The organism is Streptomyces sp. NPDC045955, from assembly GCF_056430805.1.
This window is the reverse complement of record NZ_JBWKKY010000001.1, coordinates 330,720-386,347: the sequence shown is the minus strand read 5'-3', so window position 1 is coordinate 386,347 and position 55,628 is coordinate 330,720. Positions and strand designations below refer to the sequence as shown.

The following is a 55,628-nucleotide window of genomic DNA, read 5'->3' as shown; positions in this document are numbered from 1 at the left end:
TCGTCACGGAACCGCTCGAAGGCGTTGAGGTTGGTGTTGGGGCCCAGCAGCCGCATCCCGGACCGCTCGACGGCGGCGGCCAGTCGCCGCTGGGCGGCCTCGCCCTCCGGCCCGGTCTCCGCGAACCCCGAGGCGAAGACGACCGCGAACCGGGCCTTGGCCTCGGCCAGTTCCTCGACCACCGGGAGGGGGTCGCCGACCAGCACCACGGCCAGGTCGACCTGCTCGGGCAGGCCGGCGACGGAAGGACAGCAGGACATGCCGAACACGGACGGGCGGCTCGGGTGCACCGGATACAGCCGGGCCCCGACCCGTTCCGCCCAGTCGGCCAGTTGCCGCGTGATGCCGGTGTTCGGGCGCCCCTCGGCATCGGACGCGCCGATCACGGCGACGGACCGGGGGCGGAAGAAGCGGTCCAGGTCGGGTACGTCCGCGTGCAGCGGGCGCCCGCTGACATCGAGGTCTCCCGTCTGGGCCGGCCTGCCGTGCACGACGGGCCCGGACCGCTCGCCGCAGGCGAGGGCCCGGGTCCGGCGGGAGTCGGTGGTGAGGGTGCCGTGGGTCGATCCAAGCATCGTTTCCGCCCGCTCCTGTGAGACAGCCGCTAACTGACGCTCTGTCAGATTATCTGAACCGACGTGAAGTCAGGAACGGTTGAGCGCGGGCGAAGTTCCGGCGGGTGAGCGTCCGCACGCCGTGTGCCACGCTGCACCCATGAGTGAGGCCGCCTCCGGTATCCGGCTGATGACCATGAACGTGCTGGCACCGCAGTACGCCGACGGCGCGCGCCGTCGGGCGGTCCTGGCCCGCGAGATCGAGCGCCAGGACCCGGACGTGCTCGCGCTCCAGGAAGTCACCCCGCAGGACGTGGCGGCGCTCGTCGACGCCGGCTGGCACGTCGCTGCGCACCCTCGCCGGTCCCCCGACGGTGTGGGAGCCGTCCTGGCTGCCCGCCACCCGTTCGGGCACACCGTGACGGACCCGCTCCAGGTGACCGAGCGCACGGCGCACACCAGATGGTGCGGAGTCGTCGCCGCCGAGCTACGGCTTCCCGAACCCTTCGGCACGATCCTCGTCGTGCATCACAAGCCGAGCTGGCCCTACGGGTACGAGTACGAACGGGAGTTGCAGGCGCTCGCCACCGCCCGGCTCGTGGACGGCGTCACCGCCGAACGGCCTGTGCGCCACACCCTCCTGCTCGGCGACTTCGACGCCACCCCCGAGGCCGCCAGCCTGCGCTTCTTCCAGGGGCTCCAGTCGCTCGACGGCATGAGCGTCTGCTTCCAGGACACATGGTCGGCCGTGCACCCCGGTGAACCGGGCCCCACCTTCAGCCCGGCCAACCCGCTCGTGCGGCGGGGGGACGTGCCCGAGGCCTCGGATCGCCGTATCGACTACATCCTGCTCCGGTGCGGCCCGCACGGCCCCACGCTGCGGGTCTCCTCGTGCCGGCGAGTCCTGGTGCGACCGGTGGACGGCGTGTACGCGAGCGACCACTACGGCCTGGTCGCCGACCTGACGCTGCCCGCTCACCCTCCGGGCCGGTGGGCCTAGGCGTCCCCCTGGCCCGGGAGCCGCGACACGCTTCCCGAGCCGTCCCGTGCGATGGCCTTGGCGATCTTCATCGCGTCGATCGCCATCTCGCGGAACATGCCGCTGATCGGGTTGGTGAAGCCGGTGAAGTACAGGCCGGGTGCGGTCCGCGGGCTGCGGGCGCCCTGGGTGACGGGCTTCCCGCGGGAGTCGAGTACGTCGAGGTGGCCGACGAGGCCCTCCAGGGCCCGGGTGTAGCCGGTGGCCGCGACGACGGCGTCCGGGGAGAGGCGGGTGCCGTCGGCGAGGACGACCTTGCCGTTCTCGAAGCCCTCCACGGCCGCCACGACCTCCACCCTGCCCTTGCGCACGGCGTCGATCAGACCGACGTCCTGGACGGGTACGGCGCCCTCGGTGACCCGGGTGTAGAGGCCGGTGTCGGGGCGCGGCAGGCCGCGGGCGGACAGGTCGGGCACGCTCAGCCTGGCCATCTGCCGGGCCATCCGGTCGACCAGGCCGACCGGCAGGTGCCGTGCCATGACGCCCGAGTACTGCGCGGCCCAGCCCGCCGTCGAGCGGCGCACGATGTGCGGGACGGTGCGGATGGACAGCCGTACCCGGGCGCCGCCGTCCGCCAGGTCCACGGCGATCTCGGCGCCCGTGTTGCCGGCGCCCACGACGAGGACCTCGCGGCCCGCGAAGGGCTCGGCGTTGCGGTAGGCGGACGCGTGCAGGAACTCGCCGGTGTAGGTGTCGCGGCCGGGCCAGTCGGGCACGCGGGGCGTGTGGTTGTAGCCGGTGGCGACGACGACCGCCGCGCCGGTCAGTTCCCGGCCGCCGGTGGCGTACAGCAGCCAGCCCGTGCCGTCGGGCGCGCGCTCGATGCGGGACACCTCGACGCCGGTGACGACTTCGAGCCGGTGGTGCTCGGCGTACTTCTCCAGGTACCGCACCACGTTGTCCCGGGACACCCACCGCCCGAACCGCCGTGGCATCGGCAGCCCGGGCAGGGACGACAGACGGCGGGTGGTGTGCAGGTGCAGCCGGTCGTAGTGGCCGCGCCAGGACGACCCGACGCGGTCGGACTTCTCCAGGACGACGGCCCGTATGCCCCGGGCCCGCAGCGCGTACGCGGCGGAGAGCCCGCCCGGGCCGCCGCCGATGACGTAGACGGGGCGGTCGGGCGTGGGGGGTGCGGGGGAGTGTGTGGGGGGTGAGGAGTCGGCCATGAGCGGGAGCGTAGCCACGGACCAGCTTGATGGGTCTCGGTCAAGACCGGAATTGGTTTCGGATTGATCACGGCTGTAAGGGCACGAGGTGGGGCCGGTGGTGTGGCGAGTCCGGTTGTGATGAGCCGGTGATCGCTCCCGACTTCGCCGGGGCACCCCGGTGGACAATCGGGGCATGGCAACGGATCTTCACGAGCTGCTGAGGACCTTGCGGGTCTGGGACCCGCAGGTCACTCGACTGCCCCCCTTCGACCCGACGACCGCCCCCGACACCCCGCTGCCCCTGTTCACCGAGTGGTTCGCGGCGGCGGTGGCGGCCGGACAGACCGAGCCGCACACCGTGTCGCTGGCGACCTCCGACGAGTCCGGCCTGCCCGACGTACGGATCGTCATGCTGCACGGCGCCGACGAGACCGGCTGGTCCTTCGCGTCCCACGCCGGCAGCCGCAAGGGCCGCCACCTCGGCGCCCGCCCGTACGCCGCGCTCTGCTTCTACTGGCCGGTGCTGGGCCGGCAGGTACGGGTGCGCGGCCCCGTGTCGTCGGCTCCGTCCGAGGAGGCCCAGAGCGACCTCCACGCCCGCTCGACGGGCGCGCTGGCCGCGGCGCTGACCGGCCGCCAGAGCGAGGTCCTGGGCTCGGTGGAGGAGATGGCACGGGCCTCGCAGGCGGCGTGGGAACGGGCCCGGAGCGAGCCCGAGGCCCCCGTACCGTCCTGGACCCTGTACCGGCTGCGGCCGGACGAGGTGGAGTTCTTCCAGGGGGACGAGGCCCGGCGGCACGTACGGCTCCGCTACCGGAGCACGGCACAAGGGTGGGCACGGGAACTGCTGTGGCCGTGAACGGGCCTGGTGCTATCGCGCGTTGCGTATCCCCAGAATGTAGGCCGCGGTGAGCGCGACGGTACGGTCCTCGTCATGCGACAGCTCCGTGAGGGCATGTGACGCCGTGCTTCCCGGGATGTCGGCGAGCGCCTGTGTCAGACGTCGACGTGCGGACGATCCGAGGGTGCCGTCGGCCAGGCAGTCGACGAGCCCGGCGGCGATCCGGTCCGCCGACGCGGGACGACTCGCCAGCGCGCTCAGCGCGTCGGCCGCGTCGACGTCGTTCGCCTCCTCGACGACCATGTCGATGAGCGTGGGCACCGCGTCGGCCACGCCCCGTGCCCCGAGCTCACTGTGGCAAGGTCAAGCGGGCGCGGACCTCGTGGATCAAGGGACACCCCGCCCAGGCGGAGGCTGTGTGAAGTCGTACACCGCGAAGTCCGCCACCGGCCGGTACCCGATGCGCTGGTACAGGCCGTTGCTGGTCGGGTTCGACAGGTCCGTGAAGAGGAGAACTTCCTGCGCTCCGGCGGCCAGGGCGGCGCGGCTGACCTCGGCCGTGGCCGCGCCGGCGTAGCCGCGGCCGCGCAGGTGGGGCGGGGTGTAGACCGGGGCGACGCGGATCTGGCCGGCGACCTGCGGGGTCCTTCCGGCCATGGCCACCGGGGTGCCGTCGGGCGTCTCCCAGAACGTGATGCCGCCCTGCTCGATGCGGGCGTCCGCCCACTCGCCGGCGTCCCGGAAGACGCCCGAGCCGATGGCTGCGACGAACTCGTCGTGCCAGCGGATGAGGTGCTCCCGGTCCTGTTGACCGGCGATGCGGGGACCGCCGGGCGGCAGGGGACGGGGCACGATCAGGGTGCCGAGCCGGTAGAGCCGATTGCGCTCCCGGAGGGCGGCCGTGGCGCCCGTGTGCCGCTGCCAGGCCTCGGCGAAGGCGGTGGCGGTGTCGCGGTCGGCGTGCACACCGGGCAGGCGTTGCCCGAGGGCTGCCAGCCGTGCGGCCAGCGCATCGGCCTCCTCGGCCGTCAGGACGGTGAGGTTCAACCGGTGCGGTGGCGTGCGGAAGAACGTCGCCCGGACCGCGCCGTCCTGTTCCAGCAGGCCGAACTCCGGCACGGCGTCCCCGTAGACGTGCGGGCCGCGCATGCGCAGGTTCTCCGTGACGGTCAACGGAAGGGTGTGCAAACCGGGTCGGGAGCGCAGGAAGGCGCCGGCCCGGGTCAGGAAGGCGTCGAGGTCCCGGGTGAGGTGCCAGTCGTCGGTGCGCATGTCTCATGGTGCCGCTCGCGCCCGGCTCATGCCTGCGAATTACTCCCCGGGCCCGCACCCGGTTCCCCACCCGGTTCCCCACCCGGTTCCCCACCCGGGCCCGCACCCGGTTCCGCACCCGGGCCCGCACCCGGTTCCGCGTCCGGTTCCGGATCCGTCGCCAGCCGTGCGTGCAGGTGGGCGTCCCGGAACGCGTCGTGCCGGCCCGCCTCGAAGGTCGCCCCGCGCAGGGTCCCCTCGTACGCGAACCCGCACCGCTCGGCGATCCGGCAGGAGGCGTCGTGGCCGACGGCGTGGTCCAGTTCCAGCCGGTGCAGGCCGAGTTCGGTGAGGGCCCAGTGGGCGGTGAGCAGCAGGGCCCGGGTGGCGACGCCCCGGCCGCGGGCCTCGGGGAGCACCCAGTAGCCGACGCGGGCGACCTTCAGGTGGTACTTGATCTCGTTGACGCCGATGTGACCCAGGGCGGTGCCGCTGCGGGCGTCCGCGATCCGGAACGACATGGACGTGCCCTCCGCCGCGCTGTGGGCGCGCGCGAGCAGCGACTCCCGGGCGCTCGTCCGGTCCGTGACCAGCCTCAGCGGGGTGTTCCAGCGCCGGAACTCCGGGTCCCGCATACCGCGCAGCCATGTCTCGGCATCGGCGCTGGACGTGGCGTCCCAGGGGCGGAGATGGAGGCCGCGGCCGTGGATTTCCGGGAGGGGGCCGGTCAGGGACCGGTCGCGTATGGGGGCCATGGGGCCATTCAAGCGCGTGGGGCGTCGCCCTTCACCCGTCGGACGGGCCCGGCACGACCCGGAACACGGGGATCCCCTCCCGGAACGCGACCTCCAGTTCCGCCCCGGCGGACAGCTCCCCGGCCGGCGGTTCCCCCGCCCCCACGACCTGCGTCATCATCCGCGGCCCCTCGGCGAGATCGACCACGGCGGCGACGTACGGGGTGCGTTCCGCGAAGGGCGGCAGGTCGTTGCGGTGGACGACGGACCAGGTGTAGAGGGTGGCGCGGCCGCTCGCGGGCTCCCAGGCGACGTCCTCGCTCCAGCAGTGGGGGCAGAACTCGCGCGGATAGTGATGGGCCCGGCCGCAGGCCCGGCAGCGGCGGATCAGCAGCCGGCCCTCGGCGGCCGCGTCCCAGTACGTCCGGGTGAAGGCGTCCGGCTCGGGCAGGTCGAACCGCCCGGCCATCAGAGCAGCCCCAGCGCGCTGTCGAGCGACCAGGTCTGCCAGGACATCCCGAACAGGCCGACCACCGACATCAGCGCCATCATCGCGTTCTGCCCCTGCTCGGCGACCTCGTGGATCATGAGGGTGAAGTAGAGGGCGTTGAGGAGGAACCCGCCGGCCAGGGCGATCGGGGTGAGGAAGCCGCTGATCAGACCCAGTCCGAGGGCGAGTTCCGCGTAGACGACGACGTACGCCATCGCGCGCGGGTGGGGCGCGACGACTCTGTCGAAGCCCGAGCGTACGGCGCTCCAGCGGTGCTTGGCCGCTATCCCGGCCGCCCACGTGATGCCCGTGCCGCGTTCGAACCAGGCCTTGCGGTCCTTGTGCCGCCAGCTCTCCAGCCACCACAGCCCGAGCCCGATCCGCAGCACGGCCAACCATTCCGCTCCGCTGAGCCAGATCGTGTCCATGCCCATGCTCCCGCATCGCCGCCCGACACCAATAACTGACGGTACGTCAGTTCTGGTGTCGGCGACAGGCCCGGAGACCCTTGCCGTAGGGGGCGGTGATCAGTCCCTTCACGCAGGGGCACCTCATGCCACGATGTCTCCATGTTGTTGCTGCTGGACCTGGACAACACTCTCGTCGACCGCGATGCGGCCTTCCGCGCCGCCGTCGCCGGTTTCCTCGCCGAGTACGGTCTGCCCGCCTCCGACCTCACCTGGGTGATGGCCACCGACGCCAGCGGCTACACCGCACGTCACGGCCTCGCCGCAGCCCTGACGGACCGGTACGGCGACGGGGTGCCCACCACCGCCGTCCGTGCTCTGCTCGACACCGGCGCCGCCGATCGCGTCGTCCTGGCGCAGACCGCGCGCGATGCGCTGGGCAGAGCGCGGGCGGAGGGCTGGACTTGCGTCATCGTCACCAATGGGCGCACCCTCCAGCAGGAGGCGAAGATCCGGAACACCGGACTCGATCAGCTCGTCCAGGGCTGGGTCGTCTCCGAAGGCGTCGGCCACAAGAAGCCGGCACCGGAGATCTTCCAGGCGGCAGCCGCCCTCGTCGGCCTCCCCCTGCAGGGCGGGTGGGTCATCGGCGATTCACCGCACGCCGACATCGCGGGCGCCGACACGCTCGGTCTTCGGAGCGTGTGGGTGTCGGAAGGACGTGTCTGGGCCGAGGACTCCTACCGGCCCACTCATGTCGCCGACGACGTCGCCTCCGCGATCGACCACGTCATCGGTCAGCGGCCCTCCCGGCCTCCTCACCCGCCCGCAGCTCCCCGTGGAGACGAGCGAACACCGCGCACACCAGCGGCATGACCAGCGGGGGCAGCAGGAGGAGCGCCACGGCTGTGGGCAGGATCAGCACCAGCACCCCGGTGATCCACACGCTGCCGTCGCTGAGCCACAGCATGCCGAGACCGGCGAAGTGGGCCAGGGGAGCGGCCGCGTACCGGGCCAGCCCGAAGACGAGCACCGCGGCGGCGGTGACCAGCGTGCCCAGGCCGAGGACGCGCCGGCGTGCGCGGCGGGTCAGCACCCAGGAGCGGTACAACGCGACGAACGGGGAACGGCCCTCCAGCACCGTCTCGGCCGTGGCGAGGGACAGGCGGAAGTACAGCAGCGGGCCGAGGCAGCCGACGGCGATCGGCAGCACCCAGCCCACCAGCGTGTACTGCCGGGTCGCGGTGCCGTGCAGGGGCGTGGGCTCGGCGCCGGGCACCTTGCCGCGCTCGACGAGGCCCCACCACATCAGGGACACCAGCGCTGTGCCGCCCACCGCCAGTGCGGTCAGCGCGTTGACCACGAAGGCCGCGGGGAGGCGCCCGCGGATGCGTCGCCACAGCTCCCGGGCGGTCAGCGGGCCGCCGTCGCGCCTGGCGTGCGAGTCACCGACGGCGTACGCGCTGTGCAGGACGGACAGGACGAGGAGGGCCAGGACGAGCAGCAGCAGCGAGACCACGGCACCGGCCCGTACCAGCGGGGGCATGCCGCCGTCGGCGTAGGCCACGTAGGAGTCCTCGTCGGCGATGTTGGCGTCCGCGTAGTCCCGGACGGCCTCGAAGGTGTCCCACGTCTCCCAGAACCCGCCGGCCACGATCGCGCAGCCGAGCACGGCTGTCAGGACGGATACGTGGAGGGTGAAGCCGTACAGCGCGTGGGGGTGGCGTCTGACGGCGTCGAGCGCCCCACCGGGACCGCCGGCCGGCTGGTTTCCGTGGTGTGCCATGACCTGGCGTGACCTCCATGCGGCCCGGGAGCGGTGAAGGCCAAGACGCCGTGTGGGGTGCGTGGGTTCCCGGGGGGCCAGCAGGCCGGTCACCCCGCCCCCAGCACCACCGTCCCCGAAGAGCAGAACCACCCACCCGTACCCGACGCCACCCCCAGCCGCGGCAGTCCCCCGTCGGCGCCCCGCCGCACCTGCCGCTCCCCGCCCTCTCCCCGCAACTGCCGTACCGCCTCCACCAGCAGGAACAACCCCCGCATCCCCGGGTGCTGCGCCGACAGCCCGCCCCCGTCGGTGTTCACCGGAAGGCCCCCGCCCCCGACCCGCAGCCGGCCCTGCTCCACGAACGCCCCGCCCTCGCCCTTCCCGCAGAAGCCGAGGTCCTCCAGCGTCACCAGGGTCATGTAGGTGAAGGCGTCGTAGATCTCCGCGAAGTCCATCTCGTCCGGCCGTACGCCCGCCCGCTCGAAGGCCAGCCGTCCGCTCACCGCCGCCGGGGACACCGTGAAGTCCGCCCACTCGGACATCGCCGCGTGCGAGACGTGCTCCCCGCTGCCCAGCACCCACACCGGCGGCGTACGGCAGTCCCGTACGTACTCCTCCGCCGCCAGCAGCACCGCCGCCCCGCCGTCGGAACGGACGCAGCAGTGCAGCTTGGTGAAGGGGTCGGCGATCATCGGGCCGGCCAGGACCTCGTCCACCGTGACGGGGGTGCGGAACATCGCCTCCGGGTTCAGGGCCGCGTTGGCCCGGGCCTGGACCGCCACCTGAGCCAACTGCTCGATCGTCGTGCCGTACTCGATCATGTGGCGGCGGGCCGCCATGGCGTACTTGGCGATCAGGGTGTGGCCGTAGGGGGCTTCGAACTGCAGGGGACCGCGCGTGCCGAAGGACAGGGTTCCGGTGCGGCGGCCCGCGTGGACGTCCGCGCGGGCCGTCGAGCCGTAGGCGAGCAGCACCACGCGCGCGTGCCCGGCCGCGATCGCGTCCGCGGCGTGGGCCGCCATGACCTCCCAGGTGGAGCCGCCGACGGAGGTGGAGTCGACCCAGGTCGGACGCAGGCCCAGGTACTCGGCGACCTCGACGGGCGCCAGGGTGCCCAGGCCCGCCGAGGCGAAGCCGTCGACCAGCGAGCGGTCCAGGCCCGCGTCGGCCAGGGCGCGCCGGGCCGCCTGGGCGTGCAGGGCGTACGGGGTCGCGTCGTCCAGGCGGCCGCAGTCCGACAGGGCCACGCCCACGACGGCCACTTTCCTCCGGGCAACCATGAATCTGACGGTACATCAGGTAACCTGCGGCGCAAGGCCGCAGAGCTCTGGGCATCCCCGCCCCGCCGCCCTAATATGACGCTCCGTCAGATGCGGAGGTGCTACCCCCATGGACGCCCGCTTCACCCCCGAACAGGACGAGATCCGCCGCACCCTGCGCGAACTGCTCCACAAGCGGTGCGGCCCCGAGGAGCTGCGGGCCGCCACCGGGACCCCGGCCGGGCACGACCCGGCCCTGTGGACCGCCGTCGCCGAACAGCTCGGCCTGCCCGGACTGGCCCTGCCCGAGCCCTACGGCGGCGTCGGCTGCTCGCTCACCGAGCTGGCCCTGGCCTGCGAGGAGACGGGCCGGGCCCTTACCCCCTCCCCGCTGCTCGCGACGGCCGTCCTCACCGCCCCGCTGCTGCTCGCCCTCGGCACCGACGCCCAGCGGACGGACCTCCTCCCGCGGATCGCCTCCGGGGCCCTCACCGCGGCCCTCGCGATACCGGGCCCCGCCCTCGCCACCGCCCTCGGACTCACCGGCCACGACCCGCGCGGGGCGTGGGCCGGCGGCGGGCGGGCCGGGGGCGTGCAGGCCCGGCGGGCCGACGGTGGCTGGCGGCTGTACGGGCAGGTCGACCAGGTCCTCGACGGGCACAGTGCCCGGCTGCTCGTGGTGGCCGCGCACACCGGCGGCTTCGCCCGCTCCCGCGCCCTGCTCTTCCTCGTGCGCGGTGACGCGGCCGGTGTCACCCGCGTACGGCAGACCGCACTGGACGCGACCCGTCCGCAAGGCCGTATCCAACTGCGCGACACGACCGCCGAGTTGCTGGGCAGCGCGGACACCGACTCGCTCCCCGCCCTCGCCCGGCTCGGCGACACCGTGGCCGCCTGTCTCGCCGCCGAGGCCGTCGGAGCCGCCGACCGGGTGCTGGAGCGGACCGTCGAGTACGTCGGGCAGCGCGAGCAGTTCGGGCGGCCGGTCGGTTCCTTCCAGGCGGTCAAGCACCGGCTGGCCGATGTGTACGTCCAGGTGCAGACGGCCCGCTCGGCGGCGTACTACGCGGCCTGGGCGGCCTCCCACGGCGAGCCGGCCGGCGGTCTCGCGCTCGCCCAGGCGCTCCAGGCCCTGCGCTCGGCCGCCGCCGAGGGGATCCAGCTGCACGGCGGCATCGGTTTCACCTGGGAACACGAGGTTCACCTGTACTTCAAGCGTGCCGCGGGCGACGAGCTGCTGTTCGGGCCGGTGCACCGGCTGCGGGCGCACGCCGCCGACGTGGCGCATGTCTTCGAGGAGGCCGACCGATGAGAGGCGTGCGGTTCGTGCAGAAGGTGTCCTCCACCCAGGGGTTCGCGCGGGTGGCGCCGCACGTCTTCCCGGCCCTGGACCGGGCCGTGCACCGGCTCACCCGCGGAAAGGTGCTGCTCAGCGCGCAGCTCCTGCCAGGGGTGGTCCTCACCTCGACCGGGGCGAAGAGCGGCCTGCCCCGTCGTACACCGCTGGCCTGTATGCCGGAGGGCGGCGGGCGCAGCTGGATCCTCGTCGGGTCGAACTTCGGGCGGCCGGGACATCCCGCCTGGAGTCATAACCTGCTCGCGCACCCGGAGGCCCGCATCAGCTGGAAGGGCCAGGACACCCCCGTCACGGCCCGGCTGCTGGAGGGGGCCGAGCGGGCGGCGGCCTGGCAGGCCGTGCTGGCGTTCTGGCCGCCGTACGCGGCGTATCAGGCGCGGGTGGAGCGGGAGATCCGGCTGTTCAGGATCGTGCGACGGTAGAAAGCCGCGCATCCTGCGGCGACGGAAAGCGCGACAGGCGGCGGTCCACTCAGGTGGACCGCCGCCTGCCAGACAGGACTTGGATAAGGGAAAAGTGCCGGGGCGGGTTACTTCGTGGGCTTCCTGCCCGTGACGCCCAGGTGCACCAACAGCGCGAGGTTCGGCTTCAGTTCGGCCTGCTTCACGCCCCAGGAGGAGAAGCCCTTCTGGTGGGAGGCGACGGCCGCGAGCATCGCGACCAGCGAACCGGCGACGGCCGCCGGGTTCACGTCCTTGTCGACCCGGCCCTTGGCCTGAAGCTCGGCGACGGAATCCGCGAGGGAGTTGTTCACCGAGTTGAGGATCTTCATCCGGAGTTTGTAGAAGCGCTTGTCGCCCTCGGCGGCGCCGAGATCGACGACCCGGAGGATCGCGTCGTTCTTGCGCCAGAACTCCAGGAACCCGTCGACGAGTTCCTGCGCCGTCTGCCAGCCGGCCTTGCCGGCCCAGGAACGGCCCTGGAGGAGTTCCGTCAACGCGGCGCCTTCGGTCGCCATTTGCTCGGCGATCTCCAGGACGGCGCCCTCGACGTCCGGGAAGTACTGGTAGAAGGTCGCGGGCGAAGTGCCCGCCTTCCGGGCGACATCGATGACCTTGACGTCCCGGTACGGGGAGGAGCTGAGCATCTCGCTGAGGCAGTCGAGCAGCTTCTGCCGGGTCGCCTGCCCACGCCTACCGGCCACGCGGCCGTCGACGGTACGCACTTGTCCTGTCATGCCGTCAGCTTACCGAGGCGTGATCGGGGCGCGATTCGGCCGACTGCAAATGGGGTGTAAGGGAGTGCGGGGGCTGGTGTGCCTGGTCTGCGGGGTGCGGCCGGCGCGGTTACTTTGTCGGCATGGCCGAAAACAGGGCATCGGTGTACGCAGAGGGCGTTCCCTGCTGGGTGGACGCCCAGCTTCCCGACGTCGAGGCGGGCAAGCGGTTCTACGGTGAACTTTTCGGGTGGACCTTCGAGGACTGGTTCGGCCCCTTCGCGCAGGCGCTGAAGGACGGTGAACCCGTGGCCGCGCTGGTCCGCAAGATGGACGGCCGGCTGCCCACCGTCTGGACGGTGTATTTCGCGACCCCCGACGCGGCGGCCCTGGCCCGTCGTATCCGGGCGGCCGGCGGGCAGGTCATCTCGTCGCCGGTGCCGGCCGGGGAGCTCGGCGTCACCGCCCTGGTCACCGACCCGGAGGGGGCCGTCTTCGCCCTGTGGCAGCCGGACGAGCACCCCGGCTTCGGCCGGCGGCACGAGCCGGGCACCTTCGCCTGGGCCGAGCTGTACGCCCGGGACACCGAGGCGGCCAACGCCTTCTACGGCGATCTCTTCCAGGATGCCCTGTTCGGGCCGGACGCCGAGCCCGACGTCGGCCGCGCCCCGGTCACCGACGTGTTCCCGGCCGAGATGCCGCCCCACTTCCTCGTCCACTTCGCCGTCGAGGACGTACCGGCCGCGCTGGAGGACGTCACCCGTCTCGGCGGCCGGGTCCAGGCCCCGCCCTTCGAGACGTCGTACGGGACGGTCGCCGTCGTCACGGACAATCAGGGGGCGTCCTTCGCGCTGCTGCACCGCTGAACACGGCTGAGCAGGGCTGATCAGGCACGGTTTGGTCGTTGTTTGGCCGCTTGTGTCTGGAGACATCCCAAATGTCACCGGGTTCGCAACCAGGGCTCCGGCCAGGAAGAATCGGGGTGCGTGCCGCCATGGCGGTGCGGTGGTGAGACGCTGCACGGGGTCGCGTGGAACATGTGGCTTGGCGCGGCTCGTACGGGGAGGTGGCAGGCAGAGTGGTGGATCAGCTGACGCAGCACGATCCGCGGCGGATCGGGCCGTTCGAGGTGCTGGGACGGCTGGGTGCCGGCGGCATGGGGCTGGTCTATCTCGCGCGCTCGGCGTCCGGCCGGCGCGTGGCGATCAAGACCGTCCGCACGGAGCTCGCCGAGGACCAGCTGTTCCGGGTCCGCTTCACGCGTGAGGTGGAGGCGGCCCGCGCCGTCTCCGGCTTCTACACGGCCGCGGTGGTGGACGCCGACCCGCGCGCCGCCGTGCCGTGGCTGGCCACCGCGTACGTTCCCGCGCCCTCCCTCGAAGAGATAGTGAACGACTGCGGGCCGCTCCCGGCCCAGGCGGTGCGCTGGCTGGCGGCGGGCGTGGCCGAGGCGCTCCAGTCCATCCACGGTGCGGGGCTGGTGCACCGGGACCTCAAGCCGTCGAACGTCCTCGTCGTCGAGGACGGCCCCCGGGTGATCGACTTCGGTATCGCGTCGGGCGTGTCGAACACACGTCTGACGATGACGAACGTCGCCGTGGGCACGCCCGCCTACATGTCCCCCGAACAGGCCAAGGACTCCCGCAGCGTCACGGGCGCGAGCGACGTCTTCTCCCTCGGCTCCATGCTGGTCTTCGCCGCCACCGGACATCCGCCCTTCCACGGCGCCAACCCGGTCGAGACCGTCTTCATGCTGCTGCGCGAGGGCCCGGACCTGGAGGGCCTCCCGGACGAGCTGCGGCCGCTCATCGAGTCCTGTATGCAGATGGACCCGACGGCCCGCCCCAACCCGGCCGACCTCCAGGCCCAGCTCGCCCCCCACCTCTTCGGCTCCGGCTCCGACGACAGCGGCACGGCCTCCGCGTGGCTGCCCGAGCGGGCGGTGAGCCTGATCGAGACCCGCCGCAACGGCCGCCCGGCCGGCAAGCCCGCCCCCGGCGCCGGCCGCAGCGGCGGCGGACGCCCCGCCCCGGGGCCCGCGCCCATCCCGCCCCCGCCCGCGCACGACCCGGTCGTCCCGGCGCCCGTACCCGCCCCGGTCGGCGGCCCCGACACCGGCCCGGTCCGGCTGGCCGGCGCCCCGGTGCCCATCGGCCCGGGCCCGCGCGTCGCCGACGTCCGTGCCGCCGCCGTCAAGGCACCTGCGCCCGAGGCCGCCCTCGCCGCCTCCTGGTCCAAGCCCCGCCCCGGCGTCAACGGCACCGACCCCGCCGTGGGCCCCGCCGTCGCCGCGCCCCCGGCCCCGGCCGCGCCGCCCGAGCAGGCGAGCGGCTGGCGGCCCTGGCGCTTCCGTATGTCGAACGACGTCTGGGGCACCCCCTCCGTCGACGGCGACCTCGTCTACGTCACCTCCTTCGAGGTGCACGCGCTGGACGTGGCCACCGGCCGCCGCCGCTTCAAGACCCGGGACGTCGCCTGGTCCATGGCGGTCGCGGACGGCCGTATCCACGCCTCCGACGGACCCACGCTGTTCGCCCTCGACGCCCGCGAGGGCGCCGACCTGTGGCGCCTTCAGACGGACGCCTGGGTCTACTCGCTCAAGGCCGAACGCGGCACGGTCGTCACCGGCACCCGGGGCGGCGGCGTCCAGGGCTGGGAGGCCTCGAACGGGCAGAAGCTCTGGGAGGTCACCGGCTGCCAGAGCGACTTCGAGTCGCCCGAGGCCGGACCCGCCCTGCACGACGGCACGGTCTACGTCTGGCAGGACGCCCGGCTGCGCGCCCTGGACGCCCGTACCGGTGACGAGCGCTGGTCGTACCCCATCGGCGACGCGGCCTCCTGCGGCGGCGTCCCGGTCCGGATCGCCCAGGCGTCCGACGGGTACGTCTACGTCTGCGCCGGTACCCGCGTCCTCGCCCTCGACGTGGCCGCCGGGCACGTGAAGTGGCACTTCGAGGCCCCGGCCGTCTTCCTGTCGCCGCCCACGTTCGTCCCCGGCCCGGCCGTCACCGGCGGCGGCATCTACCTCGCCGACTACCTCGGCACGGTCTACGCCCTCGACGCCACCGACGGCCGCGACCGCTGGCGCATCGCCACCGAGTCCCGGGCGTCCGTCGACCCCGTCCTGGTCGCCGCCGGCCATGTCCACGTGGGCAGCGGCAAGGGCCTCTACACCCTCGACGCGGTCACCGGTACACCCAAGTGGCGCTTCCAGGCGGGCGGCGACATCGTGGGCGCCCCCTCGGTGGCCGAGGGCCGTATCCACTTCGGCTCCACCGACCACCTGCTCTACACCCTCAAGGCCGACGACGGCCGGCTCCGCTGGAAGCTCGCCACCGGCGGCGAGATCACCGGCTCCCCGGTCGTCCGGGACGGAGTGGTGTACGCGTGCAGCAAGGACCGCTGCGTGTACGCGCTGGACGCGGAGAAGGGCACGGGCACGGCGCGCACCGCCTGACGCCCCCGGGGCGGCCGCGCGCCCGGCCACGCCGGCCACGCGCCGGTCGCCCCGCGGTGCCATGACCGTGACAGGTGGGCCCCCGGGCCTCGTGGACTCGGTCGACCACTGCGCGGCCGGCCGCCGGGCCCTCGTCGACGACGGAACGGGGCCGGGGCCGCTGGGACTTCAGCCCCGCAGCTCCGTCAGGAAGTCCAGCAGCGCCTCGTTCACCTCGGCGGGCCGCTCCTGCTGCGTCCAGTGGCCGCAGCCCGGCAGCACGAGCGGCTTCCGGCGCAGGTTCGGCATCAACTCGGGCAGCTTCTCGATCAGTTCGGGCGTGCCCGGGAAGGCCGGGACCAGGTCCCGGTCGCCGTACACGTACAGCGCGGGCGGGGACACGACCGCTCCCTGCCAGGGGGCGGTCAGCTCCCAGTTGCGGTCCAGGTTGCGGTACCAGTTGAGCGCGCCGGTGAAGCCCCGCGCGTAGCTTTCGGTGAGGGCGTCGAGGTCCTCCTCGGTCAGCCACCCGGGCAGCACCTCGGGGTCGGGCGCGTCCGCCAGCCAGCCGCGGTCCGGGTCGACCAGGGCCTGTTCGGGGCGCCCGGCGCCCGGGGCGTCACCGGAGGCGGAGTACAGCAGCCTGCGCAGGGTGGTGCGGGTGTCGGCGGTGAACTCGGCCTCGGCGACCCCGGGCTGCTCGAAGTAGTTCCAGTAGAAGCGCCCCCCGAACCGCTCCCGCATGGTCCTGAGCGGCGGCTGCGCGCCACGGAACGGCGGCGGCACGCTCAGCCCCGCGACCCCGCGCACCACGTCCGGCCGCAGCAGCGCGGTGTGCCAGGCGACCGGCGCTCCCCAGTCGTGCCCGACGACGAACGCCCGCTCCTCACCCAGCGCGTGGACCAGCCCGACCACGTCGCCCACCAGGTGCAGGATGCTGTACGCCGCCACGTCCTCGGGGTGATCGCTGAGCCCGTATCCGCGCTGGTCGGGCGCGACCACCCGGAAACCGGCCTCGGCCAGCGGCCCGAACTGGTGCCGCCAGGAGTGCCAGGACTCCGGGAACCCGTGCAGCAGCACCACGAGCGGGCCCTCGCCCTGCTCCGCGATGTGCAGCCGTATGCCGTTCACGTCGATCATTCGATGCTCAACCACCTGTCGAGCATACGCGTGTATGGGTAAACGATTCCCTGGCGCAACCGGTCCGCGGTGCGACCGGTGGCTCAACGCAACCGGTACTCGCGCCGCCGCCCCGCGAACAGCCGGGCCTGCTCCTCACCCGTCGCGTTCCCGAGCGCGATCAGATGCGGTGCCTGTGCGACGCCCCGGGAGCGCCCCGCCTCGCTCGCGGCCCACAGCGCCCGCACCGTCCCCTGCACGGCCTCGGCCGGATACCCGGCGAGGACGGCGGCGCACGCCCGCGCCGCCCCCAACGCCTCGCCCTCCGCTACGAGTTCCGACACCAGCCCGATCTCGTACGCCCGCCGTGCGGAGATCCGCTCCGCCGTCCCCAGCAACGCCATCCGCGCGACCTCCCCGTACGGCATGCGCTGCGCCATCAGGACGGTCTCGTAGGCGCTGACCATGCCGTAGGCGGTGTGCGGGTCGAAGAAGGCGGCCGTGGGGTCGGCGACCAGGAACTCCGCCTCCCCGAGCAGGTAGAAGGCGCCCCCGCAGGCCATCCCGCGCACGGCGGCGACGACCGGCTTCCACAGGTCGTTCGCCTTCGGCCCGATGCCGAGCAGCGGATCGTCCTGGGAGTAGGGCGAGTTCGGCTGCGGCACGACGGCGTCCCGGTCGATGCCCGTACAGAAGGCCCGCTCACCGGCACCGGTGAGGACGACGGCCCGCACGGAGTCGTCGAACCGCAACTCCCGCCAGACCCGCGCGAGATCACCGGCCATCTCCAGATCGACGGCGTTGAGCCGGCCGGGCCGGTTCAGGGTGACGACGGCGACCCCGCTGTCCTTGTCGGTACTGACCAGGACCTTGCTCATGACCGCTCCGCGACCCACCGGGGAAGCCCGTCGTCGAAGACCGCCCGCACCCGGGCGCCGATCCTCACGCGGTCCGCCCCGAGGGAGCCGAGCGGCTCCCCGGGCCCGGCGACGAGGTTGCCGACGAGCCGGATGCGCGGCGCCTCGTCGAGTTCGACGACGACCACGTGGTACGGCGCCAGTTCGGCGTAGCCGGGCAGCAGCGGCGGATGCGGAACGACGTACGACCAGACGCGGCCCCGGCCGGACATCCGGCGCCACTCGGCCTCGAAGGACTGGCAGTGCGGGCAGCAGGGCCGGGGCGGGAAGCGGAGCTCACCGCAGCCGGCGCAGGCCTGGACCCGCAGCTCGCCCCGGGCGGCGTACTCCCAGAAGGGGGCGCCGTCGGTGTCGGTGACGGGACGCAGCATGTCAACTCCTCAGCAGCACGGCGGAGGTCGGGACGCCCTCGCCCGCGGTGACCAGACAGACCGAGGCGCCCGGGACCTGCGCGGTACTGGTGCCGCGCAACTGCTTCACCCCTTCGTTGACGAGGTTGAAGCCGTGGACGTAGGCCTCGGAGAGCCCGCCCCCGCCGGTGTTCACGGGCAGCGGCCCGCCGGTCTCCAGCGCCCCGCCCTCGGTGAACGCCCCGCCCTCGCCCCGCCCGCAGAAGCCGTAACCCTCCAGGGACAGCAGGACCAGGGGCGTGAAGGCGTCGTAGATCTGGGCGACGTCCACGTCCTGCGGTGTCAGGTCGGAGTGCTTCCACAGATGCCGGGCGGCGGCCCAGGCCGGGCCCGTGAGGGGGTCGTCGTTCCAGTAGTTGACCATGCCGTGGTGCTGGGCGGGGAGCGACTGGGCGGCCGAGTGGACGTAGACGGGCTTGCGGCGGCAGTCCCGGGCGCGCTCGGCGGAGACGACGACACAGGCCAGCGCCCCGTCCGTCTCCAGGCAGTTGTCGAAGAGGCAGAGCGGCTCGCTGATCCACCGGGACGTCATGTACATCTCGCGGGTGAGGGGCCGGTCGTACATGATCGCGGCGGGGTTCTGGTTGGCCCGGTTGCGGCAGGCCAGGGCGACGTTGAACAGGTGGTCCCGGGTCGCGCCGTACTCGTGCATGTAGCGGCGGGCCAGCATGGCGATCTCGTCGACCGGCCGGAGCAGTCCGAACGGGCGGGTCCACTGGGCCGGGGTGGGCAGCTGGACGGCGGTGTTCGTCCAGGGCCGGGGGCCGCTGCCCCGCTTGCGCGACCGCCAGGCGACCCCGACGCTCGCCTGCCCGGTGGCGACGGCGGCGGCGAGATGGGCGACGGTGGCGCACGAACCGCCGCCTCCGTAGCCGACTTTGCTGAAGAAGGTGAGGTCACCGAAGCCGCAGGCCTTCGCCAGCTCGACCTCGTCGGTCTCCTCCATGGTGTAGGAGGCGAGCGCGTCGACCTCGCCGGGCGCGATCCCGGCGTCGTCCAGGGCGGCCAGTACGGCACGGCAGGCGAGGGTGCGCTCGTCCTCGGGGAGCCGCTTGGCGAAGGGTGTCTGGCCTATCCCGACGATGGCGGTGGCGTCCTTGATGCCGCCCGATCCTGCTGCCATGCTGCGCGCACCTCCGGGCCGAACGGTTCGCTGACAGGTCGTCAGATTACAGCTAATCTGACGGTCAGTCAGCTCCTGTGCCGGCTACTGCTGGGGAGGCTTGCGGTGCGAGCGGATACGGAGTGGGGAAGCATCCCGGGCCTGGTGCGCACGGCGGCCGAGCGGTACGCGGACGTCGAGGCGGTCGTCGAGGGCCGCACCCGGATCACCTACGCGGAGCTGGGCGCCCGCGTGGAGCGGGCGGCGGCGGCCTGTCTGGCGCACGGCATCCAACCGGGTGACCGGGTCGGCATCTGGGCGCCGAACACGCTCGACTGGATCGCCGGCGCCCTGGGCGCGGTCTCGGCGGGTGCGGTGCTCGTGCCGCTGAACACCCGCTTCAAGGGCACGGAGGCGGCGGACGTGCTGCGCCGCAGCGGGGCCCGGCTGCTGTTCGTGACGGGCACGTTCCTCGGCACCTCGTACGTGGCGTCGCTGCGCCGCGCGGCGGGGCAGGGCCCGGGCACCGGACCGCTGCCCGGCCTGCCGGACCTGGAGCACGTGGTGGTCCTCTCGCAGGACGCCCCGGCCGACTTCCGCACCTGGAAGGACTTCCTGGCGAGCGGAGAGGTGGTCGGGCCGGCCCGGGTGCGGGCGAGGGCGGACGCGGTCGACGGCTCCCGGCCCTCGGACATCGTCTTCACCTCGGGCACGACGGGCCGCCCGAAGGGCGCGGTCATCACCCACGCCCAGACACTGCGGGCCTACGGCGTCTGGAGCGACCTGGCGGGCCTGACCCGGGGCGACCGCTACCTCATCGTCAACCCGTTCTTCCACACGTTCGGCTACAAGGCCGGGGTCATCGCCTGCCTGATGCGGGGCGCGACGATGATCCCCCAGCCGGTGTTCAACGTGGACACGGTCCTCGCCAACATCGCGGCCGAACGGATCTCCGTGCTCCCCGGTCCTCCGACCCTCCTCCAGTCCCTCCTCGACCATCCGGCTCGGGACGCGCACGACCTGTCGGCACTGCGCCTCGTGGTGACGGGAGCGGCGGTGGTGCCGCTGAGGCTCGTCGAGCGGCTGCGCGGGGAACTCGGCGTCGGCACGGTCCTGACGGCCTACGGGCTCTCCGAGGCCGGCGGCGTCGTCACGATGTGCCGGCGCGGCGACGACCCGACGGTGATCGCGTCGACGTCGGGCCGCGCGATCCCCGGCACCGAGGTCCGGGTCGTGGACGGGCGGGGCGAGCCCCTGGGCCCGGGCACACCGGGCGAGGTCCTGGTCCGCGGCTTCAACGTCATGACCGGCTACTACGAGGACCCGGCGGCCACCGCCGAGGTGCTCTCGGAGGACGGCTGGCTGCACACGGGCGACGTGGGCGTCCTGGACGCCGCGGGCAACCTGCGCATCACCGACCGCCTCAAGGACATGTTCATCGTCGGCGGCTTCAACGCCTACCCCGCCGAGATAGAGCAACTCCTGAGCCTCCACCCGGACGTGGCGGACGCCGCGGTGATCGGCGTCCCCGACGCCCGGCTGGGCGAGGTCGGCAAGGCGTACGTCGTACGGCGGCCGGGCGCCCTGCTGACCGCCGACGACCTGATCGCCTGGTCCCGCAGGGAGATGGCCAACTACAAGGTCCCGAGAACGGTGGAGTTCGTGGCGGAGCTGCCCCGCAACGCCAGCGGAAAGGTCGTGAAGGGCGCGCTGCGGGACGGCCCCCTCAGCGGCTGACCGAGGGCAGCGCCGGGGTCCCCGTGACGGACATGACCAGGGAGTACAGGGTGGTGTCGGCGGCGATGAACAGCCGGTTGCGCCGGGCACCGCCGAAGCGGATGTTGGCCACCGTGCCGGGCACCAGGACGCGGCCGAGGAGCGTGCCGTCGGGGTCGTAGCAGTGCACACCGCCGTGCAGGGCGGCGGCCCACAGACGTCCCTCGTCGTCGAAGCGGATGTTGTCGAAATTGCCGTCACGGCACTCGGCGAAGACGTCGCCGCCGGTCAGGGTGCCGTTCGGCCGGACATCGAAGACGCGGATGTGATTGGCCAGGCTGTCCGACACGTACAGCTTGCGCTCGTCGGGGGAGAACACCAGCCCGTTGGGGCCCTGGAAGCCCTCGGCGGCCACGCGCACCTCGCCGCTGCCCGGGTCCACGCGGTAGACGTTCCGGGCCCCGATCTCACTCTCCCCGCGGTGCCCCTCGTAGTCGGTCGCGATCCCGAACTCGGGGTCGGAGAACCACACCGACCCGTCGGACCGCACCACGGCGTCGTTCGGGCTGTTGAGCCGCTTCCCCCGGAACCGCTCGGCGATCACCGTGACCGACCCGTCGTGCTCGGTCCGGGTCACCCGCCGGTTGCCCTGCTCGCAGGTGATGAGCCGTCCCTGGCCGTCCAGGGTGTTGCCGTTGGGATATCCGGCGGGCGAGCGGAAGACCCCGACGGACCCGGTGGTCTCGTCCCAGCGCAGCAGCCGGTCGTTCGGGATGTCACTCCACAGCAGATACCGCCCGGCCGGCACGTACACCGGCCCCTCGGCCCACCGGCACCCCTCGAAAAGCGTCTCCAGCCGCGAGTCCCCGGCCTGGCACCTGCCGGTCCGGAACCGCTCGTCGAGGGTCTCGTACGTCTGCGGTTGCTCACCGGGCATGCCCCGCCACCTCCACCCTCGGTCCGACTCTTATCTGCCGGACCACTATGCCGCCCGGCGCCACCACTCACCCCCGCCAACACGGGGAACTGGAGCGTTCGGGCGCCTTGCGGCCCCCGCTACCTGGGAAGCTCACCTGCCCCGTGACCCAATCGCTCCAATCCCCTCCTGGTGCCGACGCGGAGCGAAGTCCCCTGGAAGCGGAGAGAGTGTGCGGACCTTGTGGACTCCCGTGCGTCGCCCTGTGATCGGTGTCTCCCACGGCTGACGTATCCGCCGCGCACAAGGCAAACTGGCGTGGTTGCTCAGGATGTCTAGGGGGACTGCATGGACGGTGTACCGGACGGTGTACCGCGCGTACCGGAGCAGCGGCGTTCCGACTCCACGGCACAGCCGCCGAAGCCGCCGGAGTCGGCGGAGTCGGGGGGATCGACGGCGCGGACGGTGCTGCGCTTCGGCGTGCTCGGACCGGTGCGCGCCTGGCGTGGTGACGAGCCGCTCGCCACCGGTTCCCCCCAGCAGCGCGCCCTGCTCGCCGCCCTGCTGCTGCGCGAGGGCCGCACGGCCACGGCCGCCGAGCTGATCGACGCCCTGTGGGGCGAGGAACCGCCCTCGCAGGCCCTGGCGGCGCTGCGGACGTACGCCTCCCGGCTGCGCAAGGTGCTGGACCCCGGCGTCCTGGTCAGCGAATCCGGCGGGTACGCGGTACGGGACCTCGGCGACGGCGCCCTGGACCTGACCGTCGCGCAGGACCTGGCGACCGAGGCGGAGAAGGCCCGGTCGGCCGGCGACCTCTGCCACGCCCGTGAGGTGCTGCGCCGGGCCCTGGCCCTGTGGGACGGGGAGACCCTGGCCGGCGTGCCGGGTCCCTACGCGGAGGCACAGCGCGTCCGCCTGGAGGAGTGGCGGCTCCAGCTCGTCGAGTCCCGGCTGGACATGGACCTGGAGCAGGGCTGCCACGCGGAGGCCGTCTCGGAGCTCACCGCCCTCACCGCGGCCCATCCGCTGCGCGAGCGGCTGCGCGAGCTGCTGATGCTGGCGCTGTACCGCAGTGGCCGCCAGGCCGAGGCCCTCGCGGTCTACGCCGACACGCGGCGCCTGCTCGCCGACGAACTGGGCGTGGACCCGCGCCCCGGCCTGAGCGAACTGCAACAGCGGATCCTCCAGGCGGACCCGGGTCTCGCGGAACCCTCCTCCCCGGCACCCGAGCCGGCCGCCGTCCCGGTCCGTCCGGCGCAGCTGCCCGCGACGGTGCCGGACTTCACCGGCCGCTCCGGCTTCGTGCGCGAGCTCGGCGACATCCTGGCCTCGGCCGAGAACCGGGTCATGGCGGTCTCGGCCCTGGCCGGCATCGGCGGCGTGGGCAAGACGACCCTCGCCGTGCACGTGGCCCACCAGGCGCGCGGGGCGTTCCCGGACGGGCAGTTGTACGTCGACCTCCAGGGCGCGGGCGCCCGGGCGGCGGAGCCGGAGACCGTCCTGGGCTCCTTCCTGCGCGCACTCGGCACCGCCGACACGGCGATCCCCGACTCCCTGGAGGAGCGCGCGGCGCTGTACCGCTCGGTGCTGGCCGGCCGCCGCGTCCTGGTCCTGCTGGACAACGCCCGCGACGCCGCCCAGGTACGCCCTCTGCTGCCCGGCACGGACGGCTGCGCCGCGCTGGTCACCTCCCGGGTGCGGATGGTGGACCTGGCGGGTGCCCATCTGATCGACCTGGACGTGATGGCGCCGGACGAGGCCCTGGCCCTGTTCACGAAGATCGTGGGCGAGGAGCGGGTGGCGTCCGAGCGGAAGGCCGCCCTGGACGTGGTCGCGGCCTGCGGCTTCCTGCCGCTGGCGATCCGCATCGCGGCCTCCCGCCTGGCGGCCCGCCGTACCTGGACGGTGTCGGTCCTCGCGGCGAAGCTCGCCGACGAACGCCGCCGCCTGGACGAACTCCAGGCCGGCGACCTGGCGGTGAAGGCCACCTTCGAACTGGGCTACGGCCAGCTGGAACCCGCCCAGGCCCGCGCCTTCCGCCTGCTGGGCCTCGCCGACGGCCCGGACATCTCCCTCCCGGCCGCGGCGGCGGTCCTGGACCTGCCCGTGGAGGACACCGAGGATCTCCTGGAGTCCCTGGTGGACACGTCCCTGCTGGAGTCGGCCGCTCCCGGCCGCTACCGCTTCCACGATCTGGTGCGGCTCTACGCGCGTGCCTGTGCGGAGCGAGACGAACTGCCGCCGAGCGAGCGGGGGGCGGCGCTGTCGCGGCTGCTGGACTTCTACCTGGCGTCCGCGGCCGGGGTGTACGCGATCGAGCGGCCCGGTGACGGGCTGGTGGACCACCTGGAGCCGGCCTCGTACCCGGGGCTGCGGTTCGACAGCCGGCACGCGGCACAGGACTGGCTGTACGCGGAGGCCATCTGCCTCCTCGCGTGCGTACGGCAGTCCGCGGCGCTGCCGGACACCCTCCCCCGGGCGATCGACCTGCTGTGGGCCGCGCACGACCTGTCCGAGTCGGGAGCCAACTCGCGGGAGTACGAGGCGACGGCCGGGGCGCTCCTGGACGCGGCACGGCAGTTCGGCCTGGCGCGCGCGGAGGCCCGGGCGCTCATGACGCTCGTCAACGTCCACCACGTCGGCGGCCGCTTCGAGCGGGCGGACCAGGAGGCGGAACGGGCCATCGTCCTCGCGCAGCAGGCCGGTGACCTGCTGCCCGTCTGCTGGGCCAGTAACGCCCGCGGCATCATCGCGCTCTACCAGAACCGGCACGAGGACGGCGAGGAACACCTCTCCCGGGCCATCGAGCACTTCCGGGCCCTGGGCGACCGCCCCGGCGAGGCCGCCGCTCTGTGCAACCTGTCCAGGATCCACCTCGCGACCGGGCGGACCCAGAGCGCGGTCGCGCTCGCCCAGGAGGGCATCGACATCTACGACGCCATGGGCAACTCCATGCGCGGGGCGAACGCCCGCTACGCCCTCGGTCTCGCCCTCACGCAGAGCGGTGAGCTGGGCGACGCGGCCGGCCGGCTCCTGGAAGCGCTGGAGGTGTTCCGGGACAGCAGGCAACGCCTGTGGGAGGGCATGAGCCTGTTCCGGCTGGCCGAGGTGGATCTCGCCGCCCGGCGCCCCGCACAGGCCGCCGCCAACGCCGAGATGGCACTGACCGTGCTGCGCGGCATCGGCGGGGAGTGGCGGCGGGGCAACGTCCTCACCGTCCTCGGCCGCGCGCTCAGCGGCATAGGGCAGACCGGCCGGGCCCAGGTGTGCTGGCAGGAGGCGGCGGCGATCTACGAGGAGCTGGGCTCGCCCGAGGCCGCCGAGGTGCGCGCGCTGCTGTCGCCGGTGCGGGCGGCCTGAGGCCTGGCGCGCACGCGTTCATCATTCGTTTATCGCTCCCCGCCATGCTTGGGGCAGTCGATCCGTCGCGTCGGGGGGCAGACGGGTCACTGCGCAGGGCCTGCCACCGCCGAACCAGGGTGAGCGGCCCAGGCGGGCCCGCCCGGTCACCCTCGGGGGAGTGACCGGGCGGGCCCGCCGACCTCACTGCTTGATCCATGCCAAGGGGAGTTGACGATCATGGGCGACGAGCTCAAGCCGCAGGACCTGCACGCCACGGGCGGCACGGACGGCGAGGCCTCGACGGAGGACCTGCACGCCACGGAAGAGGGTGCCGTGAGGACGCAGGACCTGCACGCCACCGACGAGCCGCTGGAGACCAAGGACCTGCACGCCACGTCGGAGCCCTTCAAGCCGACGAAGTAGGCGACGGGAGAAGGCGACCGGGGGAAGCAAGCCATCTCCACACGGGGTTCGGCCGCGGCGGCGCGGAGGGGGAGCCGTCGCGGCCGATGTGTGTGCTGAGCCCGCCCATCACGTCGTCCGGGTGGGCTCGTCCCACGCCAGTTCACACCAGACCGTCTTGCCGGCCTCCCCCTGCTCGACGCCCGACCGCAACGCCACCGCGTCGAGAAGGGCCAGGCCCCGCCCGGTTTCGTCGTCGCCCCCGGCGTGCCGGAGAGCGGGCAGACCGCAAGGGTCGGGGTCGCTGACCTCGACGCGGGTGCGGTCGCCGGAACGTGACACGCGCACCCTCACCCGGACGCCCTCCCCGACGTGCCGGATGACGTTGCCGACCAGTTCCGTGACACACAGCTGCACGTCCGCGCAGGGCGCACCCAGGCACGCGCGCAGCGCGCGGCGCAGCTCGGGGACGACCTCGGGCACGACGGCCAGCTCGAGATCCAGCAGCGCGGATCCCTCCGTCACACCGGTTCCCCGCAACGCGGCGATCAGCTTGCGTGCCGTCTCGGTGTTGCAGTTGCCGAGCGCGACCAGCCCCGCTGCCCTGCCGTGCGCGCCCGCGAACGTCGGCACGTCGACGCGCAGGGACGGAAGCGCGATGCCGTGGACGGAGAGGGCTGACTTCAGCTCGTCCACGCACCGGTCGGCGTTCTCGGGGGCGGAGGAGACGGTGGGGAGGGCGAGGGTGGTCGCGGAGGCGGGTTGAGCGTTGCGCATGAAGGGCCTTCCCGTGTTCACGTGCGTTCTGTGACGAATCAGTCACACACTGCTGCCAAATCCCCTACCGTGGGAGGGCTTTCGACTGCGCAAGAGCAACTGGCAAACGGCGGTGATGAGCTGTGCCCCCACGCAAGGACCCCGACGCGTCGGCCAACGTTCCCTCCTTCTACGGAGCCGAGTTGCGATACCAGCGGGAACTGGCGGGCCTGACCCTGGAGCAGCTGGCGGAAGGGAGCTTTCGCGGTGTGCCGTTCCTGAGTCAGATCGAGCGCGGCGAGCGGCGCATGCCGCTGGATCTGGCCCGGCACGTCGACAAGGTGCTGAAGACGGACGGCTTTTTCGAGCGGCGCTGCGAAGACGCCCGCAAGGCCCGGCAGTCGGGACATGCCGAGTACTTCGCCGACGTGGCGGAGATGGAGCGGCACGCGGAGACGATCGAGGACTGGGCGCCGATGCTGGTGCCCGGTCTGTTGCAGACGAAGGCCTACGCGGAGGCGGTGGTCCACACGTCGGTGCCGTGGCTCGCCCCCGAGACGGTCGACAAGCAGGTCCGCGCCCGTCTGGAGCGGGCGGAGATCTGGGCGGGCGAGGAGCGCCCGGCGTTCTGGGCGATCCTGCACGAGGGACTGGTCCACAAGCCCCTGCTGCCCCCGTCCGAGATGGCCGCACAGCTGGAGCACATCGCGCACGTGGTCCGCTCCACGCAGGGCGTTCTGCAGATCCTCCCGGAAACTGCGCACGCGCACCCGTTCATGATGGGCATGATGCGAATCATGACCTTCTCGGATGCCCCACCGGTGGCCTACACGGAGGGTCTCCACAATGGCCAACTCATCGATTATCCAGCCCTCGTGAAGAACTACCGCAGGTCGTACGATCTGCTCAGGGCCGCGGCACTCCCGCCGGAGGCGTCCCTGACCATGATCGAACAAGCGGCAGAGGACTACCGACATGGCAATCACCGCAGATGACCTGGGTGCGGTTGTGTGGCGCAGGAGCAGCTACAGCAACGGCAGCGGCGGCGAGTGTGTCGAGGTCGCGGAGGGGCACCCCGGCGTGATGCCGGTCCGGGACTCGAAGACCTCGGGCGCAGGCCCGGTGCTCCTGTTCCGGGCCCCGGCCTGGACCGCCTTCCTCTCCTCCCTGAAGGGCTGAGCCCGGGAGTTATCCACAGGCCGCCAAGCCGTGCCCCATTCCTGCGATCTTGGCGGCATGGAGGAACGAAAGGCGCTGCGGGAGTTGGCGCAAGGCGGCGTGCTGCTCACCTGTCGCGCCCTGGAATCCGGTTGGCCCGCGCGGAGCCTCACACGTGCCCTCCGGGCGGAGGGCTGGGGCCGCCTGCAGTCGGGTGCCTGGGTGGAGCCGGGCCGGGCCGCGGACCCGCCCACGCGGCTCCGAGCCGTCCAACTGCTCAACCCCCGACTTGTCGTGAGTCACCGTTCCGCTGCCGCACTGTGGCGTATCGAAACCCTCACCCCGACCGCCGAGACGCGCCTGGAGTTCATCGACCCGGCCCTCAGCTTTCGCGGCAAGGTCAAGGACGTGCGTGTTCGTCGGACGCTCCTCGAGGGCGGGGACGTGGCGTTGCGGTACGGCCTGCGGCTCACGAGCCCGCTCCGGACCGTCGCCGACCTGCTTCGCTCGCTCCCGAGGGAAGACGCGCTCGTAGCCCTGGAGTCGGCGGTGACCTATCGCCGGGTCGGCGGGGCGCGGCGGGCGCCCCTTGTCGCCCTGGACGCGGTGGTGGCGGCGCTGGCTTCCCCTTCGCAGGGGTCGGCGAGAGCCCGCCGATGGCTCGGCCTGTGCGACCCCCGGGCCGGGTCGCCGGCCGAGACCGTGGCCCGCCTGCGCATGGCCGACGTCGGCCTCCGGCCCGAGAGTCAGGTCCAGCTGTTCACCCCTCTCGGCCGACGAGTCGTCCTCGACTTCCTCTTCCGGCGTGAGGGACTCGCGGTCGAGATCGAGGGGTACGCCTACCACGGCACTCGCGAGGCTCATCGACGGGACGTCTCCCGCTTCAACCAGGTCCTCCAGTGCCCCGAGGTGCGCAGTCTCCTGCGCTTCACCGCCCAGGACGTCTTCCGGAACCCGGACCAAATGATCAAGGAGATCCGCGCGGCCTTGATCGCTTCGGAATGAAGGGACGGGGGGATCGGAGCAGGTGGGCCAACGAGTTACGGACACGCCCAGGTGTGCTGTGGCCGGCGGCGCCCAAACGCTCCAGTACCCATAGCTGACGGCCCGTCAGATCGGCGCTACCGTGAGCGGCATGGACACCCACGAGAGCACGTTTCCGCTGATCATCTCCGTGGACGACCACACCGTGGAGCCCGCGACCGTCTGGCAGGACCGGCTCCCGGCGAAGTACCGCGGCACCGGGCCCCGGATCGTCCGTGCGCCCGTGAAGGAGATGACGTTCCTCGGCGGGCGCTTCAAGCCCGTCATGGGCGCCCCCGGGGACGACGGTCCCGTCGGTGACTGGTGGGTCTACGAGGACCTCCGCCGGCCCCTGACCCGACTGGACACCGCCGTCGGGTACGACAGGGACGAGATACGTCTGGAGGTCATCACCTACGAGCAGATGCGGCCGGGCTCCTACGACGTCCCGGCCCGGCTCGCCGACATGGACGTCAACCACGTCCAGTCCGCCCTGTGCTTCCCGACCTTCCCGCGCTTCTGCGGCCAGACCTTCACCGAGGCCAAGGACCACGAGCTGGGGCTGCTCTGCGTCCGTGCCTACAACGACTGGATGGTGGAGGAGTGGTGCGGGCCCGAGGCGCGGGGGCGGCTCATCCCGCTCACCCTGATCCCGCTCTGGGACGCCGGGCTGGCCGCCGAGGAGGTCCGGCGGAACGCCGCCCGCGGGGTCCGTGCGGTCGCCTTCTCCGAGATCCCGCCGTACCTCGGGCTGCCCTCCGTCCACACCGACGACTGGGACCCCTTCCTCGCCGCGTGCGACGAGACCGGCACGGTCGTCGCCATGCACATCGGCAGCAGCAGCCGTATGCCCTCCACCTCCGCCGACGCCCCGCCCGCCGTCGGCTCCACCATCACCTTCGCCAACTGCTGCTTCTCGATGGTCGACTGGCTGATGAGCGGCAAGTTCGAGCAGTTCCCGAACCTGAAGGTCATGTACGCGGAGGGCCAGATCGGCTGGATCCCCTACATCCTGGAGCGCGCCGACGTCGTGTGGGAGGAGAACCGCGGCTGGGGCGGCGTCGCCGACAAGGTGCACCGGCCGCCCTCCGAGCTGTTCGCCGAGCACGTCTACGGCTGCTTCTTCGACGACGCCTTCGGGCTGCGCAACCTGGACGCGATCGGCCTGGGCAACGTCCTCTACGAGACCGACTACCCGCACTCCGACAGCACCTGGCCCAAGTCCCGCGAGGTCGGCGAGGCGCAGATGGGGCACCTGGAGCCGGAGGTGGTGGAGCGGATCGTGCGGCGGAACGCGATCGAGCTGCTGGGCCTGACCGACGACGGACTCTGGGACGGGGCGCGGTGAGCCTGGCCTACGGGATCCAGCTCCCGGTCCAGTCCCAGAGCACGCTCTACGCCGAGCCCTGGGAGGCCGCCGCCGGGCCCGAGGACCTGCTCGCCGTGGCCCGCGCCGCCGACCGCGCCGGTTTCGCCTATCTGGCGAGCTGCGACCACGTCGCCGTCCCGCGCCGCCTCGCGTCCGCGATGAGCACGGTCTGGTACGACCCGGTCGCCACCCTCTCCTTCCTCGCGGCGGCCACCGAGCGGACCCGGCTGCTCAGCCATGTCGCCGTGGTGGGGCTGCGGCATCCGCTGCTCAGCGCCAAGCAGTACGCCACCCTCGACCATCTGTCCGGCGGGCGGCTGATCCTCGGGGTCGGAGCGGGGCACGTGCGGGAGGAGTTCGAGGCGCTGGGGGCCGACTTCGAGCGGCGCGGTGCCGTGCTGGACGAGTCGATCGACGCCCTGCGCGCCGCCCTCGGGCCGGAGGAGTTCCCCGAACACCACGGAAAGTTCTACGACTTCGAGGGGCTCGGGCAGCGGCCCCGCCCGGCGCAGGACCGGGTCCCGGTCTGGGTCGGCGGGTCCTCGCTGGCCGCCCTGCGACGGGCCGCGCTCAAGGGCGACGGCTGGCTGCCGCAGGGAGACCCGAGGGACGTGCTGCCGGACCGGATCGCGCGGATACGGCGGCTCAGGGAAGAGGCCGGGATCGAGGGGCCGTTCACCGTCGGCGCCATCGCCGAGCCCCTGTACGTCGGGGCGGCGGGCTGGGACGTCGGGCGGCGGACGGTCTGCGGGCCCGCCGAAGCGGTCGCCGAGTCGCTGCGGGCCTATCGCGCGATGGGGGTGGACCAGGTCCAGGTGCGGTTCCGCAGCCGGAGCCGGTCCGAACTCCTCGCGCAGATCGAGCAGTTCGGGGAGGAGGTCGCGCCACTGCTGCCGTAAGCGCGTTCCTTGAAATCTTGAACATGTCCACGCTGATCTCCGTATGTACGGACGTACGGACACGTACGGCTTCGGCGGAAGGACACAATGACGTGCGCACTTCCCGGAAACTCTCCGTCGCCCTCGCCTGCCCGGAGGGCGCCTGGCCGCATCCCGACTGGCCGGCCCCGGACGACCCGTACGTCGAAGGCGCGGTGAGCCTGCGCCCGCCCCCGCCCTTCCGCGTCCCGGGCGGCGTCGACGTCGTCGTCCTGCGCTGCTCCGAACCGGTCGACGGACTGCGGCAGTTGCGGGCCGACGGCGTGCCGGTGATCGTGATCGGTCCGGCCCGGGACACCGAGACCATCGTGGAGGTGTTCCGGGGCGGCGCCGGGTACCTGGTCGAGGGCGACTACTGCTCCTGCATGCTCTCCTCGGCCGTCGTCGGGGCCACCATCGGGCACACCTACCTGTCCCCGGCGGCCTGCGCGGCCCTGCGCGAGGGGGCCCTGCGGGCGTCCACGCAGGACACGGCGCTGGAGCGGCTGCGCGGGCGGCTCTCCCCGCGCGAGCGGCAGATCATGGAGCTGCTGTCGACCGGGCTGGGCGCGCAGGAGATCGGGCTGCGGTTACGGCTGAGCGAGAAGACCGTCCGCAACAACCTCAGCAACATCTACGCCAAGCTGGACGCCCGCGGCAGCACGGACGCGGTCCTGAGGTGGCTGGGAGCCGCGCCCGTGCTTCGCATCTGAGAACCTCGCAAGCGGTTCTTCTACTCCGCGGGAATCTCCGACAGCGGGATCTCGATGTCGGTGACGTTCCCGCCGGCCTCACCGAATCCCGGTTCGGACCGCAGGGCGCGCGTGGAATTCTTCAGGCCCGACGCCTCAGGGGTTCCGCACTTCACGTTGCGCAGCCACAGCCGCCCGTCGGGGGTGCCGTTCTTCAGGATCTGCGGATAGAAGACGTGCACGCTCGTGGCGCCCTCGCTCGGGGAGAAGAAGACCCGGCCGCCGTCCTGCGCCTCCTTGTACGTGGCCTTGAGGTAGCCGCTCACGTCGGTGCGCTTCGCGGACCACATGAAGAACCCGACGCTGTCGGGCTGCACGGTGTCGGTCCGGCTGAACTGCAAGGTGGTCGTCTTGTCGTCACGCGTGATGTCGATCTCGGAGGTGCTGAACTTCACGCCGATCTCGAAGAAGGAATCGCCCAGTTTCGTGTCGGCGCCCGCGGTGAATCCGTCCTCCAGCTGAATGGTCCTGGTGACGGACGTGCTCACGTTGAAGGTCTTCGAGGCGGTGCTCGTCGATCCGCAGTTGTCGGTCACCGCGGAGACGCGCTGGTTGGGGCCGAGGCTGTTCCGCTTGAACTGGACGTCGACGAACTCGCAGTTCTCCAGCTTGTCGGAGTCCGCCGCGCAGTCGGCGGTCACTTCGGAGGGGGTGGCGGCACCCGCGGGATTCATCAGCGGTACGGCCACCGCGACGGCCGCGACCGGGGCCAGGGCGAGGGTGATGCGCTTCTTCTTGCTCCGGTGGCTTCTCGAGCGGCCGGTGCGTGTCATGGGGTTCTCCTGTGGGGGAAGGAAGGCTGCGGTCGGTCGGCGGTCGGTCAGCAGTCGGTCAGTACGGCCTTGGAGGTGCCGTCCACGACCCCCGGCGCGCCGGCCGCGCCCGGCAGCACGACCGGGCCCTCGACGACCTCCGGCGCCACGAAGTTCTGTTCCGGAGTGGCGTTGGTGACGGTCGTGGCCTCACGGGCGTCGATCCGCACCCGCCATTCGCCCGTCATGCGCTGCATCTTCGGCGTGAACTCCATGTGGAGGACCTTGCCGACGGGGACTTCCCGCTGTTCCGTGTCACCGGCGGTCGCCGACCTGACGGTCATGTCGAGCGTGCCCTTGTGCTTGACCCAGGATCCGCTCAGCGCCCCGAAGAGCCCACCGGCGCCGCCCTGCTGGGTGACGGTGTACTTGCCCTGGCCCTGTGCGGTCGTCGCCTGCCAGGTGACCGACACCTTCGCCGGTTCGGTGGCGTCGGGTTCGCAGTTCGGGAAGTCGATGGAGGCCTTTTCGGTCGGTCCGTCGAAGGTCTCGAACTTGGTCTCGACGAAATCGCAGTTGTCGGACGCGAAACTCGGCCCGGCGATGGGGTGGCCGCCGAAATCGGAGATGGACTGCTGTTTTCCGTTGAGCACCTTCGCCCGCTGGCACATCGTCATGATCTGCTCGGGCGTCTTCTCGTCGGCGGCGTTCGCCGACGGCAGCAGCACCGTGGCCACGGCGCCACCGGTCACGAGAGCCGATCCGATCGCGACGATCCTGATCTTCCTGTTCTTCAGTCTTCTCTTGGCCATGGGCCCGATCCTGGAAGGTCCCGACCGGCCCCGACAGGGTCAAACATCCCTACTTGCGGGTTACGTGAGATTCGCCTCAGCAACGACCAGGTCTTGTATCTGATGCTTCGTCAGGTATGCCGGTACGATGCCCAGTCCACCGTGTCCACCGCGCGAAGGGGGCTGCCATGGGCAAGCTCGACGGACGGGTTGTCATCATCACCGGAGCGGCGCGCGGCCAGGGCGAGCAGGAGGCCCGGCTGTTCGCGGCCGAGGGCGCCCGGGTGGTCGTCGCGGACGTCCTCGACGACCAGGGCGAGGCTCTCGCGAAGGAGATCGGCGCCCGGTACGTCCGTCTCGACGTCGGCCGCGAGGACGACTGGCAGGCGGCCGTCACCGCCACCCAGGACGCGTACGGCCGGATCGACGGGCTCGTCAACAACGCCGGCATCCTCCGCTTCAACTCCCTCCTCGACACACCCCTCGACGAGTTCATGCGGGTCGTCCAGGTCAACCAGGTCGGCTGCTTCCTCGGCATCAGGGCCGTCGCGCCGGGCATGACCGACGGGGGCACGATCGTCAACACCGCCTCGTACACCGGCCTGACGGGCATGGCGACGGTGGGCGCGTACGCGGCGAGCAAGCATGCCGTGGTCGGGCTGACCCGGGTCGCCGCGCTGGAGCTGGCCGGGCGGGGGATCCGCGTCAACGCCGTCTGCCCGGGCGCCATCGACACCGCGATGTCCAACCCGGCCCGGCTGGACCCGGCCGCCGACCCGGAGGAGGCGGCCAGGGGGCTCGACCGGCTGTACCGCAAGCTCGTGCCGCTGGGGCGGGTCGGGCGGCCGGAGGAGGTGGCGCGGCTCGCCCTGTTCCTGTCGTGCGAGGACTCCTCCTACATCACCGGGCAGCCGTTCGTGATCGACGGGGGCTGGCTGGCGGGTGTGAGCGTCATCTGACCCTCCCCGGGTGCCTGACAGGCCGTCAGGTATTGACGCTCCCGGGGGGTGGTGGAACAGTCGGAGCCATGAATCTGACGGATCGTCAGAACAGATCTGTGGGGCGGTGAATCTCCTTGGAATTCGGGGTCTTCGTACAGGGATACGTGGGCAAACGGGCCGAGACCGACCCGCTCGCCGAACACAAGGCGCTGATGGAGGAGACCGAGTACGTCATCCAGGCCGACAAGTCGGGCTTCAAGTACGCCTGGGCCTCCGAACACCACTTCCTGGACGAGTACTCGCACCTGTCCGCCAACGACGTCTTCCTCGGGTACCTGGCACACGCCACGGAACGGATCCACCTGGGCTCGGGCATCTTCAACCCGCTCGCCCCGGTCAACCACCCCGTGAAGGTCGCGGAGAAGGTCGCCATGCTCGACCACCTCAGCGAGGGACGCTTCGAGTTCGGCAGTGGGCGGGGGGCCGGCTCGCACGAGATCCTGGGGTTCATGCCGGGGGTGACCGACATGAACCACACCAAGGAGATCTGGGAAGAGACCATCGCCGAGTTCCCCAGGATGTGGCTCCAGGACGAGTACCAGGGCTTCCAGGGCAAGCACTGGTCGCTGCCGCCGAGGAAGGTCCTGCCGAAGCCGTACGGGCCGTCGCATCCGGCCATGTGGTACGCGGCCGGGTCACCGCCGTCGTACGCCATGGCCGCGAAGAAGGGGCTCGGCGTGCTCGGCTTCAGCGTGCAGAAGGTCTCCGACATGGAGTGGGTGCTGGAGCAGTACAAGACGGCGATCGTGGACGCCGAGCCGGTCGGTGACTTCGTCAACGACAACGTGATGGTGACGACGACGGCGATCTGCGCGCCGACGCACGAGGAAGCGGTGCGGATCGCGGCGCACGGACAGCTGCACTATCTGCCGTCGCTGGTGTTCCGGTACCACGACACGTTCCCGCGGCCCGAGGGATTCCCGGTGTGGCCCGAGACGCTGCCGGAGTACACCGAGGAGCTCGTGGAGGTCCTCATCGAGGAGGAGCTGCTGATCTGCGGGGATCCGGACGAAGTGCTCACGCAGTGCAAGCGGTGGGAGCAGGCGGGGGCGGACCAGTTGAGTTTCGGGCTGCCGGTGGGGGTGCCGAAGGAGGAGACCCTGCAGACGATCCGGCTGGTCGGGGAGCACGTGATTCCCAAGATCGATACGGATCCTGTGCATCGGACGTCGCGGTTCCGTCAAGGGGCCTGAGCATTCGTTGGCGGGTGCGGGCCCGTGTGTGGCTGGTCGCGCAGTTCCCCGCGCCCCTATAGAGCGAAGGTCTCAAGGGAGTTGAGGGCTCATGCTCGATCACGTCATCAAGGGTGTGACCGTCGTGGACGGGACGGGCGCCCCCGCTTACACCGCCGATGTCGGCATACAGGACGGGCGGATCGCTGTCATCGGTGAGGTCACTCAAGAAGGACGCACAAGCGAGGACGCGCACGGACTCGTCCTCACCCCCGGCTTCGTCGACCCCCACACCCACTACGACGCCCAGCTCTTCTGGGATCCGTACGCCACGCCCTCCCTCAACCACGGGGTCACCACCGTCGCCGGCGGGAACTGCGGGTTCACCCTCGCGCCGCTGCACCCGGACCGGCCCGAGGACGCCGACTACACGCGGCGGATGATGTCGAAGGTCGAGGGCATGTCGCTGGTGGCGCTGGAGGAGGGGGCGCCCTGGAACTGGCATTCCTTCGGGGAGTACCTGGACGCCCTGGAGGGGCGGATCGCCGTCAACGCCGGGTTCATGGTGGGGCACTGTGCGCTGCGGCGGTACGTGATGGGGCCGCGGGCCATCGGCGGGCAGCCGACCGGGGAACAACTGGCGGCGATGGTCCGGCTGTTGCGGGAGTCCATGGACGCCGGGGCCTGGGGGCTGTCCACCACCCAGTCGACCAGCCACTCCGACGGCGACGGGAAACCGGTCGCCTCCCGGCACGCCGGTCCGGCCGAGCTGCTGGCGCTGTCGCGGGCCGTCGGGGAGCACGAGGGCACGCAGATCGAGGCGATCGTCGCGGGCTGTCTCGACCAGTTCAGCGACGCGGAGATCGATCTCTTCGTGGAGATGAGCGCGGCGGCCGGGCGGCCGCTGAACTGGAACGTGCTGACGATCGACGCGGCCGTTCCCGAGCGGGTGCCCCGGCAGCTCCTGGCGAGCGAGCAGGCCCGGAAGGCGGGCGGCCGGGTCGTGGCCCTCACCATGCCGATCCTCACGCCGATGAACATGTCGCTGGGCACGTTCTGCGCGCTGAACCTCATCCCCGGGTGGGGGCCGGTTCTCGGGCTGCCCGCCCCCGAGCGGATCGAGAAGCTGCGCGACCCGGACGTACGGGACGAGATGCTGCGGCGTGCCCGGTCCAAGGAGGCGGGCGTCTTCCGGAGGCTGGCGAACTTCGGGCGGTACGTCATCGGCGACACCTACAGCGAGGCGAACGCCGGGCTGACCGGACGGGTGGTGGAGGACATCGCCGAGGAGCGCGGCCAGGAGCCCTTCGCGTGCCTGGTGGAGATCTGTGCCAACGACGGGCTGCGCACGGTGCTGTGGCCGATGCCGCCCGACAACGACCCGGCGTCCTGGGCGCTGCGGGCTCAGACCTGGCGGCACGAGGACGTGCTGCTCGGCGGATCCGACGCGGGCGCGCATCTGGACCGGATGTGCGGGGCGCCCTACACGACCCGGTTCCTCGGGGACTGTCTGCGCGGCCGGAAGCTGGTCGGTCTGGAGCAGGCCGTGAAGATGCTGACCGACGACCCGGCCCGGCTCTTCGGCCTGCGGCAGCGCGGGCGGGTGCGGGAGGGCTGGTACGCCGACCTCGTCCTGTTCGACCCCGAGCGGATCGCTGCCGGCCCGGCCACCCTGGTGCACGACCTGCCGGGCGACAGCCCGCGGCTGGACTCCCGGGCGCTGGGCGTGCGGGCCGTGTGGGTCAACGGGGTCGAGGCGATCCGGGACGACGTGGTGACGGGTGCCGTGCCGGGGCGGGTGCTGCGCTCCGGCCGGGACACGGAGACGGTGAGCACGAGGTGACGGCACGGCAGTCGCTGTTCGTCGGCGGCTCCTGGGTGGAGCCGGACGGCGGGCACTACGAGGTGATCGACCCGGCGACCGGGCAGACCGTCGGATGGGCGCCGGAGGCCTCGCGGGATCAGGTGCACGCGGCCTGCGCCGCGGCCCGCGAGGCCTTCGGGCCGTGGTCGGCCACGCCCGCGCAGGAGCGGGCCGCGGTCCTCGCCCGCGCCGCGGACATCATCCGGGACCGTCTCGTGCCGTACGCCGAGCTGGCCCGGGCGGAGACCGGCGCGACCACCGGCACCGCCCGCGCCATGCAGGTCGGGGTCGCCGCCGCCCGCTTCCGCCGCTACGCGCGCGTGGAGCCCGCCGAGTGGGCGATCCCGCCGCAGATCAACGAGGCCGGGCCTGGGGGTACCTCCCACGCCCTTAAGGCAGTGGGGGAGGGACGGGCGGGCATCATGGGCGCACTCGCCGTCCGCCAGCCCGTCGGCGTCGTCACCTGCATCACCTCGTACAACAACCCCTGGGCCAACCCCGCCGGGAAGATCGCCCCCGCCCTGGCCATGGGCAACACGGTCGTGGTGAAGCCGGCGCCCCAGGACCCCCTGTCCGTCTACCGCATGGCGCAGGCCCTGGAAGCCGCCGGCGTGCCGCCGGGCGTGGTCAACGTGGTCAGCGGTGCCCGCACCGAGGTCGGCGAGGCGGCCGTGGACTCGCCGGACGTCGACATGGTCAGCTTCACCGGCTCCACGGCGGTCGGGCAGCGCATCGCCGAGGTGTGCGGGCGCGGCATGAAGCGGCAGTTGATGGAGCTGGGCGGGAAGGGCGCGGCGATCGTCCTCGACGACGCCGACCTCGGCTCGGCGGTCTCCGGCATCGGCACCACGTTCTCCTTCTACAGCGGCCAGATCTGCACGGCACCGACCCGGGTGCTGGCGCAGCGGGGCATCTACGACCGTCTGGTCGAGCAACTGGCCGCGTACGCGCGACGATTGAAGGTGGGCGACCCCCGCGAGCCGGACACGGTGGTCGGTCCGGTGATCTCGGCGACACACCGGGACCGGGTGGAGTCGTACGTCGAACTCGGCCGGAAGGAAGGCGCGAGGGTCGTCACGGGCGGCGACCGCCCCGCCCTGCCGACCGGCTGCTACGTCACCCCGACCCTCCTCGCCGACTGCACCAACGACATGCGCGTGGCACGCGAGGAGATCTTCGGCCCGGTGGTGGTCGTCATCCCCTTCGAGGACGAGGAGGAGGGCGTGGCCCTGGCCAACGACACCGACTACGGCCTCATCGACTACGTCTGGTCGGCCGACGTGGCCAGGGCCTTCCGGCTGGCCCGGCGCCTGCGGGCCGGAGGCGTCGGAGTCAACACCGTGGGCCGCAACATGGAGGCCCCCTTCGGCGGCTTCAAGAAGAGCGGCGTCGGCCGGGACGTCGGCTCGTACGCCCTGCACGCGTACAGCGAGGTGCAGGCGATCGTGTGGCCGGGGTGAGGCCCGCGCGCCAGGGGGTGGTCAGTCCGTCAGATCCACCCGCACCGTCAGCAGATCCGTCCCGAACGCCCGCACCCCCAGCCCGTTGACCCTCGGCAGCCGCCGCAGCCGCGCCACCGGGTCGTCGTCCGGCAGCAGGTGCGCGACCCCCGTGTGCCACCGCCCCCGGATCCGTACCCGCACCCGCGGATCCGCCTTGATGTTGCGCACGTACTGCGACCGTTCGCCGAACTCCGACACCAGCCAGAAGGAGTCGCCGGCGCGGCGGCCGCCCACCGGGGTGCGGCGGGGCAGGCCCGAGACGCGGCCCTTCGTCTCCAGGACGGCCTGGAGGGGAAGGCGCCGCATGAGCGGGTTGACGCGGCGCTGGAAGGACGTGGCGGCGCGGAACCTCAGGTCGGCGAGGCGGGACATCGTCGGGGGTCTCCTTCGCACGAAGCTCTCACGGTTTCTGCAACGGTTCCTGCTTCAATGATCCCTGACGCGGCGGGACGAGAGCGGGTGGCTGCGGATGCGGATGCGGATCGTGACGTGGAACCTGTGGTGGCGCTTCGGGCCCTGGCAGGCGCGGCAGAAGGCGATTCTCACGGCGCTGAGGGAACTGCGCCCGGACGTCGTCGGCCTCCAGGAGGTGTGGGCCGCCGACGGCGAGAACCTCGCCGAGTGGCTGGCCGCCGAGCTGGGCCTGCACTGCGCCTGGGCCCCCTCGCCCGCACCGGAGCGCTGGCGGCGGCGGATCGGGGATCCCACCGTGGACATAGGCAACGCCGTGCTCAGCAGATGGCCGGTCGTGGACCGGGACGTGCTGCCGCTGCCCGCCCCGGCCGACACGGACGACGGCCGGCTGGCCCTCTACGCCCGCCTGGCCGGCCCCGGCTACGAAGTCCCCTTCTTCACCGCCCACTTCGCCTCCGCCCCAGACGCTTCGGCGGTCCGCTGCGACCAGGCCGCCGCGCTCGCCGGTCTCGTCGCCCGGCACCGCGGCGACACCCCCTTCCCGGCCGTCGTCACCGGCGACCTCAACGCCTGGCCCGACTCGGACGAGGTCCGCCTCCTCGGCGGCTACAGGACCGCCCCGGCCGTGCCCGGCCAGGTCCTCCTCGACGCCTGGGAGTACGCCGGTCCGGCCGCCCCCGCCGCCACCTGGGACGCGGCCAACCCGTACGTGGCACCGACCCACGAGCCGAGCGTGCGCATCGACTACATCCACGTGGGCCCGCCCGGCCCCGGCGGACTCGGCCACGTACGGGACGTCCGGCGGGCGTGCCACGGCCCCGTGGACGGGGTGTGGCCCTCCGACCACGCGGCGGTCGTCGCCGACCTGGCGGACACGGACGGGGCCTGAGCTTCCGCGTCAGCCGCCCGCGCGCCCCAGGAAGATCGGGTTCGTGAACGCCGCCAGCGCCCCCGGCACCGGTCCCGCCGCCGCCTCGTGCCGCAGTTCCGCCCGTACGTACGCCGCGTACGAGGGCGTCGTCCGCCACTCGACGGCACCCGAGCCGGACACCGCCAGCGGAGCGCTGGTGTGCAGCACGCCCTGGTCGGTGACGAAGCGGACCGTGCAACGCGGGGCGCCCGTGACCTCCAGGCGGACGGTGACAGGGGTGTCGCGGTCCACCCGCAACCGCTCGCCGATGCCCGCGTGTTCCCCGCGCCCGCCGGACGCCCGGAACGACAGCTCGACCCTGGCGGACTCGGCGACGTACGACCGTCCCGCCCGGATGCCCTCCTGTATGGCCTGCCGGGTCAGGTCGTCGGCCAGGACGACCGTCTGGGGGTGCCCGACGGCGTCCGGGTCGCGGTGGGCGTCGCTGCTGCCCATCGCCGGGATCCAGTCGCGCCCGTCCCGTACGGACGCCACCAGCATGCTGTCCCAGTCGGCGAGGGTCACCTCGTCGTCGGGCGTGTAGGGGCCGTTCCACACCTCCACCGCGTCCGCCTCGCCGAAGCCGAACTTCCAGTTGCAGCCGACGCACGTGGCGTGCGGGTGGGCCGGGACGACCAGGCCTCCGGCGCTGCGGATCCGGCGGGCGAAACGGCCGAAGCGGTTGTCGCGGGCCCGGTAGCGCCAGTCGATGAAGGTGCCTGGGTCGGTGCCGAGCGCGACGACGTGGCCGTTCCTCGTCGTGACCTCCTCGCCCAGCATGACCAGCAGGTCGTCCCCGGCCACGTCCGACCAATGGGCGTGCGCCGAGTGGGTGTTGTGTTCCGAGGAGTTGATGAAGTCCAGGCCCGCCGCCCGCGCCAGCGCCCCGATCTCGGCCGGGGTGCGGCGGCCGTCGGAGTACCACGAGTGCAGGTGGCAGTCGCCCCGGTACCAGGCACGGCCCCGGCCCCTGGCCCGGTCCGGCGGGTACACCGGCCGGACGGCCTCGCCCGGCTCCCCGTACGTCAGCGTGATCGTGATCTCGTACGACAGGCCCTGCGGGGCGACCGTGTACGGGCCGAGCGCGATGTGCCAGGTCCCCTCGCGCACCGGGCCCGGGAGGTAGCCGGGCGTCGCCTCGTCCGCGCGGATGAAGAACTCCGTGCGCGCCCCGCCCGACCAGCCCCTGAAGCCCCGGCCGCCGAGCTCGGTGCCGCGGTCGTCGAAGATGCCGATGTCGAGGGCGTTGCCGGTCGTGCCGGCCGGGACGGGCGGGCGGTCGTAGGTGTAGGCGACCTTGAGCTCCCGGACACCGGCCGGGACCTCGACGGGCACGTACACGAAGTCCGGGGAGCCGGGCGGCAGGGTGCCGCGCACCGTTCTGCTCTCCTGCTCCCCGTCGGCCGCTGCGGCGAAGCTCACGCTTCCCAAGGTAAGCGCGGCGGCCGCTCCCGTCGCGAACAGAGCGCGCCGGCCGAGCCCGCCGTGGTGGTCCTCGCACATGCTGCTGCTCCCAATGTGTCGTCGGTGACATGACATGGGTGGTGCAGTGGTGGTGCGTGCAACCTTTGTATTCAGCCGTGAACCGGCGTGTAAGGGAAGGGAATCCGACGGCGGGAAACAGCCGAACAGGCCGCGTGGACGGGGCGGACTGAGGACGACCGAGAGTGCCGACCGGTCGGTATGGACAGTCGATTCCCTCCCGGGTATGGATAGGCCATGCGCATCGCCGTGACGATCTTCCTCACCGACGAGACGATCACCCCGACCCGGCTCGCACGCGAGCTGGAGGACCGTGGTTTCGCCGGTCTGTATCTGCCCGAGCACACGCACATCCCCGTCGAGCGGACCACCCCCTACCCGGCGGGCGGCGAGCTGCCGCGCGAGTACGGCCGTACGCTCGACCCGTTCGTGGCGCTCGGCCAGGCCGCCGCCGTCACCGAGCGGCTCGGGCTCGGCACGGGCATCACGCTCGTCGCCCAGCACGACCCGATCGACCTGGCCAAGCAGATCGCGACCGTCGACCACCTGTCCGGCGGCCGGTTCACGCTCGGGGTCGGTTTCGGCTGGAACGTCGAGGAGGCCGCCGACCACGGCGTACGGTGGCGCACCCGGCGCGAGCTGGTCCGGGACCGGATGGCGCTGATGCGGGCGCTGTGGTCACAGGAACCGGTCGCGTACGAAGGGGAGTTCGGCGGCGTCCGGGCCAGCGACGCGTACCCCAAACCGGTCCGGAAACCGCGCGGCCCGGTCGTCGGCCCGCGCACGCTCCTCGGCGGGGCGGCGGGGCCGAAGCTGTTCGCCCACATCTGCGAGTACGCCGACGGCTGGCTGCCCATCGGCGGGCGTGGCCTTGCCGAGTCCCTGCCGCTGCTGCGTACCGCGTGGACCGACGCGGGCCGCGACCCCGGGGCCCTGCAGATCGTGCCGTACGCCGTCCACCCCACCCCGGGCAAGCTCGCGCACTACGCGGAGCTGGGCATCGAGGAGGTCGTGGCGCAACTGCCGCCGGCGGGGGAGGCGGAGGTGCTGAAGGCACTCGACGGGCTCACGCGATATCTTCCAGGTACCTGACAACTCGCTGCACAACTCGGTCCGGGCAGAGGGGGAGAGCACGGCGCCATGAGGCTTGCCTGGTTAGCGTGGCTCGCGCGGCATTTCACCGAATACGGCTACAGCCAGGGGCTGTTGCGCGCCTCGATCGGCACATCGGCCGTACTGGTGACCGCCGCGCTGGTCTGGTTCGCCCTGCACCGCAACAGGCCCCTCGCCGTGGCCCTCAGCGGTCTCGTGTCCGCCCTGGGCATCGGGTGGCTGGCCTTCCACTGACCGGGCTCCGGCCGAGCTGATCAGCGCGATCGTATGCTCGAAGGATGACGACTTCCGCGACCTCCGGAACCGGCCCCACCGAGAACTCCATGCGTCGCGCCCTGAAACGGGCCAGGGACGGCGTCTCCCTCGACGTCGCCGAGGCGGCCGTCCTGCTCCAGGCCCGGGGTGCGCACCTGGAGGACCTGGCGGCCTCGGCGGCCCGGGTGCGGGACGCGGGCCTGGAGGCAGCCGGCCGGCCCGGCGTCATCACGTACTCCAAGAGCGTCTTCATCCCGCTGACCCGGCTGTGCCGGGACAAGTGCCACTACTGCACGTTCGTCACCGTCCCCGGCAAGCTGCGCCGGGAGGGCCACGGGATGTTCATGTCCCCCGACGAGGTGTTGGACATCGCCCGCAAGGGCGCCGCCCTGGGCTGCAAGGAAGCCCTCATCACCCTCGGCGACAAGCCCGAGGACCGCTGGCCCGAGGCGCGCGAGTGGCTCGACGCGCACGGCTACGACGACACCATCGCCTACGTCCGCGCCATCTCCATCCGCATCCTGGAGGAGACGGGACTCCTCCCGCACCTGAACCCGGGCGTCATGTCCTGGACCGACTTCCAGCGGCTGAAGCCCGTCGCGCCCAGCATGGGCATGATGCTGGAGACGACCGCGACCCGGCTCTGGTCCGAGCCGGGCGGCCCCCACTACGGTTCGCCCGACAAGGAACCGGCTGTCCGCCTGCGCGTCCTGGAGGACGCGGGCCGCTCCTCCGTCCCCTTCACCTCCGGGCTGCTCATAGGCATCGGCGAGACCTATGAGGAGCGCGCCGAGTCCCTGTTCGCGCTGCGCAAGGTCTCCCGGGCGTACCACGGCGTCCAGGAGCTGATCATCCAGAACTTCCGCGCCAAGCCGGACACCGCGATGCGCGGCATGCCCGACGCGGAACTGGACGAACTGGTCGCCACGGTGGCCGTCGCCCGCCTCCTCATGGGCCCCTCGGGCTGCATCCAGGCCCCGCCCAACCTCGTCGACGACGAGTACGAGCGGCTGATCGGCGCCGGCATCGACGACTGGGGCGGGGTGTCCCCGCTGACCATCGACCACGTCAATCCCGAGCGGCCCTGGCCGCAGATCGAGCAGCTCGCCGAGAAGTCCCGGGCCGCCGGGTTCGAACTGCGGGAACGCCTCTGTGTGTACCCGGAGTTCGTGCGGCGCGGCGAGCCGTGGCTGGACCCGCGGCTGCGCCCGCACGTGGCGGCGCTGGCCGACCCGGAGACCGGCCTGGCCCGCCCGGAGGCCCTCCCCGAGGGCCTGCCCTGGCAGGAGCCGGAGGAGGTCTTCGTCGCGTCCGGCCGCACGGACCTGCACTCCTCGATCGACAGCGAGGGCCGTACCTCCGACCGCCGGGACGACTTCGACGAGGTGTACGGCGACTGGGGAGCCCTGCGCGAGGCGGCCGCACCGGGCATGGCACCGGAGCGCATCGACACCGACGTACGGCAGGCCCTGCGCACGGCGGCCGACGATCCCACGAAGCTCACCGACGACGAGGCGCTGGCCCTGCTGCACGCGGACGGCCCGGCCCTGGACGCCCTCGCGCGGGTCGCCGACGACGTACGGAAGTCGGCCGTCGGTGACGACGTCACCTACATCGTCACCCGCAACATCAACTTCACCAACGTCTGTTACACGGGCTGCCGGTTCTGCGCCTTCGCCCAGCGCCGCACCGACGCCGACGCCTACACCCTGTCCCTGGACCAGGTCGCCGACCGGGCCCAGCAGGCCTGGGACGTCGGCGCGGTGGAGGTGTGCATGCAGGGCGGCATCCATCCGGACCTGCCCGGCACGGCCTACTTCGACATCGCGCGGGCGGTGAAGGAACGCGTGCCGGGCATGCATGTGCACGCCTTCTCACCGATGGAGGTCGTCAACGGCGCGACCCGCACCGGTATGTCCGTCCGGGAGTGGCTGACGGCGGCCAAGGAGGCCGGCCTGGACACCATCCCGGGCACGGCCGCCGAGATCCTCGACGACGAGGTCCGCTGGATCCTGACCAAGGGCAAGCTGCCCGCGGCGGACTGGATCGACGTCGTGACGACGGCCCACGAGCTGGGCATCCGGTCGTCCTCGACGATGATGTACGGGCACGTCGACCAGCCCCGCCACTGGCTCGGGCACCTGCGCACCCTCGCGTCCATCCAGCAGCGCACCGGCGGCTTCACCGAGTTCGTGACGCTGCCGTTCGTGCACACGAACGCGCCCGTGTACCTGGCGGGCATCGCCCGCCCCGGCCCGACCATGCGGGACAACCGCGCGGTCACGGCCATGGCCCGGCTGCTGCTGCACCCGTACATCCCCAACATCCAGACCAGCTGGGTGAAGCTGGGCACCGAGGGCGCGGCCGAGATGCTCCGCTCCGGCGCCAACGACCTCGGCGGCACGCTCATGGAGGAGACCATCTCCCGCATGGCCGGCTCCTCCTACGGCTCGTACAAGTCGGTCAAGGACCTCATCGCGGTGGCCGACGCCGCGGGCCGCCCGGCGAAACCCCGGAACACCCTGTACGGGGAGGTCCCGCAGGAGCGGCAGCGGGCGGCGCAGGCATCGGACGGCCACCTGCCGGAACTCCTGCCGGTACTGGACTGAGCCACCGGCCGGGAGCCTCCATGACCGAGTCAAGCGAGCCCCTCGCACCGGACGACGACGAGGAGTGGGTGATGTGGCCAGCCTGATCAGGCGCCAGGAGTATCCGGTGAATGTGGACTACAACGGGTGGGCCTTGCAGGACTTCGACGACACGCAGGTTCCTGTGCTGTTCCCCGAGGATTTCGAGAGCGGCACGTTCCTCACTGCTCACCCTGGGCGCCTTGATTTCTACAGTGCCGGGCACACCCACACCGCGTCCCTGACGGTGGAGACCTGGGACGGGAAGCCGGCCGTGCCTGCCGGAGAGTGGGACGAGATGGCCCTGGCCGGCATCTTTTGCTCTTCGGGCAAGCTGCGCGCCAGGGGGGTGGCGACAGGACCGATGCCAGAGACGATCGAGTTGTCGGACGGTCCGGGCGCCTGGACGGTGCGAGTGGTGTGCACCGGCCGCGAGGCGGCATCTGCGCAGACCCGGCACGGTGTGGTGCACGGAGTCGAGCGCTACGTCGCACAGTTCTGGCCGAACTCCTAGATTGCTGGGGGCGGCTCGCAAACCCTCCCGGGCCGCCCAACAACTTACGGAGCCCTACTGACCTCCGGCGTCCGCCGGATGGTGTGGCGTCATGGCACGGTCGGGCGCGGTGCCGGGGCTCTTCGGTGGTGGGAGAGCCGTGTCCCGGCCCAGCCAGAGCAGGAGCAGGCCGAGCGTGCAGGCGATCGCCGGCCAGTAGACGTAGCGGAAGTCCGTCGCGGGCATGATCGGCAGATAGCCGAGGATGTAGGCCGCCGAGCTGATGCCCAGCGCCCGGGCCGGCATCGAGAACCGACCCCTGCCCGGGCGGATGGCCAGCACCAGCGCGACGGCGAGCCAGAACCACCCGCGGAACAACCACCGCACGTCCGTCACCATGCCGTTGACGTACGTGCCGAGCATGTCCTCCAGCCGGGGGTGCGCCACCTCGATGCCCAGATCGTTGCGGCTGATCCCCGCTTTGTACGGATCGTCGGTCTCGAACAGCAGAGTCGTGAAGAGCCGCAGCCGGTACTGGAGATAGTCCGGCACATGCCCGCTCATCTCGCGCAGCCACAGGGACGTGATCTCCCCCGAGTCCCCGCGCAGCCCGTCCGCGGGGCGTTCGTAGCAGGCCCAGTAGGCGTCCGACAGGGCCCCGGCGCGCTCGCACTCCTGCGCGGCGGCCACGAGCCGGTCCCTGAGACCGGGGGGCACGTCCGCCGTCCGGAGCTCGTCCACCTTCAGCACGTGGACCAGGTCGTCGAGCATGATCTGTGCTTCCTGTTTCGTCCCGAGGGGCCGCGCGAACAGGGAGATGGCGGCGGTCGGCACGACCAGGGCGGCCACGAGCGCCGCCGTGCACGTCAGCCACGTACGGCGTCCGGGAGCGCGCCACAGGGCGAGGACCAGCATGACGAAGACGGGGAGCGCGGCGAAGAAGGCGTTCTTGCGCACCAGCATGGCGTACGCGAGGAACAGCACGCCCAGCCCGAGCAGCCCCCACCGCACGGCGGGACGAGGAGGCCGGTGGTCCCGCAGCCGCAGCCCGGTGAGCGCGACCGCGCACGCGGCGAGCAGTGCGACCGCCACGTGGACGTCCTTCCACACCACCCCGACGAACGTCAGCACGAAGGGAGCCAGACCGAGGCCGAGCACGGCGAGCGAACCGCCGCGGCTCGCGGTCAGCTCCCAGACGCACCAGGCCAGCACCCAGAGCGCTCCCCAGAAGAGAACGGCCTGGAGGACGAGCATGGACGCGATCGAGCCGGTCACCGCGATGAGCGCACGCCACACCAGGCTCAGCACGGGCGGGTGCCAGTCGGTCAGGGGCGTCTTCCCCTCGGCCTGCCGGAGCTGGTCGAGGCTGTCGGGACTCAGGTAGCCGGGGGCGAACACGAGGATCGTGCCCAGGCAGCAGACCACGGTGACGGCGGCCAGCCCCCAGACCCAGCGCCGCGCACGCGGCAACCACGGCATTTGTCCCATATGTCGGATGCTAGCGGGTCGCCGGTTGCCCACGGCTCAGGGTGCGACGAAGACGTAGCGCCGGTAGGCGTAGAAGCGGAACAGCGTCGCGAGCACCCAGCCGAGGATGCGGGCGGTGTTGTCGCTGAGCGCCGAGTCGAGCCCGAGCAGGTGCCGGGACGCGAAGACCGTGCCCGCGGTGATGGCGAGTCCGACGCCGTTCGCGACGAGGAACAGGCCCAGTTCGCGGGAGACCTGCTCGCGGTGCTGGTGGCGGTAGGTCCAGTAGCGGTTCCCGGCCCAGCTGAAGAGCGCGGCGGCACCCGTCGCGACGACGGACGCCTGGACGGGAGAGCCCCCCATCGGCCCGCCCCGAGCGCCGCCGGGCAGACCGAAGACCAGCAGGTTGTAGCCGCCGTTGTCCACGACGAAGGCCAGCGCCCCGACGACGGAGAACTTCGCGGCCTCACGCCAGATACCCCGGACGGCATCACGGACGGAACGTGTCACAGAGGCGAGAACCGGCACAAAGCGAGGGTAGCCACCCGGCGCGCCCCCGCCTCATGGGCACGCGCATATCGCATGATTTCCCCACATACGAATATCCGACACCGGCTCAGATGAGGAGTGGGGAGTGGTCGTGGAACCGACGATCGCGTGTGTCGTGCCGTGCCACAACGAGGAGGCGGCCGTCGGCAAGGTGGTCCGCGACCTGCGCGCGGCCCTCCCCGAGGCCGTCGTCTACGTCTACGACAACGCCTCCACCGACCGCACCGTGGAGGTCGCCCGCGCGGCGGGCGCGATCGTCCGGCAGGAGCCCCGCAAGGGCAAGGGCAACGTCATCCGCCGCGCCTTCGCCGACGTCGACGCCGACGCCCTGCTCATCATCGACGGCGACGACACCTACGACGCCTCGCGCGCCCGGCACATGGTGGACCTGCTCTTCGAAGGGCCCTACGACCAGGTCGTCGGCGCCCGCCGGGTGACCGACGACGGCGCCTACCGGACCGGACACGCGGTCGGCAACAAGGTGCTCACCGGGGCCGTGCGGTCCCTGTTCGGCAACGACGTGACCGACATGCTCAGCGGCTACCGGGTCTTCTCCCGCCGCTTCGTGAAGTCCTTCCCGGCGCTGGCCCGGGAGTTCGAGACCGAGACCGAGATGACGATCCACGCCCTCCACCTGCGCCTTCCCACGGCGGAGGTGGTCGTGAACTACCGGGTCCGGCCCGCCGGCGGCGAGAGCAAGCTGCGCACCTACCGGGACGGCTGGCGCATCCTGCGGGTCATCCTCGACCTGGCCCGCCGGGAGCGCCCCTCCCTCGTCCACACCGTGATCGCCGGCCTCCTGGCCCTGATCTCGGTCGTCCTCGGCATCCCCGTCATCGCCGACTTCGTCCGCACGGGCACGGTGCCCCGTGTCCCCACGGCGATCCTCGCCGCCGCGATCATGACCATCGCCGCGCTCGTCCTGCTCGTGGGCTACATCCTCGAGTCCCTCACGCACATGCGGCAGGAGCAGACCCGGCTCGTGCACCTCTCCTACCCGGCCCCCGTCCGCACCCCGCTCTACACCGCCCACGGCGCCGGCACCGGTCCCGTCCCGGTCCGGAAGACCGTCGACGGACCCTGAGCCGCCTGGGGAGCGACAGGCGCGCAGTACGATGATCGGAACCCCTGTTCTGCGGGGTCCCGTGACTGAGGAGATGCGTGCCCGTGCCTGCCCGACTTCCTTCGTGGGCCTGGGTGACCGGGCTGACCGTGGGAGCGATAGCCGCGGTGACGGTCCTGGCCGTGCAGGCGGACCAGGGCCCCCACCCCGCCGCCACCTCGGCCAAGCCGAGCGCCTCGGTGTCGGCGGGTGCGCAGCCCACCCCCACCGCGTCCGCTCCGGCCCGGGTCCCCGACGGCTCCGGCACCGGCCGGCGCATCGTCTACTCCCTCGGCGAGAAGCGGGTGTGGCTGGTCGACGCGAGCGAGGCGACCCGCCGTACGTTCGCCGTGTGGCCGGGCACGGTCAGCCCCGACCCCGGCACGTACACGGTGTCCTCCCGCAACGAGGCCACGACCGGTTCCGACGGCGTCCGGATCGAGCACATCATGTACTTCGCCGCGAAGTCCGGCGTCTCCGTCGCCTTCTCCAACGCGGTCGACGGCGCCTCGCCGCCGCCCGCCGACTCCGGTGCCAAGACGGGCGGGGTCAGGATGCGGAAGGCGGACGGCACGGCACTGTGGGCCTTCGGCACGGTCGGCACGACCGTGACCGTGGTCAAGTAGAGCCCGACGTCAGGCAGCCGGCTCCGACTGCCTGGACGGCAGGTGGTTGACGATCAGGACGAGCCCGCTGAACAGGAACACCCGGGTCGCCGCGTCCAGCCCGTTCCAGCTCTTCGACTGCCACATCGAGAACCACTCACCGCCGATCGCGATGAACCCGCCCCCGAACAGCAGCAGCACCATCAGCAGCCCGTAGGTGGACATCCGCCGCGCCTGCTGCTGGTCACGTCTGGCCCACAGCCAGGTGCCGTATATGAGGACGAGCGCGGCGACGGTCTCCCAGACGATGATCAGGACGTAGGCGGTGTCCTGAAGTCCCGTACTGGTGACGGCCCGCCACATCAGGTCCTCGTCCTTGAACGTGGTGTCCATGGCGAGAACATGGCGGACGAACTGTTGGTTGGTGCCGAAGTCGGTGATGTTCCCGAACGCGACCAGCGCCATGTAGAGCGCGACGGAGGCGGTGAGCAGGGCGGCGGCCAGAGGCAGCGCGCCGCGGCGTGAAGTGGAGGAGGTGGCCATGGCGATCATTCTTCCCGAGCGGCGGTGGCCGACGCGACACAATGACGGCGGAAGCCGGACGGGCGAGGCGAGGGGACGAACGGATGGCGCAGGCCAGGCCTTCGATGCAGGATCTGATACGGCAGCGGACCCGCGCCGGCTTCGTCGGCCGGGCCGCTGAACGGGCCCTGTTCCGCGCGAACTTCGGCACCCCTCCGCACGACGAACGCCACCGCTTTCGCTTCCACGTCCACGGCAACGCGGGCGTCGGAAAGACCTTCCTCCTGAGGGAGTTGGAGCAGATCGCCCGCGAACAGGGCGCGCTGACCGCGTACGTGGACGACAGCGCCGGCAGCGTGCCGGAGGTGATGGCGGAGATCAGCCGCCAGTTCACCGCGCAGGGACGCCGGTTGAAAGAACTCGACCGCATGCTCGCCACCCACGACGAACGCAGACACGAGGCGGAACTGGCCGCGCTCGCCGCACTGGACGCACAGGCGGAGGACGCGGGCCCCTCGGTGGGCGGCAGGATCGTGGCCCGGGCCGGGACGGTCGCGCTGGGGATGGTCCCGGTGGTCGGCCCCCTCGCGGGCATGCTCGACTCCGAGGAACTCGCGGGCGGAGTGGACCGGTTCCGGGAGAGCGTGCTGGCCCGCTTCCGCGACCACGAGGACGTGCGGCTGGTCCTCGCCCCGGAGCAGGTGCTCACACCGGTGCTCCTGCGCGAACTCACGGATGCCGCCGCCTCGGCTCCCTGGGTCGCCCTCTTCCTCGACACGTACGAGCGGACGGCCCCCTATCTGGACCACTGGCTGCACCAGACGATGGTCACCGACCGCTATGGCGCCATGCCGGCCACGACCGTCGTGGTCACGGCGGGCCAACGCCCCCTGGACACGGCCCTCTGGGGCGGCCTGACGGACTTCGTGACGGACGTCGCGCTGTCCCCCTTCACCGAGACGGAGGCACGCGGCCTGCTCGCCGGCAAGGGCGTCACCGCCGAACCGGTCGTCGAGGAGGTGCTGCGCCTGACCGGCGGCCTCCCCGTCCTGGTCTCCACCCTCGCCGAATCCCGCCCCACCGACCCGGACGACGTGGGAGACCCGAGCGCCACGGCGGTGGAACGCTTCCTGCGGTGGGAGCGGGACCCGGCACGCCGAGCGGCCGCACTGGCCTGCGCACTGCCCAGATGGCTGGACGCGGACGTGTTCCGGGCGGTCACCGACTGCCCTCAGGAGCAACTGGAGCCGCTCTACGCGTGGTTGCGGAGCATGCCGTTCGTCGTCGAGCGCGGCGCAGGACGCCTGCGCTACCACGACGTCGTACGGGCACCGATGCTGCGCGCGCAGCGCAGCCGGTCGCCGCGCGGGTGGGCCGAACGGCAGCGGCACCTGGCGGGGACGTTCGGCGGCTGGCGGGAGGAGACCGAGGCCGGCGGGGCTGAGCCGTGGGCCGACGAGACGTGGCGGAACCTGCGCCTGGCCGAGGTGTACCACCTCCTCTGCGCCGGTGAGCGGGACGCGCTGGCGCAGGCGCTGCGGGACTTCGTCCACGCCTGCGACGCCGGTGCGGGCGTGGCCGCGCAGTGGGCGCGTGTGCTGGTGGACGCCGGACAGGACGCGGACACGGCGGCGGTGGCCGAGTGGGGCACCGAACTGACGGCGGCCCTCGACGCGGAGGGCATCCTCACCGCACTCGGCCTGCTCCTGCGCCGCGCGGTGCTCGACGTGCCCACTCAGGCCCGGGCCCGGGTCGTACGGGGTGACGAGCTGCGCGGCCGGGCCGCGTTCCCGCAGGCCCTCGCCGAGTACGACCGGGCCGTCGCCCTGGATCCGGAACTGGCCGTCGCCTACCGTCAGCGGGCCGGGATCCGCAGGGAGCTGGGCGACGACGACGCCGCGATCGCCGACCTGGACCGGGCCGTCGCGCTGGAGCCGCACAACTCCTGGTACGTCGCCCTGCGCGGCGAACACCACCGGCTCGCCCGGCACCACGCCGAGGCCGTCCGGGACCTGAGCGAAGCGATCCGCCTCGATACGGCCAACGAGTTCGCCTGGGCCTCCCGGGGAGCCACGCACGAGCGCCACGGAGACCTGGACGCCGCCCTCCGCGACCTGGGCCGTGCCCTGGACCTCAAGCCGGACTACGCCTGGGCGCTCGCCCGCCGCGCCCGGGTCTGGCGCGCGCTGGCCGACCCCCGACGCCAGCTGGCCGACCTCGACCACGCCCTCGCCCTGAACCCCGACTGGCCCTGGGCCCGCTGCGAACGCGGTGACGCGCTGCGCGCCCAGGGCCGCGACGAGGAGGCTGTCGCCGACTTCGACCGTGCGCTGTCCCTTGACCCCGCCTACGCCTCGGCCTACGCGAGCCGGGGCGCCTCCCACACCAACCTCGGCCGCCACGCGGAGGCCCTCGCCGACCTGGACCGGGCGGTGGAACTCCGGCCGGGGTACGTCTGGGCGTTGTGCCGCCGTGCGGTCCTGCACGCGCTCATGGGGCGGTTCGAGGAGGCCCGGGCCGATGTGGAAACGGTCCGAGAACTGGACTCCGGTGCGCTGGAGCGCCTTTCGGACACCGACCGTGGGGTGCTGGGACCGGTCCTCGCCGGCTGAACGGCCTGCGAAGGAGGTGCCCCCTGGGGCCGGAATCCGGACGGCGGTCCTCAGCGCCCTCCGCCGTCGAGGGCGGCGACCTCGCGGGTGGCATCGGCGATGGCCCGGAAGTCCTTCTTGAGGATCGCGCCGTGATTGCTGGCGACCTTCGCGGCGATCCGGATGTTCGGGTTCTGGGCCGTCACCGCGTCGAGGCCGGTACGGATCCGTTCCTGCTCGTCCCCGCGGCTGCCGAAGGACGTCCCCGAGGCGACCACGTACCGCACCGGGACGGTGATGCCGCCCAGCACGGGCCCCAGCTCCCGCTCCCGCGACAGCCTGCCGAGCTCGATGTTGCTCTCGGCCTGCTGCTCGGCCGTCATCCGCGGGGCCAGGCCCGTCGGACGCAGCAGCGGCATGAACCAGCCCAGCCGCCGGAACAGCTTCCGGATCCGCTGCTCCATGGCCTCGTCCAGCCAGTCGTACGGGAACGCGCCGTCGACCAGGACCGCCCCCACGGCACGCTCCGGATTCCGGTCGGCCCAGTGCGCCGCGACGACCGCCCCGTAGGACCAGCCGACCACCAGCGCCCGCTCCACACCCCGGGCCGCGAGAACGGCATCGACATCCCGGACGGCGGCCCCGAAGGAGTAGTCCGCCGACCGCTTCGACCTGCCGCGGGCCCGCTCGTCGTAGGTGATGTGCCGCCACCCCGCCCCCAGTTCGGCGATGACCCGCCGCCAGTACCCCTGGGTGGCGAACTGGCCGTTGAGGTAGACCACCGGGATCCCGGCCCCGCCGGTGTCGGTGACGGCCAGGGCCGTGTCGTCGACCGGCACCATGCCGGTCCATGTCGAACCGGTCGCGGACGTGCTGTTCTTCGTCATGTCTCCCCCTGGTGATGGGCTCGGCCGGACAGTTCTGGCGCTGTTCGTTCAGAGGCTGCGGGCGGTGATGTCGCCGTGCGAGGTGGTGGCGCGGATGTCGAGTCCGGCGGTGCCGTCGTTCTTGAGGGCGTTGCTGACACGGCCGTAGCCGGTGTCCGCGTCCAGGGCGGCCGAGACGCCGGCGGCGGCCACGACCGAGATGTCACCGGACTGCGTGCGGAGCACGACCGTGCCGCCCACGGCCTCGGCGATCCGGATGTCGCCCCGCGCGGTGCTGATCTCCGCGGGGCCGCCCAGCCGGCCGACCTCGACGTCGCCGTCGCTCGCGGTGAGCCGGACGCTCTGCGCCTCGTCGATCTTGATCCGGCGGTACGCGCCCTCGAAGACGATGTCGCCGAGCCGCCCGACGCCACGCAGCTCGGCGCTGTCGGCCCTGGCCTCGACGCGGGAGCCCGCGGGCAGCCGGACCGTGACCTCCACGGCTCCGGAGGGGCCGAGGAGCCGGCCGGCGGCGGCCGAGGCCCTGATCCGCAGGACACCGTCGGCGTAGGTGACGGCGGTCTGCTCGGCGGCCTTGCTGTCGCGGCTCTTGGCGGGGTCGGCGGGCAGAACCTCGACGGTGGTGTCGGCGCGGTCCGCGGCGATGAACTGGACACGTCCGGCGGGGATGTCGAGGACCGCGGTGACCGGGGCGGGAGTGTCGAACTTCGGCATTGTGCTCTCCTCTGACTCGTCGTTTCGAACGATGGAAAAGCTACGTTGCGTTCGTGGATGCGGCAACAGCTTCATGGTGAGTAGACACGGAATATGCAAGTCAGAGCGGCAGAATCGTTGCAACGGCTTGGAAATCAAAGCAACAACCCGCGAGTGCTCGTTGCAATGAATGGAAAGTGAACGCACTGCGGGCGGCCCGTCGGCCCCGTTCGATTACAGTGCTGAGCTGTCGTACGTATGGACGGTCCCTGGGAGGTCAAGGTGGGTGCGACTGCCGGTGCCGTCTGGGGGCGTACGGAGCAGCAGGACTTTCGCAGCCGGGTGCGCGGCACGCTGCTCGGGCTGGCCGTCGGGGACGCGTTGGGCGCGCCCGTGGACGGGCTGGGGATCGACGGGATCAGGGAGGCGTACGGGGCGGAGGGGCTGGTCGATCTGGCTCCCGCCTATGGCAGACGCGGCGCCGTCACCCATCTCACCCAGCTCACCCTCTTTTCCGTCGACGGGCTGATCCGCGCCCAGGTGCGGCGGGACACCGGCGCCTGGCATCCGCCCACCGACCTGCACCGGGCCTATCTGCGCTGGGCCGCCACCCAGCGCGACTGGGGGCCCGACCTGCGGCGCAAGGACGACGGGTGGCTGGCGCGGGAGGAGTGGCTGTACGCGCGCAGGGACCCGAGCAAGGCGCTGCTCCTCGGGCTCGCCGACGCGACCATGGGGACCCCCGAGGCGCCCAAGAACCCCGGTGAGCTCGGGCCCGAGGCCGCCGCCCGGTCCGCCCCGTTCGGGCTGCTCGTGGGCTGGGAGCCGCAGCTCGTCGTCCAGCTCGCGGTGGAGTGCGCGGCGCAGACCCACGGCCACCCCACGGCGTATCTCGCGGCGGGCGCGTACGCCGTGATCGTGCACGCGCTCGCCCTCGGGGAGAGTCTCGACGGCGCCGTGCAGCGGGGCTTCGCGCTGCTGGCCGCCCGGCCCGGACACCAGCCCGTGTCGGACGCGCTCCAGCACGCGCTGGGTGCCGTACGGCAGGGGCTGCCCGGGCCGGAGCGCGTGGCGGAGCTGTGCGGGGCCGGGACGGCGGAGAGCCTCGTCGGTGCCGCCGTGTACTGCGCCCTCGTCGCCGCCGACGTCCGGCACGGACTGACCCTCGCCGTCAACCACGACGGCCCCTCCGCCGCCACCGGCGCACTGACGGGCGCGCTGCTCGGGGCCCTGCACGGCGAGACGGCCCTCCCCCCGGCCTGGCTGGCCGAGCTGGAGGGCCGTCCCACGATGCTGGAGCTGGCCGACGACTTCGCCATGGAGATGACCCAGGGCCCGGCCCTGCACAGCCCGGCGGGCGCCTCCCCGGGATGGCTGGCGCGCTACCCCCGGGCGTGAACCCGTGCCCCCCGGGGCGTGAACTGGCGCTACCTCCGGGCGTGAACCCGTGCCCCCCGGGGCGTGAACCCGCGCCCCCCGGGCGTGAACCCGCGC

The 55,628-nt window shown here is 72.2% G+C and carries 53 protein-coding genes and 1 pseudogene (1 of these 54 only partly in view); 29 read left to right on the top strand and 25 right to left on the bottom strand.

Annotation, left to right across the window (positions count from 1 at the left end; all coding sequences use genetic code 11):
• Positions 1-575: the 5' end (the start) of an acetate--CoA ligase family protein gene (locus tag AC07F0_RS01765; RefSeq protein ID WP_478972899.1), read on the bottom strand. 1,654 nt of this gene lie to the left of the window's left edge; the window shows 575 of its 2,229 coding nt (coding positions 1-575); its start codon is at positions 573-575; its stop codon lies off the left edge, out of view.
• 139 nt (positions 576-714) lie between these two features.
• Between AC07F0_RS01765 and AC07F0_RS01760 the strand changes: the two genes are divergently transcribed.
• The gene (locus tag AC07F0_RS01760) at positions 715-1,554 is read left to right on the top strand and encodes an endonuclease/exonuclease/phosphatase family protein (protein ID WP_478972896.1); all 840 of its coding nucleotides are present in this window, start codon (positions 715-717) and stop codon (positions 1,552-1,554) included.
• Here the strand turns inward: AC07F0_RS01760 and AC07F0_RS01755 are convergent.
• Positions 1,551-2,762 carry a flavin-containing monooxygenase gene (locus AC07F0_RS01755; RefSeq protein WP_478972893.1) on the bottom strand — a complete coding sequence of 404 codons (1,212 nt, stop codon included), beginning with the start codon at positions 2,760-2,762 and terminating at the stop codon, positions 1,551-1,553. The genes AC07F0_RS01760 and AC07F0_RS01755 overlap by 4 nt on opposite strands.
• Before the next feature lie 175 nt (positions 2,763-2,937).
• On the opposite strand from AC07F0_RS01755, the gene AC07F0_RS01750 reads away from it, so the two are divergent.
• Entirely contained in the window at positions 2,938-3,603 is a 666-nt protein-coding gene (locus tag AC07F0_RS01750) for a pyridoxine/pyridoxamine 5'-phosphate oxidase (protein WP_478972890.1), read from the top strand.
• 12 nt (positions 3,604-3,615) lie between these two features.
• Here the strand turns inward: AC07F0_RS01750 and AC07F0_RS01745 are convergent.
• The 5 genes and pseudogenes from AC07F0_RS01745 to AC07F0_RS01725 all read right to left on the bottom strand — a co-directional run.
• Positions 3,616-3,933 (bottom strand): annotated as a pseudogene (locus AC07F0_RS01745) (MerR family transcriptional regulator); the annotation flags it as partial.
• A 39-nt stretch (positions 3,934-3,972) separates the two neighbouring features.
• A complete protein-coding gene (locus AC07F0_RS01740) occupies positions 3,973-4,857 on the bottom strand; it encodes a GNAT family N-acetyltransferase (RefSeq protein ID WP_478972887.1) in 885 nt (294 codons plus the stop codon).
• A gap of 26 nt (positions 4,858-4,883) precedes the next feature.
• Positions 4,884-5,591, bottom strand: a complete 708-nt coding sequence (locus AC07F0_RS01735) for a GNAT family N-acetyltransferase (RefSeq protein ID WP_478972884.1) — start codon at positions 5,589-5,591, stop codon at positions 4,884-4,886.
• A 31-nt stretch (positions 5,592-5,622) separates the two neighbouring features.
• Positions 5,623-6,039 (bottom strand): Zn-ribbon domain-containing OB-fold protein, encoded by a 417-nt coding sequence (locus AC07F0_RS01730; protein ID WP_478972881.1) that lies wholly within the window; start codon positions 6,037-6,039, stop codon positions 5,623-5,625.
• A complete protein-coding gene (locus AC07F0_RS01725; RefSeq protein ID WP_478972878.1) occupies positions 6,039-6,488 on the bottom strand; it encodes a DoxX family protein in 450 nt (149 codons plus the stop codon). The genes AC07F0_RS01730 and AC07F0_RS01725 overlap by 1 nt, the downstream gene beginning before the upstream one ends.
• A gap of 141 nt (positions 6,489-6,629) precedes the next feature.
• On the opposite strand from AC07F0_RS01725, the gene AC07F0_RS01720 reads away from it, so the two are divergent.
• The gene (locus AC07F0_RS01720; protein WP_478972875.1) at positions 6,630-7,343 is read left to right on the top strand and encodes an HAD family hydrolase; all 714 of its coding nucleotides are present in this window, start codon (positions 6,630-6,632) and stop codon (positions 7,341-7,343) included.
• On the opposite strand, the gene AC07F0_RS01715 is transcribed toward AC07F0_RS01720, so the two are convergent.
• Together AC07F0_RS01715 and AC07F0_RS01710 are read right to left on the bottom strand one after the other, a co-directional pair.
• The gene (locus AC07F0_RS01715; RefSeq protein ID WP_478972872.1) at positions 7,258-8,253 is read right to left on the bottom strand and encodes a hypothetical protein; all 996 of its coding nucleotides are present in this window, start codon (positions 8,251-8,253) and stop codon (positions 7,258-7,260) included. The genes AC07F0_RS01720 and AC07F0_RS01715 overlap by 86 nt on opposite strands.
• A gap of 89 nt (positions 8,254-8,342) precedes the next feature.
• The gene (locus tag AC07F0_RS01710) at positions 8,343-9,515 is read right to left on the bottom strand and encodes a thiolase C-terminal domain-containing protein (protein WP_478972869.1); all 1,173 of its coding nucleotides are present in this window, start codon (positions 9,513-9,515) and stop codon (positions 8,343-8,345) included.
• Positions 9,516-9,624: 109 nt separating this feature from the next.
• Between AC07F0_RS01710 and AC07F0_RS01705 the strand changes: the two genes are divergently transcribed.
• Both AC07F0_RS01705 and AC07F0_RS01700 read left to right on the top strand, forming a co-directional pair.
• Positions 9,625-10,806 carry an acyl-CoA dehydrogenase family protein gene (locus tag AC07F0_RS01705; protein WP_478972866.1) on the top strand — a complete coding sequence of 394 codons (1,182 nt, stop codon included), beginning with the start codon at positions 9,625-9,627 and terminating at the stop codon, positions 10,804-10,806.
• Positions 10,803-11,273: a nitroreductase family deazaflavin-dependent oxidoreductase gene (locus AC07F0_RS01700; protein ID WP_478972863.1), complete on the top strand. Its 471-nt coding sequence runs from the start codon at positions 10,803-10,805 to the stop codon at positions 11,271-11,273. The genes AC07F0_RS01705 and AC07F0_RS01700 overlap by 4 nt, the downstream gene beginning before the upstream one ends.
• A gap of 107 nt (positions 11,274-11,380) precedes the next feature.
• On the opposite strand, the gene AC07F0_RS01695 is transcribed toward AC07F0_RS01700, so the two are convergent.
• Positions 11,381-12,016 (bottom strand): TetR family transcriptional regulator, encoded by a 636-nt coding sequence (locus tag AC07F0_RS01695; protein WP_059418219.1) that lies wholly within the window; start codon positions 12,014-12,016, stop codon positions 11,381-11,383.
• A 134-nt stretch (positions 12,017-12,150) separates the two neighbouring features.
• On the opposite strand from AC07F0_RS01695, the gene kbpA reads away from it, so the two are divergent.
• Both kbpA and afsK read left to right on the top strand, forming a co-directional pair.
• A complete protein-coding gene (kbpA, locus tag AC07F0_RS01690; RefSeq protein ID WP_478972860.1) occupies positions 12,151-12,873 on the top strand; it encodes an AfsK-binding protein KbpA in 723 nt (240 codons plus the stop codon).
• Positions 12,874-13,085: 212 nt separating this feature from the next.
• The gene (gene afsK, locus AC07F0_RS01685; RefSeq protein WP_478972857.1) at positions 13,086-15,464 is read left to right on the top strand and encodes a protein serine/threonine kinase AfsK; all 2,379 of its coding nucleotides are present in this window, start codon (positions 13,086-13,088) and stop codon (positions 15,462-15,464) included.
• Positions 15,465-15,632: 168 nt separating this feature from the next.
• On the opposite strand, the gene AC07F0_RS01680 is transcribed toward afsK, so the two are convergent.
• From AC07F0_RS01680 to AC07F0_RS01665, 4 genes are all read right to left on the bottom strand, one after another.
• Entirely contained in the window at positions 15,633-16,583 is a 951-nt protein-coding gene (locus AC07F0_RS01680) for an alpha/beta fold hydrolase (protein ID WP_478973566.1), read from the bottom strand.
• Between the two features lie 83 nt (positions 16,584-16,666).
• Positions 16,667-17,440 carry an enoyl-CoA hydratase/isomerase family protein gene (locus AC07F0_RS01675; RefSeq protein ID WP_478972854.1) on the bottom strand — a complete coding sequence of 258 codons (774 nt, stop codon included), beginning with the start codon at positions 17,438-17,440 and terminating at the stop codon, positions 16,667-16,669.
• Entirely contained in the window at positions 17,437-17,850 is a 414-nt protein-coding gene (locus AC07F0_RS01670) for a Zn-ribbon domain-containing OB-fold protein (RefSeq protein ID WP_478972851.1), read from the bottom strand. Before AC07F0_RS01670 ends, AC07F0_RS01675 begins: the two co-directional genes overlap by 4 nt.
• A 1-nt stretch (position 17,851) precedes the next feature.
• Positions 17,852-19,012 carry a lipid-transfer protein gene (locus tag AC07F0_RS01665; RefSeq protein ID WP_478972848.1) on the bottom strand — a complete coding sequence of 387 codons (1,161 nt, stop codon included), beginning with the start codon at positions 19,010-19,012 and terminating at the stop codon, positions 17,852-17,854.
• 105 nt (positions 19,013-19,117) lie between these two features.
• On the opposite strand from AC07F0_RS01665, the gene AC07F0_RS01660 reads away from it, so the two are divergent.
• Positions 19,118-20,728, top strand: a complete 1,611-nt coding sequence (locus tag AC07F0_RS01660; RefSeq protein WP_478972845.1) for a FadD3 family acyl-CoA ligase — start codon at positions 19,118-19,120, stop codon at positions 20,726-20,728.
• On the opposite strand, the gene AC07F0_RS01655 is transcribed toward AC07F0_RS01660, so the two are convergent.
• Positions 20,718-21,644: an SMP-30/gluconolactonase/LRE family protein gene (locus AC07F0_RS01655; RefSeq protein ID WP_436728737.1), complete on the bottom strand. Its 927-nt coding sequence runs from the start codon at positions 21,642-21,644 to the stop codon at positions 20,718-20,720. The two genes, AC07F0_RS01660 and AC07F0_RS01655, sit on opposite strands and share 11 nt — an antisense overlap.
• A 327-nt stretch (positions 21,645-21,971) precedes the next feature.
• On the opposite strand from AC07F0_RS01655, the gene afsR reads away from it, so the two are divergent.
• A complete protein-coding gene (afsR, locus tag AC07F0_RS01650; RefSeq protein ID WP_478972843.1) occupies positions 21,972-24,983 on the top strand; it encodes an SARP-family global regulator AfsR in 3,012 nt (1,003 codons plus the stop codon).
• 219 nt (positions 24,984-25,202) lie between these two features.
• Complete coding sequence (locus tag AC07F0_RS01645; RefSeq protein WP_037671516.1) at positions 25,203-25,388, top strand: hypothetical protein; 186 nt, start codon at positions 25,203-25,205, stop codon at positions 25,386-25,388.
• Between the two features lie 108 nt (positions 25,389-25,496).
• On the opposite strand, the gene AC07F0_RS01640 is transcribed toward AC07F0_RS01645, so the two are convergent.
• The gene (locus AC07F0_RS01640) at positions 25,497-26,144 is read right to left on the bottom strand and encodes an ATP-binding protein (RefSeq protein ID WP_478972840.1); all 648 of its coding nucleotides are present in this window, start codon (positions 26,142-26,144) and stop codon (positions 25,497-25,499) included.
• A gap of 122 nt (positions 26,145-26,266) precedes the next feature.
• On the opposite strand from AC07F0_RS01640, the gene AC07F0_RS01635 reads away from it, so the two are divergent.
• The 6 genes from AC07F0_RS01635 to AC07F0_RS01610 all read left to right on the top strand — a co-directional run bounded on the left by AC07F0_RS01635 (position 26,267) and on the right by AC07F0_RS01610 (position 31,303).
• Entirely contained in the window at positions 26,267-27,118 is an 852-nt protein-coding gene (locus tag AC07F0_RS01635) for a helix-turn-helix domain-containing protein (protein ID WP_478972837.1), read from the top strand.
• Complete coding sequence (locus tag AC07F0_RS01630; RefSeq protein ID WP_478972834.1) at positions 27,099-27,302, top strand: DUF397 domain-containing protein; 204 nt, start codon at positions 27,099-27,101, stop codon at positions 27,300-27,302. The genes AC07F0_RS01635 and AC07F0_RS01630 overlap by 20 nt, the downstream gene beginning before the upstream one ends.
• A gap of 57 nt (positions 27,303-27,359) precedes the next feature.
• A complete protein-coding gene (locus AC07F0_RS01625; RefSeq protein WP_478972831.1) occupies positions 27,360-28,286 on the top strand; it encodes a hypothetical protein in 927 nt (308 codons plus the stop codon).
• Between the two features lie 130 nt (positions 28,287-28,416).
• Positions 28,417-29,652 carry an amidohydrolase family protein gene (locus AC07F0_RS01620; RefSeq protein WP_478972824.1) on the top strand — a complete coding sequence of 412 codons (1,236 nt, stop codon included), beginning with the start codon at positions 28,417-28,419 and terminating at the stop codon, positions 29,650-29,652.
• Positions 29,653-29,654: 2 nt separating this feature from the next.
• Positions 29,655-30,572, top strand: coding sequence for an LLM class F420-dependent oxidoreductase (locus AC07F0_RS01615; RefSeq protein ID WP_478973563.1), 918 nt, complete (start codon positions 29,655-29,657; stop codon positions 30,570-30,572).
• Positions 30,573-30,664: 92 nt separating this feature from the next.
• A complete protein-coding gene (locus tag AC07F0_RS01610) occupies positions 30,665-31,303 on the top strand; it encodes a LuxR C-terminal-related transcriptional regulator (RefSeq protein ID WP_478972821.1) in 639 nt (212 codons plus the stop codon).
• 20 nt (positions 31,304-31,323) lie between these two features.
• Here AC07F0_RS01610 and AC07F0_RS01605 read toward each other — a convergent pair whose 3' ends face one another.
• On the bottom strand, positions 31,324-32,115 hold the full coding sequence (locus AC07F0_RS01605) for a hypothetical protein (protein ID WP_478972818.1): 792 nt from the start codon (positions 32,113-32,115) through the stop codon (positions 31,324-31,326).
• 47 nt (positions 32,116-32,162) lie between these two features.
• Entirely contained in the window at positions 32,163-32,906 is a 744-nt protein-coding gene (locus tag AC07F0_RS01600; RefSeq protein WP_478972815.1) for a hypothetical protein, read from the bottom strand.
• 167 nt (positions 32,907-33,073) lie between these two features.
• On the opposite strand from AC07F0_RS01600, the gene AC07F0_RS01595 reads away from it, so the two are divergent.
• From AC07F0_RS01595 to AC07F0_RS01580, 4 genes are all read left to right on the top strand, one after another.
• Positions 33,074-33,844, top strand: a complete 771-nt coding sequence (locus tag AC07F0_RS01595) for an SDR family NAD(P)-dependent oxidoreductase (protein ID WP_478972813.1) — start codon at positions 33,074-33,076, stop codon at positions 33,842-33,844.
• 116 nt (positions 33,845-33,960) lie between these two features.
• Positions 33,961-35,079: an LLM class flavin-dependent oxidoreductase gene (locus AC07F0_RS01590; protein ID WP_436728726.1), complete on the top strand. Its 1,119-nt coding sequence runs from the start codon at positions 33,961-33,963 to the stop codon at positions 35,077-35,079.
• A gap of 91 nt (positions 35,080-35,170) precedes the next feature.
• Positions 35,171-36,901: an N-acyl-D-amino-acid deacylase family protein gene (locus tag AC07F0_RS01585; protein ID WP_478972810.1), complete on the top strand. Its 1,731-nt coding sequence runs from the start codon at positions 35,171-35,173 to the stop codon at positions 36,899-36,901.
• The gene (locus tag AC07F0_RS01580; protein WP_478972808.1) at positions 36,898-38,382 is read left to right on the top strand and encodes an aldehyde dehydrogenase family protein; all 1,485 of its coding nucleotides are present in this window, start codon (positions 36,898-36,900) and stop codon (positions 38,380-38,382) included. The genes AC07F0_RS01585 and AC07F0_RS01580 overlap by 4 nt, the downstream gene beginning before the upstream one ends.
• A gap of 21 nt (positions 38,383-38,403) precedes the next feature.
• Here the strand turns inward: AC07F0_RS01580 and AC07F0_RS01575 are convergent, their stop codons facing one another.
• A complete protein-coding gene (locus AC07F0_RS01575; RefSeq protein ID WP_478972805.1) occupies positions 38,404-38,796 on the bottom strand; it encodes a nitroreductase/quinone reductase family protein in 393 nt (130 codons plus the stop codon).
• A gap of 103 nt (positions 38,797-38,899) precedes the next feature.
• Here AC07F0_RS01575 and AC07F0_RS01570 point away from each other — a divergent pair, with 103 nt between their 5' ends.
• Positions 38,900-39,727, top strand: coding sequence for an endonuclease/exonuclease/phosphatase family protein (locus AC07F0_RS01570; RefSeq protein WP_478972802.1), 828 nt, complete (start codon positions 38,900-38,902; stop codon positions 39,725-39,727).
• A gap of 9 nt (positions 39,728-39,736) precedes the next feature.
• Here the strand turns inward: AC07F0_RS01570 and AC07F0_RS01565 are convergent, their stop codons facing one another.
• Positions 39,737-41,251, bottom strand: coding sequence for a CehA/McbA family metallohydrolase (locus tag AC07F0_RS01565; protein ID WP_478972799.1), 1,515 nt, complete (start codon positions 41,249-41,251; stop codon positions 39,737-39,739).
• Positions 41,252-41,467: 216 nt separating this feature from the next.
• On the opposite strand from AC07F0_RS01565, the gene AC07F0_RS01560 reads away from it, so the two are divergent.
• The 4 genes from AC07F0_RS01560 to AC07F0_RS01545 all read left to right on the top strand — a co-directional run bounded on the left by AC07F0_RS01560 (position 41,468) and on the right by AC07F0_RS01545 (position 45,739).
• The gene (locus AC07F0_RS01560) at positions 41,468-42,322 is read left to right on the top strand and encodes an LLM class F420-dependent oxidoreductase (RefSeq protein WP_478972796.1); all 855 of its coding nucleotides are present in this window, start codon (positions 41,468-41,470) and stop codon (positions 42,320-42,322) included.
• Between the two features lie 48 nt (positions 42,323-42,370).
• Positions 42,371-42,577, top strand: coding sequence for a hypothetical protein (locus AC07F0_RS01555; protein ID WP_478972793.1), 207 nt, complete (start codon positions 42,371-42,373; stop codon positions 42,575-42,577).
• A gap of 44 nt (positions 42,578-42,621) precedes the next feature.
• On the top strand, positions 42,622-45,207 hold the full coding sequence (locus AC07F0_RS01550; protein ID WP_478972791.1) for a bifunctional FO biosynthesis protein CofGH: 2,586 nt from the start codon (positions 42,622-42,624) through the stop codon (positions 45,205-45,207).
• Positions 45,208-45,280: 73 nt separating this feature from the next.
• A complete protein-coding gene (locus AC07F0_RS01545; RefSeq protein WP_478972789.1) occupies positions 45,281-45,739 on the top strand; it encodes a hypothetical protein in 459 nt (152 codons plus the stop codon).
• A gap of 54 nt (positions 45,740-45,793) precedes the next feature.
• Here the strand turns inward: AC07F0_RS01545 and AC07F0_RS01540 are convergent, their stop codons facing one another.
• Both AC07F0_RS01540 and AC07F0_RS01535 read right to left on the bottom strand, forming a co-directional pair.
• Positions 45,794-47,206, bottom strand: a complete 1,413-nt coding sequence (locus AC07F0_RS01540; protein WP_478972787.1) for a hypothetical protein — start codon at positions 47,204-47,206, stop codon at positions 45,794-45,796.
• 36 nt (positions 47,207-47,242) lie between these two features.
• The gene (locus tag AC07F0_RS01535; RefSeq protein ID WP_436728715.1) at positions 47,243-47,695 is read right to left on the bottom strand and encodes a GtrA family protein; all 453 of its coding nucleotides are present in this window, start codon (positions 47,693-47,695) and stop codon (positions 47,243-47,245) included.
• A 124-nt stretch (positions 47,696-47,819) separates the two neighbouring features.
• Here AC07F0_RS01535 and AC07F0_RS01530 point away from each other — a divergent pair, with 124 nt between their 5' ends.
• Both AC07F0_RS01530 and AC07F0_RS01525 read left to right on the top strand, forming a co-directional pair.
• Positions 47,820-48,818: a glycosyltransferase family 2 protein gene (locus tag AC07F0_RS01530; protein WP_478972785.1), complete on the top strand. Its 999-nt coding sequence runs from the start codon at positions 47,820-47,822 to the stop codon at positions 48,816-48,818.
• A 77-nt stretch (positions 48,819-48,895) separates the two neighbouring features.
• The gene (locus tag AC07F0_RS01525) at positions 48,896-49,462 is read left to right on the top strand and encodes a hypothetical protein (RefSeq protein ID WP_478972783.1); all 567 of its coding nucleotides are present in this window, start codon (positions 48,896-48,898) and stop codon (positions 49,460-49,462) included.
• A gap of 9 nt (positions 49,463-49,471) precedes the next feature.
• Here AC07F0_RS01525 and AC07F0_RS01520 read toward each other — a convergent pair whose 3' ends face one another.
• Positions 49,472-49,984 carry a DUF2165 domain-containing protein gene (locus AC07F0_RS01520; protein ID WP_436728712.1) on the bottom strand — a complete coding sequence of 171 codons (513 nt, stop codon included), beginning with the start codon at positions 49,982-49,984 and terminating at the stop codon, positions 49,472-49,474.
• 104 nt (positions 49,985-50,088) lie between these two features.
• Between AC07F0_RS01520 and AC07F0_RS01515 the strand changes: the two genes are divergently transcribed.
• Positions 50,089-52,575 (top strand): tetratricopeptide repeat protein, encoded by a 2,487-nt coding sequence (locus tag AC07F0_RS01515; RefSeq protein WP_478972781.1) that lies wholly within the window; start codon positions 50,089-50,091, stop codon positions 52,573-52,575.
• 50 nt (positions 52,576-52,625) lie between these two features.
• Here AC07F0_RS01515 and AC07F0_RS01510 read toward each other — a convergent pair whose 3' ends face one another.
• Positions 52,626-53,441: an alpha/beta fold hydrolase gene (locus AC07F0_RS01510; RefSeq protein ID WP_478972779.1), complete on the bottom strand. Its 816-nt coding sequence runs from the start codon at positions 53,439-53,441 to the stop codon at positions 52,626-52,628.
• A 48-nt stretch (positions 53,442-53,489) separates the two neighbouring features.
• Positions 53,490-54,155: a DUF4097 family beta strand repeat-containing protein gene (locus AC07F0_RS01505; RefSeq protein ID WP_478972777.1), complete on the bottom strand. Its 666-nt coding sequence runs from the start codon at positions 54,153-54,155 to the stop codon at positions 53,490-53,492.
• A 261-nt stretch (positions 54,156-54,416) separates the two neighbouring features.
• Between AC07F0_RS01505 and AC07F0_RS01500 the strand changes: the two genes are divergently transcribed.
• The gene (locus AC07F0_RS01500) at positions 54,417-55,532 is read left to right on the top strand and encodes an ADP-ribosylglycohydrolase family protein (protein ID WP_306966081.1); all 1,116 of its coding nucleotides are present in this window, start codon (positions 54,417-54,419) and stop codon (positions 55,530-55,532) included.
• Positions 55,533-55,628: the final 96 nt, after the last annotated feature.

Bases quoted from the DNA above. Each gene is read 5' to 3' on its own strand.
- kbpA (WP_478972860.1), top strand. From the start codon at position 12,151: ATGGCCGAAAACAGGGCATCGGTGTACGCAGAGGGCGTTCCCTGCTGG.
- AC07F0_RS01680 (WP_478973566.1), bottom strand. From the start codon at position 16,583: ATGATCGACGTGAACGGCATACGGCTGCACATCGCGGAGCAGGGCGAG.
- AC07F0_RS01705 (WP_478972866.1), top strand. From the start codon at position 9,625: ATGGACGCCCGCTTCACCCCCGAACAGGACGAGATCCGCCGCACCCTG.
- AC07F0_RS01645 (WP_037671516.1), top strand. From the start codon at position 25,203: ATGGGCGACGAGCTCAAGCCGCAGGACCTGCACGCCACGGGCGGCACG.
- AC07F0_RS01575 (WP_478972805.1), bottom strand. From the start codon at position 38,796: ATGTCCCGCCTCGCCGACCTGAGGTTCCGCGCCGCCACGTCCTTCCAG.
- AC07F0_RS01515 (WP_478972781.1), top strand. From the start codon at position 50,089: ATGCAGGATCTGATACGGCAGCGGACCCGCGCCGGCTTCGTCGGCCGG.
- AC07F0_RS01725 (WP_478972878.1), bottom strand. From the start codon at position 6,488: ATGGACACGATCTGGCTCAGCGGAGCGGAATGGTTGGCCGTGCTGCGG.
- AC07F0_RS01750 (WP_478972890.1), top strand. From the start codon at position 2,938: ATGGCAACGGATCTTCACGAGCTGCTGAGGACCTTGCGGGTCTGGGAC.
- AC07F0_RS01665 (WP_478972848.1), bottom strand. From the start codon at position 19,012: ATGGCAGCAGGATCGGGCGGCATCAAGGACGCCACCGCCATCGTCGGG.
- AC07F0_RS01585 (WP_478972810.1), top strand. From the start codon at position 35,171: ATGCTCGATCACGTCATCAAGGGTGTGACCGTCGTGGACGGGACGGGC.
- AC07F0_RS01560 (WP_478972796.1), top strand. From the start codon at position 41,468: ATGCGCATCGCCGTGACGATCTTCCTCACCGACGAGACGATCACCCCG.
- AC07F0_RS01605 (WP_478972818.1), bottom strand. From the start codon at position 32,115: ATGACACGCACCGGCCGCTCGAGAAGCCACCGGAGCAAGAAGAAGCGC.
- AC07F0_RS01565 (WP_478972799.1), bottom strand. From the start codon at position 41,251: ATGTGCGAGGACCACCACGGCGGGCTCGGCCGGCGCGCTCTGTTCGCG.
- AC07F0_RS01710 (WP_478972869.1), bottom strand. From the start codon at position 9,515: ATGGTTGCCCGGAGGAAAGTGGCCGTCGTGGGCGTGGCCCTGTCGGAC.
- AC07F0_RS01735 (WP_478972884.1), bottom strand. From the start codon at position 5,591: ATGGCCCCCATACGCGACCGGTCCCTGACCGGCCCCCTCCCGGAAATC.
- AC07F0_RS01675 (WP_478972854.1), bottom strand. From the start codon at position 17,440: ATGAGCAAGGTCCTGGTCAGTACCGACAAGGACAGCGGGGTCGCCGTC.
- AC07F0_RS01655 (WP_436728737.1), bottom strand. From the start codon at position 21,644: ATGCCCGGTGAGCAACCGCAGACGTACGAGACCCTCGACGAGCGGTTC.
- AC07F0_RS01510 (WP_478972779.1), bottom strand. From the start codon at position 53,441: ATGACGAAGAACAGCACGTCCGCGACCGGTTCGACATGGACCGGCATG.
- AC07F0_RS01760 (WP_478972896.1), top strand. From the start codon at position 715: ATGAGTGAGGCCGCCTCCGGTATCCGGCTGATGACCATGAACGTGCTG.
- AC07F0_RS01630 (WP_478972834.1), top strand. From the start codon at position 27,099: ATGGCAATCACCGCAGATGACCTGGGTGCGGTTGTGTGGCGCAGGAGC.
- AC07F0_RS01700 (WP_478972863.1), top strand. From the start codon at position 10,803: ATGAGAGGCGTGCGGTTCGTGCAGAAGGTGTCCTCCACCCAGGGGTTC.
- AC07F0_RS01555 (WP_478972793.1), top strand. From the start codon at position 42,371: ATGAGGCTTGCCTGGTTAGCGTGGCTCGCGCGGCATTTCACCGAATAC.
- AC07F0_RS01550 (WP_478972791.1), top strand. From the start codon at position 42,622: ATGACGACTTCCGCGACCTCCGGAACCGGCCCCACCGAGAACTCCATG.
- AC07F0_RS01625 (WP_478972831.1), top strand. From the start codon at position 27,360: ATGGAGGAACGAAAGGCGCTGCGGGAGTTGGCGCAAGGCGGCGTGCTG.
- AC07F0_RS01505 (WP_478972777.1), bottom strand. From the start codon at position 54,155: ATGCCGAAGTTCGACACTCCCGCCCCGGTCACCGCGGTCCTCGACATC.
- AC07F0_RS01520 (WP_436728712.1), bottom strand. From the start codon at position 49,984: ATGGCCACCTCCTCCACTTCACGCCGCGGCGCGCTGCCTCTGGCCGCC.
- AC07F0_RS01740 (WP_478972887.1), bottom strand. From the start codon at position 4,857: ATGCGCACCGACGACTGGCACCTCACCCGGGACCTCGACGCCTTCCTG.
- AC07F0_RS01715 (WP_478972872.1), bottom strand. From the start codon at position 8,253: ATGGCACACCACGGAAACCAGCCGGCCGGCGGTCCCGGTGGGGCGCTC.
- AC07F0_RS01720 (WP_478972875.1), top strand. From the start codon at position 6,630: ATGTTGTTGCTGCTGGACCTGGACAACACTCTCGTCGACCGCGATGCG.
- AC07F0_RS01730 (WP_478972881.1), bottom strand. From the start codon at position 6,039: ATGGCCGGGCGGTTCGACCTGCCCGAGCCGGACGCCTTCACCCGGACG.
- AC07F0_RS01570 (WP_478972802.1), top strand. From the start codon at position 38,900: ATGCGGATCGTGACGTGGAACCTGTGGTGGCGCTTCGGGCCCTGGCAG.
- AC07F0_RS01670 (WP_478972851.1), bottom strand. From the start codon at position 17,850: ATGCTGCGTCCCGTCACCGACACCGACGGCGCCCCCTTCTGGGAGTAC.
- AC07F0_RS01540 (WP_478972787.1), bottom strand. From the start codon at position 47,206: ATGGGACAAATGCCGTGGTTGCCGCGTGCGCGGCGCTGGGTCTGGGGG.
- AC07F0_RS01600 (WP_478972815.1), bottom strand. From the start codon at position 32,906: ATGGCCAAGAGAAGACTGAAGAACAGGAAGATCAGGATCGTCGCGATC.
- AC07F0_RS01620 (WP_478972824.1), top strand. From the start codon at position 28,417: ATGGACACCCACGAGAGCACGTTTCCGCTGATCATCTCCGTGGACGAC.
- AC07F0_RS01640 (WP_478972840.1), bottom strand. From the start codon at position 26,144: ATGCGCAACGCTCAACCCGCCTCCGCGACCACCCTCGCCCTCCCCACC.
- AC07F0_RS01595 (WP_478972813.1), top strand. From the start codon at position 33,074: ATGGGCAAGCTCGACGGACGGGTTGTCATCATCACCGGAGCGGCGCGC.
- afsR (WP_478972843.1), top strand. From the start codon at position 21,972: ATGGACGGTGTACCGGACGGTGTACCGCGCGTACCGGAGCAGCGGCGT.
- AC07F0_RS01755 (WP_478972893.1), bottom strand. From the start codon at position 2,762: ATGGCCGACTCCTCACCCCCCACACACTCCCCCGCACCCCCCACGCCC.